This is a genomic window from Pseudomonas sp. BNK-44-b (assembly GCF_047456245.1).
GTDB lineage: Bacteria > Pseudomonadota > Gammaproteobacteria > Pseudomonadales > Pseudomonadaceae > Aquipseudomonas > Aquipseudomonas machongensis.
In genome coordinates this window covers 1,252,190-1,309,860 of sequence record NZ_CP179908.1, presented here as the reverse complement: position 1 = coordinate 1,309,860, position 57,671 = coordinate 1,252,190, and the positions used below count along the sequence as shown (strand labels likewise).

Below are 57,671 nucleotides of genomic sequence, written 5' to 3'. Positions count from 1 at the left end.
ACAAGACCAGCAGCCACCTGGAAATCGGCGCCGCCACCCCGCTCACCGACTGCTATGGCGCGCTGAACGAGGAATACCCCGACTTCGGCGCCCTGCTGCACCGCTTCGCTTCGCTGCAGATCCGCAACCAGGGCACCTTGGGCGGCAACATCGGCAACGCCTCGCCGATCGGCGACTCGCCACCCCTGCTGATCGCCCTCAACGCACACATCGTCCTGCGCCAGGGCGATCGCCAGCGCACGATGGCGCTGGAAGACTATTTCATCGACTACCGCATCACGGCCCGCCAGGACAGCGAGTTCATCGAGAAGATCCTGGTGCCACGCGCCAGCAACGACTGGACGTTCCGCGCCTACAAGGTGTCCAAGCGACTGGACGATGACATTTCTGCGGTATGCGCAGCGTTCAACCTGAACATCGAGAACGGCGTGGTCGCCGGCGTGCGCATCGCCTTCGGTGGCATGGCAGCGATTCCCAAGCGTGCCCGTGCCTGCGAGGCGGCACTGCTTGGCAAGCCCTGGAACCAGGCGAGCATCGAGCGCGCCTGCCAGGCACTGGCCGAAGACTTCAGCCCGCTGACGGATTTTCGCGCCAGCAAGGAATACCGCCTGCTGACCGCGCAGAACCTGCTGCGCAAATACTTCATCGAACAGCAATCGCCGTACATCGAGACCCGGGTGACCGCTTATGTCTAACCATCACGCCGTCAAGAGCCAGGCCGAGATGGCCGAACTGTTCAGCCAGGACCTGACCAGCGGGGTCGGTCGCAGCGTCAAGCACGACAGCGCCGACAAGCACGTGTCAGGTGAAGCGGTGTACATCGACGACCGCCTGGAATTCCCCAACCAGTTGCACGTCTATGCGCGCACCGCCGACCGTGCTCACGCGCGCATCCTGCGCATCGACACGACCCCCTGCTATCAGTTCGAAGGCGTGCGCATCGCCATCACTCACGAGGACATCCCTGGGCTCAAGGATATCGGCCCGGTCGTCGCAGGCGATCCGCTGCTGGCCATCGACAAGGTCGAGTTCTTCGGCCAGCCGGTGCTCGCCGTCGCCGCCCGCGACCTGGACACCGCTCGCCGCGCCGCCTTGGCGGCCATCGTCGAGTACGAGGACCTGGAACCGGTGCTCGATGTGGTCGAGGCCTTGCGCAAGAAACATTTCGTGCTCGACAGCCACACCCACCAGCGCGGCGACTCGGCCAAGGCCCTGGCCAGTGCCCCGCATCGCCTGCAAGGCACCCTGCACATCGGCGGCCAGGAGCACTTCTACCTCGAAACCCAGATTTCTTCGGTAATGCCTACCGAAGACGGTGGCATGATCGTCTACTGCTCGACGCAGAACCCCACCGAGGTGCAGAAGCTGGTCGCCGAAGTGCTCGACGTGCCGATGAACAAGGTGGTGCTGGACATGCGCCGCATGGGCGGCGGTTTTGGTGGCAAGGAAACCCAGGCCGCCAGCCCCGCTTGCCTGTGCGCGGTGATCGCGCGCCTCACCGGGCAGCCGACCAAGATGCGTCTGCCGCGGGTCGAGGACATGACCATGACCGGCAAGCGTCACCCGTTCTACGTCGAATATGACGTCGGCTTCGATGATGAAGGCCGCCTGCACGGCATCGAATTCGACCTGGCCGGCAACTGCGGTTATTCGCCGGACCTGTCCGGCTCGATCGTCGACCGCGCCATGTTCCACTCCGACAACGCCTACTACCTGGGCGATGCTACGGTGAACGGCCACCGCTGCAAGACCAACACCGCGTCGAACACCGCCTACCGCGGCTTCGGCGGCCCGCAGGGGATGGTCGCCATCGAGCAGGTGATGGACCACATCGCCCGCCACCTGGCGCTCGACCCACTGGCGGTGCGCAAGGCCAACTACTACGGCAAGACCGAACGCAACGTCACCCACTACTACCAGACCGTCGAGCACAACCTGCTCGAAGAAATGACCGCCGACCTGGAAGCCAGCAGCGACTATGCCGAGCGGCGCAAGTCGATCCGCCAGTTCAACGAACACAGCCCGGTGCTGAAGAAGGGCCTGGCTCTGACCCCGGTGAAGTTCGGTATCTCGTTCACGGCCACCTTCCTCAACCAGGCGGGCGCCTTGATCCACATCTATACCGACGGCAGCATCCACCTCAACCACGGCGGCACCGAGATGGGCCAGGGCTTGAATACCAAGGTCGCCCAGGTGGTGGCGCAGGTGTTCCAGGTCGATTTCAACCGCATCCAGATCACTGCCACCAACACCGACAAGGTGCCCAACACCTCGCCAACGGCGGCGTCCAGCGGCGCCGACCTGAACGGCAAGGCGGCGCAGAACGCGGCCGAGATCCTCAAGAAACGTCTGACCGAGTTCGCCGCACGGCACTACCAGGTCACCGAGGAAGATGTCGAGTTCCGCAACGGCCATGTACGCGTGCGCGACCAGTTGCTGAGCTTCGAGCAACTGGTGCAACAGGCCTACTTCGCGCAGGTGTCGCTGTCGAGCACGGGCTTCTACCGCACGCCGAAGATCTTCTACGACCGCAGCCAGGCGCGCGGCCGGCCGTTCTACTACTTCGCCTTTGGCGCCGCCTGCGTCGAAGTGATCGTCGACACCCTGACCGGCGAGTACAAGATGCTGCGCGCCGACATCCTGCACGACGTCGGCGACTCGCTGAACCCGGCGATCGACATCGGTCAGGTCGAGGGTGGCTTCATCCAGGGCATGGGCTGGCTGACCACAGAGGAGCTGGTGTGGAATGCCAAGGGCAAGCTGATGACCAACGGCCCGGCGAGCTACAAGATCCCGGCGGTGGCCGACATGCCCCTGGACCTGCGCGTGAAGCTGGTGGAAAACCGCAAGAACCCCGAGGACACGGTGTTCCATTCCAAGGCCGTGGGCGAGCCGCCGTTCATGCTCGGTATCGCGGCCTGGTGCGCGATCAAGGATGCGGTGGCGAGCCTCGCCGACTATCGCGTGCAGCCGCACATCGACGCCCCGGCGACACCCGAGCGGGTGCTGTGGGGGTGCGAGCAGATGCGCAAGGCGGTGGCGCAACAGCAGCCGACCGAACAAGAACTGGAAACCGTCACCCACTGACAGCGAGGGATTCCCTGGGAGCGGGCTTGCCCGCGAATGTGAAGATGGCCTTACCGTCCTCTTCGCGGGCAAGCCCGCTCCTACAGGGCCCTCAGCATGGTTTAGAGAGGCTACATCATGCACCAATGGATCAATGCCCTCGCCGACCACCAGTCCCGCGGCGAACCCTGCATCCTGGTGACCATCATCGAGGAGCGCGGCTCGACGCCACGCAACGCTGGCTCGAAGATGGTGGTCAGTGCCAGCAACCTGTTCGACACCATCGGTGGCGGGCACCTGGAGTTCAAGGCCCTGCACATCGCCCGGCAGATGCTTGCCGAGCAGCGCAGCACACCGCATCTGGAGCGCTTCAGCCTGGGCGCGAGCCTGGGCCAGTGCTGTGGCGGCGTCACGGTGCTGTTGTTCGAACCCATGGCGCCGGTGCAGGCGCAGATCGCGGTGTTCGGCGCGGGCCATGTCGGCCGGGCTCTGGTACCCTTGCTCGCCGCATTGCCCTGCCGGGTGCGCTGGATTGATTCGCGCGAGCAGGAGTTCCCGGCGCTTATCCCCCACGGGGTGACCAAGGTGGTCAGCGAGGAGCCGGTCGACGAAGTGGCCGAACTGCCGCCGGGCAGCTACTGCATCGTCATGACCCACAATCACCAGCTCGACCTGGAACTGACCGCCGCCATCCTCAAGCGCAACGACTTCACCTGGTTCGGCCTGATCGGCTCGAAGACCAAACGGGTCAAGTTCGAACACCGCCTGCGCGAGCGCGGCTACGACGATGCCGTGCTGGCACGCATGCGCTGCCCCATGGGCCTGCCGGAGGTCAAGGGCAAGCTGCCCATCGAGATCGCGGTGTCCATCGCCGGCGAAATCATCGCCACCTACAACGCCTGCTTCGGCCAGCATGACGCTGGCGCCAATGCAGGCCCCATTGCCCAGTTGCTGCCGCCCTCCCGGCGCAGCCAAGCCATTTGACGAGCGCTTTATGACTGCAACCCGCAAAGCCTACCGAGCCGCCATCCTGCACAGCATCGCCGACCCTGCCGAGGTCGGCCTGGAGGCCTCCCACGAATACTACGAAGACGGCCTGCTGGTGGTCGACGAAGGCCGCATCAGCGCCCTGGGGCACGCCACCGACCTGCTGCCGACCCTCGACGCCGATATCGAAGTGGTGCACTACCAGGACGCCCTGATCACCCCGGGCTTCATCGACACCCATATCCATTTCCCGCAGACCGGCATGATCGGCTCCTACGGCGAGCAACTGCTGGACTGGCTGAACACCTACACCTTCCCTTGCGAAAAGCAGTTCGCCGACAAGGCCCATGCCGACAAGGTGGCGAAAATCTTCCTGCAGGAACTGCTGCGCAACGGCACCACCACCGCGCTGGTGTTCGGCAGCGTGCACCCGGAGTCGGTCAACGCCCTGTTCGAGGAGGCCGAGCGCCTGGACCTGCGCCTGATCGCCGGCAAGGTGATGATGGACCGCAATGCCCCCGACTACCTGACCGACACCGCCGAGTCGAGCTACAGCGAGAGCAAGGCGCTGATCCAGCGCTGGCATGGCAAGGCTCGCCTGCACTATGCGGTGACGCCGCGCTTCGCACCCACCAGCACGCCTGAACAACTGGCCATGGCCGGGCAACTGCTCAAGGAGCATCCGGGCGTGTACCTGCACACCCACCTGTCGGAGAACCTCAAGGAGATCGACTGGGTCAAGGAACTGTTCCCCGAGCGCAAGGGCTACCTGGACGTCTACGACCACTTCGAACTGCTGGGCGAGCGCTCGGTGTTCGCCCACGGCGTGCACCTGTGCGACGAGGAATGCCAGCGCCTGGCCGAGACCGGCTCGGCCGTGGCCTTCTGTCCGACGTCCAACCTGTTCCTGGGCAGTGGCCTGTTCAACCTGCCCCAGGCCGAGCGTTTCAAGGTCAATGTCGGGCTGGGCACCGATGTGGGCGCTGGAACCAGCTTCTCGCTGCTCAACACGCTGAACGAGGCGTACAAGGTGATGCAACTGCAGGGTGCGCGCCTGCACCCTTACAAGTCGCTGTACCTGGCGACCCTCGGCGGCGCCCGGGCCCTGCGTCTGGACGACCGCATCGGCAGCCTGCGCGCCGGCAACGATGCCGATTTCGTGGTTCTCGACTACAAGGCCACGCCGCTGCTGGACTACCGCATCCAGCAATCCAACAGCATCGAGGAGACCTTGTTCGTGCTGACCACCCTGGGCGATGACCGTACCGTGCGCGAGACCTTCGCCGCGGGGCGCTCGGTACATCGGCGCTGATGCACAAAGGGCCGCTGCGCGGCCCATCGCGGGACGAGCCCGCTCCTACAGAGAAAGCACCGGGCCCGAGGGGTGTGCTGTACCTGAACTGCCGCAAAGGTTGGATTCATGTCCAACTTGGCAGCAGTCCAACCTGTGGGAGCGGGCTGGTCCTGCGATGGGCTGCACAGCAGCCCTCGGTCATTCATTCAGGCAAACGATCAACCCTTGGCGGCAGCCTTGGGTTTTTTCAGCAGGTGCGAGAACACCGCATGCAGGTCGTCGGACGCGCTGTCTTCGTCAAGGTTGAGCTTGCTGTCGATATGATCCATGTGATGCATCATCAGGCTCACCGCCTGCTCGGCATCGCGCGCCTCGATGGCATCGATCAGCTGCATGTGTTCATCGTACGAGCAATGCGAGCGGTTGCCGCTTTCGTACTGGGCGATGATCAACGACGTTTGCGACACCAGGCTGCGCTGGAAGCTGACCAGCGGTGCATTGCCGGCCGCCTCGGCCAGCTTGAGGTGGAACTCGCCGGAAAGACGGATGCCGGCGCCACGATCGCCACGCGAGAAGCTGTCGCGCTCATCGCGGACCATCTGGCGCAGTTCGTTGAGTTGCTCGCCGGAGGCGTGCTGCACCGCAAGCTCGGTGATGGCGCGCTCGACCATGCGCCGGGAGAAGAACACCTGGCGCGCCTCCTCCACCGTGGGGCTGGCCACGACCGCACCACGGTTGGGTCGCAACAACACCACGCTTTCATGGGCCAGACGCGACAAGGCGCGGCGAATGATGGTGCGGCTGACGCCGAAGATTTCGCCCAGCGCTTCCTCGCTCAACTTGGTGCCCGGCGCCAGGCGCTGTTCGAGAATGGCCTCGAAAATGTGCGCATAGACGATGTCGTCCTGGGTACCGCTGCGGCCGGCCTTGGCTGTGCGCGCAGGTTTCTTCAGAGGTTGCAGCTGTTCGTTCATGGGCACTCGAGCACAAGGGATCGGCCAGTGGAACCTCGACTGTAATACCTGTCAGAGGGTGGCTGGCAAGTCCTGGGGTGAAAAAAGGGATCAAGGTATCTGCGCATTGTACACAGGCTGAGCCGTTTCTGCAGGTGGCCAATACCCATATAGCTGCGTGAGCACAGATTGTGCGAACAAAAGATAAAACATTATTTGCATTCTTTGTACACAAAAGCATAATCCACCGAGCAACTTCCTGACCCAAAAGTCAACAAAGCCGTCAGGCGTCTGCCACCCCCTCGCGGAGCCGCCAAGTGCATGCGCAGGACCAAGGCTCCAGAACAACAAGAAAGACTTGAGGAGTACTCGCTGTGGAAAGCCGCAAATCCGAAGCCCCAACGCTGGATCTCGCTGCGTCGCCCCGACCGGGATGGCTGGAGCGGATCTTCAAACTCCGGCACCACGGCACGACCGTCAGGACCGAAATGATCGCCGGGATGACCACTTTCATCACCATGGCCTACATCATCTTCGTCAACCCCAACATCATGGCCGACGCCGGTATCGATCACGGTGCCGCCTTCGTCGCCACCTGCATCGCCGCCGCCCTGGGCTGCCTGCTGATGGGCCTGTACGCCAACTGGCCGGTGGGCCTGGCACCGGGCATGGGGCTCAACGCCTTCTTCACCTACACCGTGGTCGGCACCATGGGCTACACCTGGGAGGCCGCGCTGGGCGCCGTGTTCGTCTCGGGCGTGCTGTTCATGCTGCTGACCCTGTCGCGGGTGCGCGAGTGGCTGCTCAACAGCATTCCGGTGAGCCTGCGCCATGCCATGGGTGCCGGGGTCGGGCTGTTCCTCGGGCTGATCGGCCTGAAGACCGCCGGCATCATCGTCGACAGCCCGGCGACGCTGATCAAGCTCGGTTCGCTGCATGAGCCCGGACCGCTGCTGGCGGCCGTGTGTTTCCTGATGATCGCGGTGCTGAGCTACCACCGGGTGTTCGGCGCCATTCTCATCAGCATCATCGCCGTGACCCTGGCCGGCTGGGGCCTGGGCCTGGTGCAGTATGGCGGGGTGTTCTCGCTGCCACCGAGCCTGGCACCGACCTGGATGGCCATGGACGTGGCCGGGGTATTCAACGTCAGCATGATCAGCGTGGTGCTGGCCTTCCTGTTCGTGCACATGTTCGACACCGCCGGCACCTTGATGGGCGTGGCGCAGCGGGCGAACCTGGTGGCCCCGGACGGTCGGATCGAGAACCTGTCGCGTGCCCTTAAAGCCGACAGTGCCTCCAGCGTGTTCGGCGCCGCAGTAGGTGTACCGCCGGTGACCAGCTACGTGGAAAGTGCCGCCGGGGTCGCCGCGGGCGGGCGCACCGGCCTGACGGCGGTGGTGGTCGGCCTGCTGTTCGTTGCGGCGATGTTCTTCGCCCCGCTGGCCGGGATGATCCCCGCCTATGCCACGGCCGGCGCGCTGATTTACGTGGCGATGCTGATGATGGGCAGCATGGCGCACATCAACTGGGACGAGGCGACCGACAGCATCCCGGCGATCGTCACCGCGATCATGATGCCGTTGACCTTTTCGGTGGCCGACGGCATCGCCCTGGGCTTCATCAGCTACGTCGTGCTCAAGGCCGGGACCGGCAAGTACAAGGAAATTTCCGCAAGCCTGTGGGTGCTGTGCGTGATCTTCATCGCCAAGTTCGTGTTCCTCTGAAACGTCGCCGGGCCCGCAACGGGCCCGGCCCACCCCAGCCGTCAGGAATTTTTCGGAAACCCAATTGGTCGCCGCACCCCTGGATGGATTAAAGTATCACCCCCTGCCCGGCAACCGCCCTCCCCCAAGCGCCCGGCCCATTTCCAGGAACCGCCGACGATGGAACACCGTGAAGCGCTGATCGCGCTGCGCACCTTTCTCTCCTCCCAGATCCTTGGCCAGGAGAAGCTGGTCGAGCGCCTGCTGATCGTCCTGCTCGCCGACGGGCACATGCTGGTCGAGGGTGCACCGGGCCTGGCCAAGACCAAGGCCATCAAGGAGTTGGCCGAGGGTATCGAGGCGCAGTTCCACCGTATCCAGTTCACCCCCGACCTGCTGCCAGCCGATATCACCGGCACCGAGATCTATCGCCCGGAAACCGGCAGCTTCGTGTTCCAGCAAGGGCCGATCTTCCACAACCTGGTCCTGGCAGACGAGATCAACCGCGCCCCGGCCAAGGTGCAATCGGCACTGCTCGAGGCCATGGCCGAGCGCCAGGTCAGCGTGGGCCGCAGCACCTACGAGCTGTCGCCGCTGTTCCTGGTCATGGCCACGCAGAACCCGATCGAGCAGGAAGGCACCTACCCGCTGCCCGAAGCGCAACTCGACCGTTTCCTCATGCACGTGAAAATCGGCTTCCCCGACGCGGCCGTCGAACGTCGTATCCTCCAGCAGGCCCGTGGCGAGGCGCTGGGCGGCGAGGTCAAGCCGGAGCGCCAGGTCAGCCAGCAGGCGATCTTCGCCGCACGCAAGGAAATCCTCGGCCTGTACATGGCCGATGCCGTTGAGGAATACCTGGTGCAACTGGTCATGGCCACGCGCACCCCGGCCAAGTTCGACAGCGAGCTTGCCGACTGGATCGCCTACGGCGCCAGCCCCCGTGGCTCGATCGCCCTGGACCGCTGCGCACGTGCCCATGCCTGGCTGGCCGGGCGCGACTTCGTCAGCCCGGAAGACATCCAGGCCGTGCTGTTCGACGTGCTGCGCCACCGCGTCATCCTGTCGTTCGAAGCCGAAGCTGCGGGCATCGACCAGGACCGTGTGGTACAGCGTATCCTCGACGTCGTCGCCGTCGCCTGACCCCATGCCCGCCACGCACCTCGCCGAACCCGGCATCCGCATCGGCCTGGCCGAGCTGATCGACATGCGCCACCGCGTGCGCGAGATCCAGCTGTTCTCACGGCCCGGCCAGCGCAGCCCGCTGGTGGGCCTGCACCATTCCAAGCTGCGCGGACGCGGGGTCGACTTCGACCAGGTGCGCGTGTACCAGGCCGGCGACGACGTGCGCAACATCGACTGGCGTGTCACCGCTCGCACGCAGGAACCCCACACCAAGCTGTTCCATGAAGAGCGTGAGCGGCCGATCTTCATCATGGTCGAGCAGAGCCAGCGCCTGTTCTTCGGCTCGGGCCTGATGTTCAAGTCGGTGCTCGCGGCCCAGGCGGCGGCGTTGTTCGGTTGGGCCGCGCTGGGCCATAACGACCGCATCGGCGGCCTGGTGTTCGGCGACAACGAACACCACGAGATCAAGCCCCGGCGCAGCAAGCAGAGCCTGCTGCAACTGCTCAACCGCCTGGCCAAGGTCAACCAGTCGCTGCACACCGAAGCGCTGTCCCAATCCGACAGCCTGGGCCTGGCCTTGCGCCGCGCGCGCGAAGTGCTGCGCCCCGGCAGCCTGGCTATCGTCATCTGCGACGAACGCGCACTCACCCCAGCCGTCGAACAGCACCTGGCAATGCTCTCACGCCACTGCGACGTGCTGCTGATGCCGGTCTCCGACCCTCTCGACCACGCCCTGCCCGCCGCTGGCCTGCTACGCTTCGCTCAACGCGGCGCGCACCTGGAGCTCGACACCCTGGACGCCAACCTGCGCCAGCTCTATCGCCACCAGGCCGAAGCACGTATCGAACGCTGGGAACTGCTGGCGCAGAAAATGCGCGTGGTGCTGATGCCGTTGAGCACCCAGAGCGAAATGATCGAGCAGTTGCGCGAGTACCTCAACCAGCGTCCGGGAAGCGGCCAATGAACCCGCTCGACCAGCTGCAACCCCTGATCGCCCCGCCGGCCATCGGCCTGTGGCCACCGGCGCCGGGCTGGTGGCTGTTGCTGGCCCTGCTGCCGCTGCTCGGCTGGGGGCTATGGCGCCTGCGCCGCTGGCGGCCAGGCCGACGCCAGGCGCCGCCCGCCGAACAGCCGCTGGACCCGATCCGCGTCGAAGCCCTGGCCGAACTCGCCCGCTTGCCGCGCCCCTACGACGGTGCACCGGCGGGTGCCTGGCTGCAGCAGATCAATGCCCTGCTCAAACGCCTGTGCCGCAATCACTACCCTGGCGCCAACAGCCACACGCTCAACGGTCGCCAGTGGCTGGCGTTTCTCGACAACCGCTGTCCAGCCGCGGGCCTGACCCGCTGGATGGTGCTGGTCGAAGGCGCCTACAAGCCCGAGTGCAAGCTCGACGACAAGGCCATCGCCGGGCTCGCCCAGGCGGTCGAGACCTGGATTCGCAAACATGTTTGACCTGGCCTGGCCGTGGATCTTCGCCCTGCTGCCGCTGCCCTGGCTGATGCGCCTGCTGCTGCCTGCCGCCGACAGCGGCGAGCCGGTGCTCAAGGTGGGCTTTCTCGATGAACTTGAAGGCCTTGCCGGGCGCCGCGCCCGCCTCAACCTGCCAACCTGGCGCCAGCAGGCGCCGTTCGTGGTGATCTGGCTGCTTCTGCTGCTGGCGGCCGCCCGGCCACAGTGGCTGGGCGACCCGGTACCGATCGCGGCCAGCGGCCGCGACCTGCTGGTAGCGGTGGACGTGTCGGGCTCGATGGACTTCCCCGACATGCAATGGAAAGGCGACGAAATCAGTCGCCTCGACCTGGTCAAGGCGCTGCTCGGTGACTTTCTCCAGGACCGTGAAGGCGACCGGGTCGGGCTGATCCTGTTCGGCAGCGAGGCCTACCTGCAAGCCCCGCTGACCTTCGACCGACGCACCGTGCGTACCTTCCTCGACGAAGCGCAGATCGGCATCGCCGGCAAGAACACCGCCATCGGTGATGCCATCGGCCTTGCGGTCAAGCGCCTGCGTCAGCGCCCGGCACAGAGCCGGGTGCTGGTGCTGGTGACCGATGGCGCCAACAACGGCGGGCTGATACATCCCCTGACGGCCGCGCGCCTGGCGGCCCAGGAAGGCGTACGCATCTACACCATCGGCATCGGCGCCAACCCCGACGCCAGTGGTACTCCAGGCCTGCTCGGCCTGAATCCGAGCCTGGACCTGGACGAAGCTTCGCTCAAGGAAATCGCCGAGCTCACCCATGGCGCCTATTTCCGCGCCCATGACGGCGCCGAGCTGAACAGCATCGGTGACACCCTCGATCAGCTCGAACCAGTGGCCCAGCAACCCACCCAGGCGCGCACCGCCAGGGAGCTGTATGCCTGGCCGCTGGCCCTGGCGCTGCTGCTCAGCGTCCTGTTGGTGATCGCCGTGCAGTGGCCTGACAATCTGCTGCAACGCGCGCTGCGTCGACCACGCTTTCTGCAGCCCCACCCCGAATGGCGCCAGCGCCTCAAGCGCCTGCGCCTGAGGAGGCGGCGATGATCGAACTCTGGCCACAATGGCTGCGCCCACTCTGGCTGCTGGTGGTGCCCCTGCTCGGCTGGCTGCTGTTCAAGCTCTGGCATCGGCGCAAACGTGCCGGACGCTGGCAGATGATCCTGCCGCAGCAGTTCCATGCAGTGTTGCTCGGGGGCGGCAATGGCAGCACCAGCAAGCTGCCGTGGATCGCCCTGGGCCTGGCCTGGCTGCTGGTGCTCCTGGCCCTGCTCGGGCCCAGCTGGCAGCGCCTGGAAGAAACCCGCCAACGCCCTGCCGACCCGCTGGTGATCCTGCTCGAACTGACCCCGCAGATGCTCGCCGAAGACAGCCCGCCCAACCGTCTGGAACAGGCCCGACGCAAGGTGCTCGACCTGCTCGAACACCGTCGCGACAGCCAGACCGCGTTGATCGTCTATGCCGGCAGCGCACACACCCTGGTGCCACTGTCGGATGACCTGGGCACCACACGCAACCTGCTCGAGGCCGTCGACCCCTCGATCATGCCGCAGCCCGGCCACCGCGCCGACCTGGCAGTGCAAAAGGGCCTGGCATTGCTCGCTCAGAGCGGCCTGGGGCAAGGCCGCGTGCTGCTGATCGGGAGCTCGCTCAGCCAGCAGGAGCGCCAGGGTATCGTCCAGGCCCTGGGTCGCCAGGGCCCCTCTTTGTTGATGCTCGGCGTCGGCACCGCCGAGGGCGCGCCCGTGCGCCAGGCCAGTGGCGAGTACCTCAAGGATGACCAGGGCGCCATCCTCGTCCCACGCCTGGACAGCGCCGAGCTCAAGCGCTTCATCGTCGGCACGGGCGGACGCTACCGGCATGCCCGTATCGACGATCTCGACCTGCGCGGTCTGGGCCTGTTCGACTCCCCCCGCGCCCTGCGCAACGACGGCCAGACCCTGCAACTGGACAGCTGGGCCGACCAGGGCTACTGGCTATTGCTGCCCCTGTTGCTGCTGGCCGCCTGCGCCGGTCGTCGCGGCTGGCTGTTCTGCCTGCCACTGCTGCTGGCCCTGCCCCAACCGAGCCAGGCGTTCGAATTCCAGGACCTCTGGCGTCGCCCCGACCAACAGGGCCAGCACCTGCTGCAACACCAGCGCCCCGCCGAAGCCGCCCAGCGCTTCGAGGATCCGCAGTGGCGCGGCATGGCGCTGTACCAGGCGGGCGACTACACTGGCGCCGCCCAGGCCTTCGCCCAGGGCAACAGCGCCGCGGCCCACTACAATCGAGGCAACGCTCTGGCCCGCGCCGGCGAACTGGATGCCGCTCTGGATGCCTACGAACAGGCACTGGAGCGCCAGCCCGACCTGCAACCGGCGCTGGACAACCAGGCACTGGTGCAACAACTGCTGCAACAACGCGAGGGCCGCGCCGAGCAAAAACCGGACACCAGCGACGCACAACCGACGCCGAGCCGCGACACCGACGGCAACAGCAGCTCGGCGTCCAGCAGTGCCCAGGGCACGCCCGGCAACGACGAACAGAGCCCCGCGCAGGACGGCGGCGACAGCACCAGCAACAGCAACAACCAGGCGTCGTCCGGCAACCAGGGCGGCGATGATGACAGCCTCACCCAGCCGCCGCAGCGGCCCACCTCTACCAGCCTCGACGCCGAACAGCGCCAGGCCCTGGAGCAGTGGTTGCGGGAAATCCCCGACAACCCGGCGCAGCTGCTGCGACGCAAATTCTGGTACGAACAGCAATTGCATCAGGAACCCCAACGATGAGTCGCCTCGGCGTCTTCTTGCTCAGCCTGCTCTGGCTCACCCTGGCTCAGGCCCAACCGGCGCTGCAGGCGAGTGTCGATCGCACCCGCGTGGAAGCCGGCGAAACCCTGGAGCTCACGCTGGAAAGCCAGGATGTCACCCAGTTCGGCAAACCTGACCTGCGCGCCCTGGAGGGCGACTTCGAAGTGCGCGGCACCCGCCAGCTCAACAGCCTGCACACCCTCGATGGCGAAACCCGTGCCAGCACCCGCTGGATCGTCACCCTGCTGCCACGGCGCAGCGGCAGCCTGCAGATCCCGGAGCTGCAACTGGGGCAGTCGCGCAGCCAGGCCATCGAACTGCAAGTGGTACAACCCGACTCCAATCGCCCGGACAGCGCCTCGCAGGTGTTCATCGAGGCGACCCTCGACAGCTCCGAGGTCTACGTCCAGGCCCAGGCGGTACTGACCCTGCGCATCTACCATTCGGTGTCGCTGTACGACGACAGCAACCTCAGCCCGCTGCGTCTTGAGAACGCCAAGGTCGAGCCGCTGGGCGAGTCGCGCACCTACGAAAAAGAAATCAACGGCGTGCGCCATGGCGTGATCGAAACCCGCTACGCGCTTTATCCGCAACAGAGCGGCGCACTGCAAGTGCCTCCCCTGACCTTCACCGCCACCGCTGCCGACAGCGCTGAACCGCCTGCTGGCGGGGCACGCAGCGGGCGCCAGGTGCAGGTCAGCTCGCTGCCGCTTGACCTGCAGGTCAAGGCCATCCCTGCGACCTGGCCTGCCGGTGTAACCTGGCTCCCGGCCCGCAGCCTCAGCCTGGAAGAACGTTGGAACCCCGACCCGAACCAGCAGCCGACGCAGATTGGTGATTCCCTGACGCGCAGCATCACCCTGCGCGCCGAGGGGCTGTCCAGCACGCAGTTGCCACCGCTGCCGGCTACCGAGGTCACTGGCCTGCGCCGTTACCCGGACCAACCCCTGCTGCGCAACGAGATCAATGAACGCGGCATGACCGCCAATCGTGAGGAGCGCGAAGCGCTGGTGCCGATCCACAGTGGCAACCTGATGCTGCCTGCGCTGGAGGTCACCTGGTGGAACACCCTCGAAGACCATCTGGAGCACAGCAGCCTGCCGGCGCGAAGCATCAAGGTCGACGATAACCCGGCGTTGAGCGCCGACACGCCGGTGGGGGATGTCAGCAGCGGATCTGCGCTGCTCTGGCCGTGGCAACTGGCAACGATGATATTGGCGCTGACCACGCTGCTGGGCTTTGCCCTCTGGTGGCGGGCGCGTTCGCAACCGGCGGTATTGCGCGCATCGCAGAGTGGGCCGAGCCCGCGTACGCTGCTCGACGATCTCAAGCGCGCGACCCTCGCCAACGATCCGCAGGCGACGCGCCAGGCGCTGGACGCCTGGGCGCGGCAGCAACCCGAGACCCTGGCGGAGATGGCGGCGCGCTTCGTGCCCTTGTCCAATGCCCTGGATGGGCTCAATGGCGCGCTCTACAGCGAGGCGGGGCAGCATTGGCAGGGGGATGAGTTGTGGCGGGCGATCGGAGATATTCCTTCGGCTCAGCAGGGGTTGCCTGTGGGTGGGGATGGTGGGGGTTTGCCGCCGCTTTATCCCAAGTGATTTTTCACAGTGTTCGCATGTGATTGCGTGAGGGCTGACAGGTGCTCGCCGATAGATTTTTAGCGCCTGTGAGATCGAGCGCCGCCCGCGCGGCGCTCAATCTCATGGGCACTAAAAATCTATCGGCGAACACCTATCAGCCTCAATGCAACCACTTCACCTAACGACCTCGCAGCCACAGCAAAAGCGAACCTGCGCAGCCACTTGGGTTACCATACCCACCCTCCGAGACCCCATCCCAAGCGCAGCCCCGGCCGCTCGCTTGATTCGACACCAACAGGTCCTCCATGCGTCTGTTTCACACCTCCGACTGGCACCTGGGCCAGAGCCTCCACGGCCAGGAACGCGACTTCGAACACGCCTGCTTCCTCGACTGGCTGCTCGGCCAGCTGCGCCTGCGCCAACCCGACGCGCTGTTGATCGCCGGGGATATCTTCGACACGGTCAACCCACCGGTCAAAGCCCAGGAGCGCCTCTACGACTTCATCGTCCAGGCCCACGAACAGCAGCCCAAGCTGGACATCGTGATGATCGCCGGCAATCACGACTCCGGCTCGCGCATCGAATTGCCCGCCGCCCTGATGCGCCGCCTGCGCACTCACGCCCTGGGCCGAGTGCACTGGCTCGACGAAGGCCAGCTCGACGCCGAACGCCTGCTGATCCCGCTGACCAACGCCCGCGGCAAGGTCTGTGCCTGGTGCCTGGCCCTGCCCTTCCTGCGCCCGGCAGAAGTCACCGGCCCGCAACTGGGCGATGACTACCTGCAAGGCATCACCCAGGTGCATCAGCAACTGATCGCCGCCGCCCTTGGCAAGCGCAAGAAGGACCAGGCGCTGATCGCCATCAGCCACGCCCACATGGCCGGCGGCTCGATTTCCGAAGACTCCGAGCGCAGCCTGATCATCGGCAACGCCGAAGCCCTGCCGGCGCGGTTGTTCGACAAGGCCATCAGTTATGTCGCCCTGGGCCACCTGCACAAGCCACAGAAGGTCAACCGGGAGAACCGCATCCGCTACAGCGGCGCGCCTATCCCGCTGTCGTTCGCCGAGATCAACTACCCGCACCAGGTACTGGAGATCGAGCTGGACGGCACCGAGCTGCTCAGCGTCGAACCGCGCCTGGTACCGCGGGCCGTGGCCTTGCAGCGCATGGGCCCGGCACCGCTCGGTGAACTGCTCGAGCAGCTTGCCGAGCTGCCGGTGATCGACCTCCTCGAAGACCCCAACCGCCAGCCGTGGCTGGAAGTGCGGGTACGCCTGGACGAGCCGCAGCCCGACCTGCGCCAACAGATCGAAAGCGCACTGCAGGGCAAGGCAGTGCGCCTGGTGCGCATCAGCGCCGAATATGCTGGGCGCAACGCTCTGGACGAGGACGCACAGGCCTTCGTCGAGCTGTCGCAGATGACCCCGCAGGACCTGTTCGGCCGCGCCTGGGAGCAGGCCTACGGCAGCCCCGTCGATGAACAGACCCTGAGCGACTTCGCCCTGCTGCTGCAGGACGTGCAACTGGAGGAGCAGCCATGAAGATCCTGGCCATCCGCCTGAAGAACCTTGCCTCCCTGGCCGGCCCCATCGACATCGACTTCACTGCCGAGCCCTTGGCCAGCGCCGGGTTGTTCGCCATCACCGGCCCGACCGGCGCAGGCAAGAGCACCCTGCTGGACGCCCTGTGCCTGGCGCTGTTCGGTACGGTGCCACGTCTGAACGAGATCGGCCGCGAAGCCAAGGTGCCGGACGCCGACGGCGAAATCCCTACCTCCGATCCGCGCAACCTGTTGCGCCGCGGCACCGGCAGCGGCTTTGCCGAGGTCGATTTCGTCGGCATCGATGGCAAGCGCTACCGCGCCCGCTGGGAAGCCAACCGAGCGCGTGACAAGGCCAACGGCAAATTGCAGCACAGCCGCCAGAGCTTCTACGACCTGGACGGCGAACAACTGCTGGCCAGCGGCAAGAACGAATACAAGCAACTGGCCGAAGCACGCCTGGGGTTGAATTTCGAGCAGTTCACCCGTGCGGTGATGCTGGCCCAGAGTGAGTTCGGTGCCTTCCTCAAGGCCGACGATCGCGAACGTAGCGAACTGCTGGAAAAGCTCACCAACACGGCCATCTATACCCGCCTGGGGCAGCGCGCCTTCACCCGCTCGCGCGAGGCCTTTGACGCGCTCAAGGCTCTTGAGGAGCGCGCCAGCCACCTGCTGCCGCTGGCTGCCGAGGCCCGTGCCGAACTTGACCTGCGCCTGGAGCAGGCGCAACAGCACTTCAAGGGCGAACAGGCGCGCGAGCGGCAGCTTGAACAACAGTGCGCCTGGCTCAGCGAACAACAGCGCCTGCTGGCCCAACACGCCGAAGCCAGTGAAGCGCTCAAGGCCGCCGAGCACGCCAGCGCACAGCTCAGCGAGCAGCGCATCGACCTGCAACGCCTGGAGCGGCTGGCCCCGCAGCGCCATCAGTTCCACCGTCAACTGGCCCTGGCCGCCCAGCTCACGCCGCTGGCCGCCGAAATCGCCGAGCAGGTACGCCAGCAGACCGAACTGCACACCCGTACTGGCGAACTGGAGCAGGCGCAGCTCGCGGCACGCGACGCGCTCACGCAATGCCAGGCGCAGCACAGTGAGAACGCTCCCCGCCTGCGCCAGGCCTTTGCCGCCCAGGACGGCCTCACCCGCCTCGACCAGGACCTGGCAAAACAGCACTCGGCCTGCCAGCAGGCTGAGCAGGACCTTGCCGAAAGCCAGCAGCACCTGCAGCAGTTGGAACAGAACCAGCAGCGCAGCCTGGAACAACTGGCTCTGATCGACACCGCGCTGGCCGACAGCCAACACCTGGCGGGCCTGGCCAATGCCTGGCAGGCCTACCTGCCGCAGCTCAAGCAGGTGATGCTGATCGGCGGCCGTCTGGCCAAGGGTCGCGAAGAACTGCCAGGCTTGCAGGCGCAGGCCAGCCAGGCCAATACCCAGCTGCAAACCCAGCGCGACAGTTTCGAACTGCTGTTCCGCGAAGCCAAGGCCGAACCCCAGGCCCTGGCCGAACAGATCGACTTGCTCGGCGGCATGCTGCAGGACAACCGCAAGCAGCAGCGTGCTGTCGAGGAACTGTCGCGCCTGCACGGTCGCGAGATGGAACTGCGCCAGCAGCTCGACGCCCTGCGTGAGCGGCAGCAACAGGCCATGCAGCAGCGCCAGCAACTGATCAGCGACGGCACATCGGCCAAGGCCCGACTGGAAACGGCAGAACAGGCGCTCGCCCTCACTCGCCAGTTGCTCGATCGCCAACGCCTGGCGCGCAACACCAGCGTCGAAGAATTGCGCGGCCAACTGCGCGACGGCGAACCCTGCCCGGTTTGCGGCAGCGCCGAGCATCCGTTCCACCAGCCCGAAGCGCTGTTGCAGAGCCTCGGCCGCCATGACCAGGCCGAAGAAGAGGCCGCGCAGCAACAGGTCGAGGCCCTCAACGGTCAGCTGGTGGAGCTGCGCACCCAGTTGGGCGTGGTCAACGCCCAGCTCAAGGATTTCCAACAGCAGCAACAGCAACTCGGCGAACAGCTGCAGCCCTTGGTCGCACAGGTGCAGGCCCACAGTCTGTGGCCAGCCCTGGCACCGCAGGACGACAAGGCTCGCAGCGCCTGGCTCGACAGCCAACTGCGGCGCCTGGACGAGGAAATCGGCAAGGACGAGAAGCGCCAGAGCGCCCTGCTCGCCCTGCAAAAGGACGCCGCCCGCCTCACCCAGCAGTTGCAGGCGGCGCAGGAGGCCCAGCAACAGGCCCAGCGCCATCTGGAGCAACAGCACCAGGCCTTGGCCAACGACGAGCAACAACTGGAACAAGGGCTGAAGGACCTCGCCAGCGTACTGCCGGACGACGTGCTCAAGGCCCTGAGCGACGACCCGACCCACGCTTTCGTCGCCCTCGACCAGCAGATCACCCAGCGCCTGCAGCAGCTCGAACAGCGCAAGGACGAACAGGAAGAACAGCAGGCGCGCCAACTCCAGTTGGACAAGCTGCGCGATCAGCATCAAGCACGGCTGGACACCCAGGAACAACTGCGCCAGCAACTCGCCGCCCTCGAGGCCCAGCGACAGCAGGCCCAGGCCGCGCTGGCCGAGTTGCTCGGCGAACAGCCCAGCGCCGAAGCCTGGCAACAGCATATGGACGCGCAACTGGAGCAGGCACGAGCGCTCGACGCCGATACCGCACAACACCTGCAGACGCTGCGCACCCAAGGCGTGCAGTTGGCCAGTGAGCTCAAGGCCAACGGCAATCGCCAGCAGGCACTGGAACAGGAGCACCAGCAACTGCACGGCGACATCGCCCAATGGCGCGCCGAACACCCTGAGTTGGACGACGTCGGTCTGGAGCGCCTGCTGGCCATCGACGACGCCGCCGTCAGCGCGCTGCGCCAGCACCTGCAGGACGTCGACAAGGCCGTCGAGCAGGCGCGGGTGCTGCTGCACGAGCGCGAACAGCGCCTGCAACAGCACAGCGCCGATTCGACCGTCCAGGCGTCGGCCGAAGACCTGCAGCAGAGCCTTGGCGAACTGCGCGAGCAATTGGCCATCCACGAACAGCACTGCGCCGAACTGCGCGCCCAACAGGCCGACGACCAGCGTCGCCAGCAGGCGCACCAGGCACTCGCCGACGACATCGACAAGGCCCGTGGCGAGCGCCAGCGCTGGGGCCGGCTCAATGACCTGATCGGCTCGGCCTCAGGCGATGTGTTCCGCAAGATCGCCCAGGGCTACAACCTCGACCTGCTGCTGCACCACGCCAACAATCAGTTGCGCCAGTTGGCCCGGCGCTATCGTCTCAAGCGCGGTGGCAGCGCCCTCGGCCTGTTGGTGCTGGACACCGAGATGGGCGACGAACTGCGCTCGGTGCACTCGCTGTCGGGCGGTGAGACCTTCCTGGTCTCGCTGGCACTGGCACTGGGGTTGGCGTCGATGGCCTCGAGCACCCTGCGCATCGAGTCGCTGTTCATCGACGAAGGCTTCGGCAGCCTGGACCCCGAGTCCTTGCAGCTGGCCATGGATGCGCTCGACGGCCTGCAGGCCCAGGGGCGCAAGGTCGCGGTGATTTCCCACGTGCAGGAGATGCATGAGCGCATTCCGGTACAGATCCAGGTACGCCGCCAGGGCAATGGCCTGAGCGATGTCGAGGTCTGCGGGTGATCCTCTATTCATTCCGCCGTTGCCCCTGGGCCATGCGTGCGCGCCTGGCCCTGCGTTATGCAGGCTGTGACGTGGAAGTTCGCGAGGTGGCGCTCAAGGACAAGCCGGCCGAACTGCTGGCCCTGTCGCCCAAGGGCACGGTGCCGGTGCTCGATACCGGGGAACGGGTGCTGGAGGAGAGTCTGGACATCATGCGCTGGGCGCTGGCGCATGACGACCCGCAAGACTGGCGGCTGCTGGCCGATCCACTGGCGGCTGAACGGGGGGAAGCGCTGATCGCGCGCAATGACCGGGATTTCAAGGCGCAGGTCAACCTGTACAAATACGCCGAGCGCTACCCGAAGCATTCACGCGAGCATTACCGCCAGCAGGCCGAAGCCTGGCTGGCGGAGCTCGAAGGCCTGCTCGAGAGCAGGCCTTTCCTGCTGGCGGACCACCCAAGCCTGACTGATGCCGCGTTGCTGCCATTGCTGCGCCAGTTCGCCGGGGTCGAACCTCAGTGGTTCGCCGAGGCGGCTTATCCGCGGGTGCGGAGCTGGTTGCAGGGATGGCTGGCATCGGACCTGTTCAAGGCAATCATGGCCCGCTGAAAAACCCATTGACCAGGTTTCTGTGGGAGTAGGCTTGCTCGCAAACACCGGCGGAGTCGGTGCCATGGCACCGTGGTGACTGCTTCGCAAGCAAGCCCGCTCCCACAAAAACCTGTCAGGGGTCGATCAGCTGCTGTGCTTGGCACTCAGGGCTGCGTGGAAATGGGCACTCTGGCGCAGGTACTGCTCGGTGTAGCTGTGGGTTTCGACAGTTTTGCCGCGGCTTTCCGACTGGGCATGGACCGGCAGTACGACGGAAGCGGAAATGGCAGAAGCGGCAATGACCGGGAAGAGATTGAAGTTCATCGGTGTGTCCTCGTCTTCGCTGTTTGACAGTGGCCCTCTTGGGCCTTGGGTCAAACTTACGCCGACGAGGCGCTTGGCTGAAATTCATTGCAGCAGTAGCGATTATCAAGCCGATTGATAGTCAATCGAGAAACTTCAGGTCCGAAGGCGCGTCCTGGGGCAGTGTCTGCACCGTTTCGCCAAGCTTGCCGCTGCGCGGATCACGGCGCATGACCACGATCTGGTTGCTCTTCTGGTTGGCCACCAGCAGGAAGTTGCCGCTTGGATCCAAGCTGAATTCCCGGGGGTGATCGCCTTCCACCGAGCGACGCTGCAGCAAGGTCAACTGGCCGTCGTCCTTACCCACGGCGTAGACCACGATCTGGTTGGCGCTGCCGCGGTTGCTGACGTACAGGAAACGTCCATCGGCGGACAAGTGCAGGCCGCCAGCCGCCTTGGCGGCAGGTTCGGTGCTGTCGGTCAACGGCAGGCGCTGACGCTCGAGCAACGCACCGTCCAGAACCTCGAAGGCCACCACCTCGGCACTCATTTCCAGCGTGAGGTAGGCATGCCGTCCCTTGGCATCGAACAGCAGATGCCGTGGCCCGCTGCCTGGCGGCAAGGTGACGAACGCGGGTATCGCCGGGCTCAGCGGCCGGTCGGCACTGGCGCCGTCGTAGCGGTAGATGAACACCTTGTCGGCGCCCAGGTCACTGGCATACAGGTGGCGGCTATCGGGCGACTGGACCACCGAGTGCACATGGGCACCGGCCTGGCGCTCGGGATTGACCTTGCTCGGGGCATGGCGCAGCTGCTGTAGCACCGCCTTGAGCTTGCCGTCGCGCGCCACCGGGATCACCACCAGGCTACCGCCAGGATCGGGCGCCACGGCGTAGTTGGCGACGAACAGGTAGCGCTGGTCGTGACTGAGGCTGGCGTGGGTCGGTTCATCGCCCAGGCTGGCGACCTGGTTCAGCGGCGTTATCTCGCCTTTGCCACTCACGCCAAAGCTGCTGATGTGGCCCGCGGGCGTCTCGTTCACTGCGAACAGTTGACGCTGGTCGGCAGACAGCACCAGCCAGGACGGGCTGACAGCCTTGACCACTTGCTGGGCTGGCGTGGCGATCTGGCCGCTGCGCGGGTCGAATTGATAACGGTAGATGCCTTGGCTGGCACCTTCGGTGTAACTGCCGACCAGCAAGGTGGCAGCCTGGGTGTGGATCGACAGGCTCATCAGACTAGCGGTCAGCAGGCTCTTGGAGGTCAGCTTCATCTTCGTCATCTTCCGGGGCGCGAAACGCACTCATCAAGACTAGACGGTGTTCTGCTTGGGCATCGTCGAGCAGCCAATCGTTCCCCTCTGCCCGCGCAGCGGCGATCTGTTCGGGGGTGAAGCTCCAGCGGCGCAACTGGCGCCCGTCCATGCATTCGATGGTGAGGCCAGAGCTGTCGCAGGTGAATTCGAAGGCGTGCAGGCCGTCGATCAGGAGCATGTCGCAGGTTTGCAGGGCGGTGGCGAGAGGGGGCATGGGTGCACCTTGGGGTAGGAAGGTGGCCATTATATCTTCGGATCACTGCAAGAGGCCTTGAAACTGTGCAGGAGCGGCCTTGCGCCGCTCCTGCACGAAAAGCGTCAGTTTCCTCAATGGGCGAAGATCGAGCCCCCCTCCTTGCCCACCATCTTCTCGGGCTTGATCAGGAACCGTGCCAGCGCCGGCAGCAGCCACAACGCGCCGAACATGTTCCACAGCAGCATGAAGGTCAGCATCAGGCCCATGTCGGCCTGGAACTTGATCGCCGAGAAGATCCAGGTGCACACGCCGATCGCCAGGCACAAGCCGGTGAACAGCACCGCCTTGCCGGTGGAGCGCAGGGTCTCGTAATAGGCTTCCTGCAGCGGCAGGCCCGCGCGCAGGAAGCTTTCCAGACGGCTGTAGATGTAGATGCCGTAGTCCACACCGATGCCCACGCCGAGGGCGACGACTGGTAGCGTCGCGACCTTCACGCCAATGCCCATGAACGCCATCAGCGCGTTGCCCAGTACCGAGGTCAGGACCAGCGGCAGAACGATGCACAGGGTGGCGGCGAAGGAGCGGAAGGTGATCATGCACATCACCGCCACGCAGATGTACACCAGGATCAGGATGGTCAGCTCGGCCGACTTGATCACCTCGTTGGTGGCCGCCTCGATGCCGGCGTTACCGGCCGCCATGAGGAACTGCAGGCCTTCCTTGTTGTGCGCATCGGCAAAGGCCTTGGCCGCCGTGGTGACGCGCTCGAGGGTCTCGGCCTTGTGGTCGTTGAGGAACACCAGCACCGGTGCCAACGAGCAGTCGGCGTTGTACAGGCCGTCTGCGCGGGCGATGGAGTTGTTGAGGATGTCCGGGTTGCGCGAGAGGGTCTCCCACTTCAGGCTGCCCTCGTTCATGCCCTTGATGACCTGCTTGGACACGGTCACCAGGGAGATGGTCGACTGCACGCCCGGCGTGTTGTCCATGGTCCACATCAGCTCGTCGATCGGCGCCATGGTCGAGTGGATCGAGCAGCTCTCTGCCGGGGTCTTGACCATGATCACCAGCACATCCGAACTGGTCGAGTAGTTGTTGATGATGAAGCTGTTGTCCTGGTTGTAGCGCGAATCCGGACGCAGCTCCGGCGCGCCCTGGTCGAGGTCGCCGATCTTCAGGTTCTGGCTGTACCAGAGACCGCCGGCAAAGGCGACCAGCGCGAGCGCGATCGACACCGGTGCCACCTTGGGGCTGGCGAAGTTCGACAGCAGGCGCCAGAACGGGTGCTCGCAGACCGCGTCCTTCTTGCTGCGGGCGATGGCCTTCTGGCTGATGCCGACGTAGCTGATCGCGACCGGCAGCAGGATCAGGTTGGTGAAGACGATGACCGCCACACCGATCGAGGCCCCGATGGCCAGTTCGCGGATCACGCCAATGTCGATGATCAGCAAGGTGATGAAGCCCACGGCGTCGGCAAGGATGGCGATCATCCCCGGCAGGAACAACTGGCGGAAGGTCCGCCGCGCTGCGGTCAGGGCGTTGTCGGCATCGCTGGACTGCAAGGCGATGCCGTTGATCTTCTGCACCCCGTGCGAGATGCCGATGGCGAAGATCAGGAACGGCACCAGCATCGAGTAAGGATCGAGGCCGAAGCCGACCGCATGCATCAGCCCTAGCTGCCATACCACCGCCACCAGCGTGGTGATGAGCACGGCGATGGTGCTGCGAATGCACCAGGTGAACCAGTACAGCAACGCCCAGGTGATGACCAGCGCAACCCCGAAGAACATCGCCACCATCACCAGGCCGTCGATCAGGTCACCGACCTTCTTGGCGAAGCCGACGATGTGGATCTTCACGTTCGGGTTCTGCGCCTGGAACTTGTCGCGGATCTTCTCTTCCAGTTGGTGGGAGAATTTCTGGTAGTCCAGCTTGGTCAGCTTGCCCGGGTCTTGTGGGTCGGGGAAGTTTTCCAGCAGCGGGATGTCGACGATGCTCGACTTGAAGTTGTTGGCCACCAGGCGCCCGACCTGGCCAGACTTGAGCACGTTGTCACGCAAGGTGTCGAGGCTGTCCTGCGAGCCGTTGTAGGTGTTGGGGATCACCTCGCCGCCGGAGAAACCTTCCTCGGTCACCTCGCTCCAGCGCACGCTCGGGCTCCACAACGACTTCAGCCCGGCACGGTCGACGCCGGGGATGTAGAACACCTCGTCGTGGATCTGGCGCAGGGTCTCCATGTAGTCCTTGTCGAAGATGTCGCCGTTGACCGCCTCGACCGAAATGCGCACGGTGTTGCCGAGGTTGGCCAGGTCATTGCGGTGCTCCATCATCTGTTCGATGAACGGGTGCTGCAGCGGGATCATCTTCTCGAAGCTGGTGGAGGGGCGAATCTGCGTGGCCTGCCAGAACAGGAAGATGCTCACCAGCACGCACAGGGCGATGACCACGGGGCGGTTGTTGAAGATCAGCCGCTCGAGCAGGGTGGCCTTGTCCTTGTGGTGGGGCATGTTGAAATTCTCCGGACGGGTCATGGCCGAGCCTCCTCGGCGCCTTCGGCGGTGGCCAGGTGTACGCCACCCTGCCCCACCAGCAGCAGGCCGCCATCGGCCAGACCGCTGACACCGGACAGCGCGATGCGATCGGCGCGGTTGTAGACCGTGAACGTCTGTCCGTCGTCGCGGCTGCGCAGCACGCTGCCACCGTTACCGACCACGACGAGGCTGCCATCATCGAGAAGCGTAGCGTTTGCCAGGCCGAATTCGAGCGCCCCCCGTCCCGCCTCCAGCGGGATGGCTTGCCAGGTGTCGCCAAAGTCGGTGGAGCGGAACAGGTTGCCGCGCAGTCCGTAAGCCAGCAGCGTGTGCGCCTGCCCAGTGCCGGTCACGCCGAACAGCGAGCCCTCGTAGGGGCTTTCGACGTGCGACCAGGTCTGGCCGTCGTCGCTGGAGCGGAACATGCTGCCCTGCTCGCCCACGATGAACAGGCCGGCATTCTTCACCTGGGTGATGCCATTGAGGTGCAACTGGTCGGGGTTGTCGAGACGCTCGGCGACGTCCTGCCAGTTCTGCCCACCGTCGGTGGTTTCCAGCAGCGCACCATAGGCGCCGACGGCGAAGCCGTGCTGGGCATCGACGAAACGCACGTCGAGCAGCGGGGCTTCACGGGAGAGGTCTTCGAACTGCTTGCTCCAGGTTGCCCCGCCGTCGTTGCTGGCGAGAATCTGCGCGTCATGGCCGACTGCCCAACCACGCTTGTCGTCGAGGAAGAACACGGCGGTGAGCAGTTGACGGGTTGGCACCCGAGCCTGAGTCCAGGTCTTGCCCTGGTCGTCGGAGAACAGGATATGGCCGCGATCGCCGACCACCACTAGGCGCTTGCCGGCGTGCACGGCGTCGATCAGCAGGCTCTGGCTGGCCTTGGCCGATTCCACCGAATATTCGGCCACGGCCGCGGCCTGTGCGGTACCTGCCCATGTGCCCAGCGCCAGTAACGCGCTGGCCGTCAACGCCAAGGCTCCGCGCCTGGCATCCGCCTTCAGCCATTCCCTCATGACCGCCCCCTGTTGTGTTCTTGTAGTGGGTCAATGCCTTGCAGGTACTGCGAAAACCCTTGATCCAGAGCCCTGCAATAGCTTTGGGCCATCCTATCGGGGAAAATCGCGCGAACACAACGGGCGGGACGTTATGTTTTGTTAACCGCCAAAAAAGCATCGCGGGCAAGCCCGCTCCCTGATCCTTGTGGGAGCGGGCTTGCCCGCGAATAGGCCAGCCCGGTTTAAAAGTGAATCAAGCCAGGCTCTTGCTCACCACCTCATACACATCACTGGACAATGCCCCGGAAGCGAGAATCCGCTCCAGCTCGCCCTTCATCAGCGCCTGACGCGCGGCATCGTACTTGCGCCAGCGGGTCAGCGGCGCCAGTTGGCGCGAGGCGATCTGCGGATTGAGCGCGTTGAGTTCGATCACCAGGTCCGCCAGGAAGCGATAACCCGAACCGTCGCCGGCGTGGAAGTTGACCAGGTTCTGCCCGGCAAAGGCGCCAACCAGCGCGCGCACCTTGTTCGGGTTCTTCAGGGTGAAGGCCGGGTGCTGCATCAACGCCTTGACCCGCGCCAGCCCGCCCGGAAGGCTGCTTGCCGCCTGCACGCTGAACCACTGGTCCATGACCAGGGGGTTGTCCTTGAAGTGCTCGGCGAAGGCCTCGAGCGCCTTGGCGCGCTCGGCTTCGAACGGCGAGTTGACCAGCACTGCCAGCGCGGTCAGGCGCTCGGTCATGTTGTCGGCGTGCTCGAACTGCTCGAGGGTCGCTTCCAGCACCTGCGACTTGCCGGTGAGCATCAGGTACGACAGCGCGATGTTCTGCAGGCTGCGGCGGGCGAAGTGCTCGGCTGCGGCTACATAAGCAGTGCTGCGCGACACCTGGCGGTTGGCCTGGTAGCGCGCCCACAGCGCATCGAACAACTGCTCGGCGATCTGCTTGCGGGCGAACTCGCGGGCCGCATGAATCGCGTCGACGTCAGCCACCTGGCTGATTTCGGTGAGGTAGGCCTCGCCGGGCAGCGATAGCATCTCGGCGACCATGGCCGGGTCCAGCGACTCGTTGCCCAGCACCGTACCCAAGGCGGTGATCAGCCGTGGGTCGAGTTTCAGCGCTTCGCCGCGCTGATGCTGGCCGATCAGCTCCTGCAGCACCTGCACGGCCAGCTGCTGGCCCGCTTCCCAGCGGTTGAAGCCGTCGCTGTCGTGCTGCATGAGGAACATCAACTGGTCGCGGTCGTAGGGGAAGCTCAGCTTGACCGGCGCACTGAAGCCACGCAGCAACGACGGAAGCGGCTTGGCGACGATGCCCTGGAAGGTGAAGGTCTGCTCGGCCTCGGTCACCGACAGCACGCGCTGGGTAACGACGTCAGCAGCTGTTTCACCGGCCAATTGCAGCGGCAGGTCATTGCCCTGGGCATCGAGCAACCCCAACGCCACCGGGATCACGAATGGCAGCTTGTCGAGCTTGTCCGGCGTCTGCGGGCAGCTCTGGCGGAAGGTCAGGCTGTAGGTCTGTGCCGCGGCATCGTAGGTTTCGCTGACCTCAAGACGCGGCGTGCCAGCTTGGCTGTACCAGCGCTTGAACTGGGTCAGGTCGACGCCGTTGGCGTCTTCCATGGCCTTGATGAAGTCGTCGGTGGTCACCGCCTGGCCATCATGACGTTCGAAGTACAGGTCGCTGCCCTTGCGGAAGCCCTCGGCGCCCAGCAGGGTACGGACCATGCCTACCACTTCGGCGCCCTTCTCGTACACGGTCAGGGTGTAGAAGTTGGAAATCTCGATGAAGCTGTCGGGGCGCACCGGATGGGCCATGGGGCCGGCATCTTCGGCGAACTGGTGGGTGCGCAGGTAGGCGACGTCCTCGATGCGCTTGACCGTGCGCGAGTTCATGTCGGCGCTGAACTCGGCATCGCGGAACACCGTGAAGCCTTCCTTGAGCGACAGTTGGAACCAGTCGCGGCAGGTCACGCGGTTGCCCGACCAGTTGTGGAAATACTCGTGGGCGACCACCCCTTCGACGCGCTGGTGGGCGGCATCGGTGGCGGTTTCGGCGCGGGCCAGCACGCAACTGGAGTTGAAGATGTTCAGGCCCTTGTTTTCCATGGCGCCCATGTTGAAGTCGTTGACCGCGACGATCATGAAGATGTCCAGGTCGTATTCACGGCCGTAGACTTCTTCGTCCCAGCGCATGGACTTCTTCAGGCTGACCATCGCGTGGTCGCACTTGTCGATGTTCTCGGGTTCGACGTAGATGCGCAGGGTCACGTCGCGACCCGACTGGCGGGTGAAGCTGTCCTCGACGCACCACAGATCGCCCGCCACCAGCGCGAACAGATAGGCCGGCTTCTTGAATGGGTCTTCCCAGGTTGCCCAGTGGCGACCGTCTTCTGCCGGACCGCTGCCGACCGGGTTGCCGTTGGACAGCAACACCGGGTAGCGGTGCTGTTCAGCGATCACCGTGGTGGTGAAGGTGCTCATCACGTCCGGGCGGTCGAGGTAGTAGGTGATCTTGCGGAAACCTTCGGCTTCGCACTGGGTGCAGAACATCTTGCCGGACTTGTACAGGCCTTCCAGCGCGGTGTTGCTTTCCGGATGGATCTTCACGCTGGTGTCGAGGGTGAAGCGCTCAGATTTGGGGTGGAGGGTCAGGCTACTGTCATCGAGCTGGTAGTCACCGGCCTGCAGCTCCTGGTCATCCAGCGCGGCGCGCTGCAGCTCCAGCTGCTGGCCATCGAGCACCAGCGGCGGCAGGCCGGCGCCGCGCTCGGGGTTGCGGCGCATGACCAGTTGCGCATGGACCAGCGTGTGGTCCTCGAACAGCTCGAAGGTCAGGTGCGTCTCGTCGATCAGGTACTCGGGCGCCTGATAGTCCTTGAGGTAGATCACTTGCGGTTGTTCGGTACGCATGGTGACGATCCTTTTACTGGAGCACGGCCAGCTGGTAGGCCGTGTACTTGCGAATATTGATCACGCCGGTGTCGAAGATCAGGTACTGGCCCTTGATGCCCAGCAGCGTGCCTTCCACCACCGGGTCCTTGTCCAGGTTGAAGCTGACGATCTTCTTCGGGTAGGCCTGGACCGGGTAGCGCATCTCGACCACTTCGGCGTCGGGCAACGGTTGGATCGCCTGCAGGCCGAAGCGGCCTTGCAGCTCGCGCAGGCCTTCGGCGCAGGCATCGAAGATCTGTTCGCGCACCGCGACCAGGTCCAGTACCTCGGCATCGCCTTTGAGCAGGGTGCGCCAGTTGGTGCGGTCCGGTACCTGGCTGCGCAGCAGGTCTTCGACCAGGCCCGACTGCTGGCGAGTGGCCACGCGCATGATCGGCAGTGCCTGGCTGGCGCCCTGGTCGAGCCAGCGGGTGGGCAGTTGCGTGGCACGGGTGATGCCCACCTTGATGCCCGACGAGTTGGCCAGGTACACCACATGGTCCGTCATGCAGAACTGCTCGCCCCACGACGGCTCGCGGCAGGTGCCGGCGTCGTAGTGGCAGCGTTCAGGGGCCATGATGCACACATCGCACTGGGCCAGCTTGGTCATGCAGGGGTAGCAGTAGCCCTGGCTGAAACTGGTCTTGGTGCGCTTGCCGCAATGGGTGCAGTGGATCGCACCGAGGTATTCCAGACGCAGCGACTGGCCGATCAACGGGTTGACCGGCACCTGCTCCTCACCGAGGCGAAAGCTGTACTGCACGACCGGTGCTTCGAGACGCACCGCCATCTTGCTCAAGGAGCCACGAGCGAGTTCGATCAATGTACCGAGTCCGACTTGAACAGGATGTTGGGGATCGGCGCGGACTTGGAGGCGCATTCCTGCGGCCCCATGTAGCCGGTGCGCTCTTCCTCGGGCAGGTTCTGGATTTCCCAGGCAATCACCGCTTGCAGCGACAGCTCCTTCTGCTCGGCGGTGAGCTTGCGGCCATCGGACCATTTGCCGATTTCCACCGCCGTCTTCAGGCTCTGGTAGATCTCGGGGGTGATGTTTTCAATCATTTGCGCGAAAGTGGACATGAGCGTCTCCTAAATCAAGCCGACAGTTTACGCCGGGCCAGCAGTCCACCCAAGAGGCCTGTCAGGCATCCGATGAGCAACCCGCCGACATGGGCGGCATTGGCGATCTGGCCGAAGCCGAGCTGGCCGACCACGCCACTGAGGCAGATCACCAGCCAGATGAGCATCATCACCAGCACGCCGCGGGGCAGGCTGAACAATGGGGTGGGCGCCAGCCACTGGTAGAGCCAGAGGTAACCGAGCAAGCCATAGAGCACTCCGGACAAGCCACCGAACAGGTTCGGGCCGCCGATGAAATGCTGGGCCAGGTTCGACACCAGGCTGAACACCAGGGTCAGCGCCAGCAACGCCCAGGGCCCCTGGCGCAATTCGATGCGCCGCCCCAGCTCCCAGTACCACAGCCCGTTCATGGCCAGGTGCAGAACGCCGAAGTGCAGCAGCATGGGCGACACCAGGCGCCACCACTGGCCCTCGCCCAGGCTCTGGGCCAGCGGCACGAAATAGAGGTAGTCGCCCTGTACCTGGTAGTCCTGGAAGGTGAACCAGCTCAGGGTCGAGAGGTTTTCGCCCAGGCCGGTCAAGCCAACGACGGCCATGCACAGCAGCAGCATCCCCGCGGTAACCTTGCAGGCGCGCAACTGTTCCTTCAGCGGGGGCCGGGCCGGCTCGCTCGCCGGCAAGCCTGCGTCCATGACCTGCTCCACGTCGGCATTGCCGTCAGGGTAGCGCCGGTAGAGCTCGAGCACCTGCGCGGCCATGGCGGGCGGTACCCAGAGCACCTGCTCACTGCCCTCCTCGACCACCCGGTGCGGCACCTCGAGGCGCCGCAACAGGGCAACGAAACCACTGAGGTCGACACCCAGCGGCAGACGCATCACTTCGATCACGTTCATTGGCTGGCCTGCGGTCGGTCGACATCGACCCAGACGAACTTGTGCGGGTCGATGCGGGTTTCGTCGTCCAGCCGGTAGGCGGCCAGCTTGCCGTAGAGCACCGCGCTGTAGTCCAGGCAGGCCAGGTTGGCGCGAATCGGCGCGGGGTGGCCGCTGCGCCAGTAATGGCCGACGAACAGCAGTGGCTCATCCTCCGAATAACGCAGCAGCGCGTTCTTCTGGCTGTGGCTGAGTGGCGCGCGGGCCACTTCCTCCGGCAGCGCATCAGGTTGGAACACGATGTCGCCATAGGTTTGTGGGTCTTCTTCCCAGAACTTGGTGCGGAAGAAGGCGCGGGTCAGACCGTCGCCGCCGGTCAGCGTGAGACCGTCCGGCAGGCGCATGTCGGTGCCGCGCAGCAGGCGGTTGCACACGGTCGAGGCGAAGCTTCCCGACACCGCCGACGCCTGCACGAAGTGTTCGTCGATACGGCCGTCCGGGTACTGGGCGCGCAACTGTGCGATCAGTTGATGATCCCAGCAGGCATGCACCAGACGGAAACGCCCGGCGTCGACGAACAGCGGCAGGGTGTAGAACCACTGGATGAAATCGTGCCAGTCGCCGGGATGCTGGGCGAACTGGGTGAGGGTCTCGTCGATCAGGCGGGCATGACGCGGCGTGTGCTCACGCACGAAGGCCTTGCCGCTGCCGGGGAGTGCCGGCGTGACCCAGCCCAGGGCGTTGTACTCGTGATTGCCCATGATGCAGTGGGCCTGGCCGGCTTCGACCATGTCGTGGACGATATGCAGCGCCTCGCGGATGCGCGGGCCACGGTCGACAATGTCGCCGAGGAACAGCGCCTGGCGCCGCGGATGGCGCCAGACACCGCCCGTGCGCGTGTAGCCAAGGGTGTCGAGCAGGCGTTCGAGGGTCAACGCACAACCGTGAACGTCGCCGATGATGTCGAAACTGCGTGCCGGATCGAGCATCAGTCGTCCCTGCCCCCCAGGCGACTGCCCCAGCCAAGCTTGGTGCGGCAGACTTCGTAGTAGTTATGATCCAGCGGATGGATCAGGCGCAGCTTCTGCGGCTTCTTGCTCACCGTGATGGTGTCGCCTGGAGCGCAGGTGAAGTGGTTCTGCCCGTCACAGGAGACCTGCGGGTAGATCTGCAGGTCCTTGGCGACCACGATCTTCAGCTCGCTGTTACCATCGACCACGATCGGCCGGCCAGACAGGGTGTGCGGGTACATCGGCACGATGACGATGGCATCGAGCTTGGGGTGCATGATCGGGCCGCCGGCAGACAGCGCGTAGGCGGTGGAGCCCGTGGGCGTGGCGACGATCAGGCCGTCGGCCTTCTGGCTGCAGACGAACTGGCCGTCGATGTAGATCTCGAACTCGATCATCCGCGTCGACTTGCCCGGGTGCAGCACCACATCGTTGAGCGCGTCGCCCTGGCCAATGGCCTCGTTGTGGCGGCGAACCTCGGCCTGCAGCAGGAAGCGGTTCTCGACCAGGTAGTGGCCGTCGAGCACCTCGGCGACCTTGGTTTCCAGCTCGTCGGGGCGAATGTCGGTGAGAAAGCCGAGGTTGCCGCGGTTGATGCCCAGCACCGGGATGTTATGCCGGGCCAGCGCTCGGGCGGCGCCCAACAAACTGCCGTCGCCACCGACGACGATGACCAGGTCACAGACCTCGCCCAGCAGCTTGCGCGTGGAGGTCTGCAGGCCGTGGCCTGGCAGCACTTCGGCGATAGTGTCCTCGAGGATCACGTGCAGGTGGCGCTCGAGCAGGAACTTCTTCAGTCGGCGAATGGTGTCGAGCACCTGCGAGCTGCCGAGGCGTCCGATGATACCGATATTGCGAAATTGCTCCATGGGGCTCCTGCAAGGCTCTGCGGCGGGTGACAATGCCTGGATTATGGGCGAAACGACCGGCCAGCGGCAAACCGGCTATGCTCGCAGGATGACACCCTTCACCGACCTCCATGCCCTGCCCCGCCAGCTCCGCCACCCTGCCGTGCGTGATCTGGCGTGGACGCTGCTGTCGCCGCCGCTGCTGAGCGAACCGCCCTGCCCGCAACGCCATCCGCTGGCGGCCAGCGGCTGGGCGGACGATCCGGGGCGGTTACGCGCCTGGCTGCTGGCTCTCGATCATGATGCGCAGCCCTTGCAGACGTGGCTGGCGCGCCTCACCAGCCGGCGGTTGGGGCTGTACTACGAAAGCCTCTGGCAGTTCGCCCTGCAACAGGCACCCGGTGTCGAGCTGCTGGCCGCCAACCTGGCGATCCGCCAAGGCGGGCAAACCTTGGGTGAGCTGGATGTCCTGCTGCGCGATCGCACGGGTGACCACCACCTGGAACTGGCGATCAAGCTTTACCTCGGGCCGGATCAGGCTGATGCCCACGACCCGGCGCAGTGGCTGGGGCCAGGCTGTCACGACCGCCTGGGCAGCAAGCTGGCGCACCTGGTCGCACATCAGTTGCCGATCTCGGCTCGGGCCGAAAGCCGGGAAGTCCTGAATCAACTGCAGGTGGGCGATGTGCAGTCGCACCTGTGGCTGGGTGGCTATCTTTTCCATCCATGGCCAGGGCAACTCACGGCCCCCTTCGGGGCCAACCCTGCGCACCTGCGCGGGCGATGGCTGCATCGACGCGAGTGGGCGCAATATGCCAGCGCTCACCCAACGGCACTCTGGCAACCGCTGCAACGCCATGCCTGGCTGGCACCTGCACGGGTCGAGGCTGGGGATCGCTGGGGTGCGGCGGGTTTTGCAGCCTGGCTGTGGCGCCTGGAGGAAGGAGCCGCGGCACAATTGCTGGTGAGGCTGGAGGAGGATGGCGAAGGCGGCTGGCAAGAGGCGGAGCGAGTGTTTCTGGTGAGTGACAGCTGGCCACACTTACCGGGATGACCCGGGACCCGTGCTCGAGAAAATGCCGTTCCGAGCCCAAAAATCATCGAAACAACCGACCTGAAACAACGAAAAATTACCAATCGACGCGCTAAAGTCCACATCAGGCGCCAGCAAGAGCGCCCACCCAACCTGATGACGAGGACCGACCATGGTTTCATCCACTCCCGCGCCCCACTACGCGCGCCTGTCGATCACCTTGCACTGGCTGATGCTGGTGCTGCTCGCCGCCGTCTATGCCTGCATCGAGCTGCGCGGCCTGTTCCCCAAGGACAGCGCCGAGCGCGACCTGATGAAGAGCCTGCACTTCATGCTCGGGCTCACCGTGTTCGTGCTGGTATGGCTGCGCCTGGCCATGCGCCTGGCACGCCCGACACCGCCTATCGTGCCCAAGCCACCCGCCTGGCAGACCGGCCTCTCCCATCTGGTCCACGTGCTGTTGTACCTGCTGATGATCGGCATGCCACTGGCCGGCTGGCTGATCCTCAGCGCTGCGGGCAAGCCGATACCATTCTTTGGGCTGGAGCTGCCTGCACTGATCGGCCAGGATCCGGACCAGGCAAAGTTCATCAAGGGCTGGCATGAACGCATCGGCACCTGGGGCTACTGGCTGATCGGGCTGCATGCCGTTGCCGGGCTGTACCACCACTACGTACGCCGGGACAACACACTGCTGCGCATGCTGCCTTACAAGTAGCCGCGCCGCCCCTGCAGGCCACCGGTATGAACGAAGATCAGGCGGGTGCCGGGTGAAAATCGCCCGGCCTCGACCTGCTCACGCAGGGCCAACAGTGCCTTCCCTGTGTAGAGCGCTTCGAGTGGCAGACCACTGCACCCCTCGCTGTCCGCGATGAATGCCAGCAACGCGTCATCGCGCCGGGCGAATCCGCCGCGGCAGGCGTCGTGCAGGCAATAGCCCGCCGTACCCGCCAGTTGCGCAATGCCCTGCTCCACACCATGATCGCGCGGCACCGCCAAGGCGCCATGCACCGGATGCGCGCCCTGCTCGGCCAGTACCAGGCCTGCCAGCGTGGTGCCGGTGCCCACCGCCAGCCACCAGGCGTGATAATCATCCCAACCGATCGACGCCAATTGCGCTTGTGCCTGCTCGACGATCTGCCCACATCCCAAGGCACCTTCCACACCGCCCCCACCTTCGGGGATGCAATGCCAGCCGGGATAGCGCGCCTGCCAGGGTTGCCAGAAGCCTGGCGCATGGCGCGCCCGATAACCACCGTAGCCTAACCAGTGCAAGGTCATGCCCAGCGCTTCCAGATCACGGACGGTCGGGGTGTCTTGCCGCTGGCCTCGCAACAACCCGGCGGTGGCGAAGCCGAAGCGCCTGCCCGCAGCGGCCAAGGCGTGCAAATGATTGGAATGGTTGCCGCCCAGACTGATCAGGCCAGGTGCGTTGGCCTTCCGGGCAGCATGCAGGTGGTGCTGCAGCTTGAACCACTTGTTGCCACTGACCAGTGGGTCGATCAGGTCCAGACGCAACACCGCGCACGCCACACCGGCGTGCGCCAACCAGGGCAGGTGCAGACTTTGCAGGGGCGCGGCGGTGGAGCCGGAAAGTCCATCGAACATCTATAGCCCCCCGAAAAGCCCGCACGTTAGCAGGTCAACGGCGCCCCGTCTTCCAGCTGTGGGCATTGCCGACATTGATATAGTCTTCCAGTGGCGTCAGCAGCGCGGAAACGCGCTTCACCCATTCAAATACCGCGCGCTCGGGACGTACGCCGTTGTCCTGCGAGTGGAAGATATACAGCTTCGCCTCGGTCAAGGCCTTCTCGATCGCGCTGGCGCTGTGCCGCATCGTATTGAGCAGACCAGGGCCAGTCACCTGGGATACCTCACGCATGTACTCGGTGAAACCAGGATCGGAAAACTTCGGACGATGCCCAAGCTTGCGACTAGCGCTGAAACGCTGGGACATTTCCCGCAACACCGCATCGAGCAATGGATTGCCCTTGAGCGAGGCGAAATGACTGTTGTTGGGGCCGTTGAGCATCAGGGTCGCGTTGCTCACCACCCCGCCCACCGCCAGTTGCCCAGGGCGCAATGTCAACTGAGGCAGCGGGCGGAGCAGCACATCGTCCATGTCCATGTACACCCCGCCCAACTCATCTATCAACTTGTAGCGCAAGGCGTCGCAGGCCGCCGCATAGTTGCGGGTTTCCGGCCGCAGGAAGAACTTGAACACCTCACCCTGCGGACCCTCCTCGAAATCCTTGAAGAACGCGTCTCCCTTCAAGGACGTGCAGGTTGCTCCTGGGTAGCGCGAGCGTAGCTTGCGCAACTGCAACGCATTGTTCACCCCCCATCCACTGCGGCCTAGAAAATGCAGATGCAACTGATAACCGCCGGCCCGTGCCATCTCGATGTTGCCCTTGAGCGTGGAGTCGTGAGACGCAATCAGATTGTCTGCGCTGCCGATCCAGATCTGGTGGATAACCTTCGGGAGCAGCTCCAGCCCACTGCTCGGCGGCAGCTCTGGTAACACCGGCCGCTGGAGACACTCCAGTTCCAGGCGCGCTTGCTGGCGCTCCAATCGAGAAGCCGCAGGGCCAGGGTCGACGGCGCCCAGATAGGTATTCGTCTGCTCATCCCGCCGGTAATAACGACCTTTGGAAGATGAGTACCAGCAGCAATAATCCAGATCGAACATCACCTCCACCTCCTGGGTGCCGTCCATGATCCGGAAAGTCCTGCCACTGCTATTGGCGCTTTCTCGGACCCCGCGCATCACCTTCATCGGCATTGGCCGGACCGGCAGCGGTTGATCCATTCCGCCCAGCAGCCCCGGGCGGCGCACGATCAGCCAGTCGCCTGTACGTGGATCACGTTCGATTCTTGGATCGGGATTGGAAAACAACGAGCGGCTTTGAACCCCGTCGCCTGATCCGATATAAAAAATCGACGTGCGTTGCAGCGGGTCACGCACTTCGTAGACGGGGTAGTAGCGGCCCTGCAAAGACACGTTCAACCGGCCATCGAAGACCAGTAACCCCTTGCGCAGGCCGTGAGAAATGACAAAGGGCGCGCCCTGAGGCTTGGGCACTTCGTCGATCGCGACGACCGACCGTACACCGCTGCCGCTCACCAGTCGCAGCGGCACTCCCGAAGCAGCGGGAGCCCTGAACCGGTAGAACTTTGCGTTAGCCAGGCCGCTCAGGCTGGTCAAGGCCTCGAGGGCATAGGTTCCGGCCTGCTCGCGCTGCCCGCTGGCCAGCGCCGCATAGCTGTTGAACATGTAGTAGCCAAGCTCTGCCAGGTCGAGCACGGTCATGACCCGCGCAGGAATCAGCGCGCTCAGCACGCGGAACACAGTGACGGCGATATCCAGGCCTCGCTCCAGCCGCAACTCGGCATCGGAAACCGCCAGGCTGTTACCTTCGGCCAGCAGATAAGCGATGCGATAATTGAAAATTGCCTTGCCTATCGGTTGGTTGAGGGTTTGCGTCGCCAGCTCTGCACCGGCCTTGCCATCAGCGATGCGGAGCAACAGAGGCAAGGCGGTCCCGAGCTGATGACGGCCGAACCGCGACACCCAGTACTCAGTGCTTGCAGGCCACGGCGACGTCCGTTGCAGACCCTCGAGCTCTTGGGCCAGCACGCTGCGCAGAGCCCTGCGAGAGCTGTGGCGCCTGAACGGCTTGCCAGATGGATGGCCGGGTGTATAGCAGATCAGTGACGACTCACCGACTTCATGGAAGATCAGCACGTCACGCAGGGAGTTGCCACCCAGCGTGAGCAGCTGCAACTCGGCACGCTGCCCTTCGCGTATTGGCCGCTGGTCCGGCGATGGATGATCCAGAATGTCCTGGACAGCCTGATACCCGGAATCGTCAAGGTCACCGGTAGCATGCGCCAGGAACGCATCGAGCCGCAGACGTTTCTCGAACAGGCTTGTCGCAGCATCGTGGCGCCGCTGGTGCAGGCCCTTGGTTTCGCCATCGGAAGGTGTCTTCAACGCGTCGCTGATTGCTTGTAGATAGTGCGCCTGCAGGTCCAGCCGCTGGATCAGGCTGCCCAGCCGAGTACTGGAAAGATAGCGTGACTGAGCCTGAGTAACGCCACTGAATTCGACCGTCCAACTGGCGTCGGCCCTGGCATCCATGCGCATGGCGATGTATTCGAGCAACGAGCACTCGCTCTGCAGGCTTTGCGCCTGTCCAGGATCAGGAGTGACGCCCGGCGCAAGTTCCGACTCTGGCAATTCGGGGCTGTATTCGACGACGTCGATCTCGACGGTGACAGCACGGGGGTCCAAATCCTGCCCGTCCTTGCGCAATTCGATGCGAATCCGATCACGGGCGAAATCCTCGAAAGCGGGTAACTGCTGCCAATAGTCCTCGGCGAGGCTCTGCTGCTGGGCAATGTCCAGCAACAGGCCATCCAGTATGTCTTGCTGCGCTTGGCCAAGGTTGCGCAGACCATCCGGTAGTTGCGCCCGCAACGACTGGCGTTCGGCCTCGAACGCCAACAGCACCTGCGTGGAACGTGCACGCGATACATCCAGGCCGATACGATCATCCCATACACCGCGCTGCTCGCAGGTCGCGCTCGCGCGCCAGGCCTCACACTGCTGTCTGGCCAGGTGCTCGAACGGATTGCCCTCGATCACCCCGGCTCGCACTTCGAAGCTTGCGTCTTCGCGCTCCCATTCTTCCAGCAACGCCTGCTGCGCCTCCGGTGCCAGGCGCATCAACAAGGCCAAGCCCCAGGCGCGATCCTCCAACAATGCCTTGCGCACCCCATCCAGGGTGGCCTGGAGGTTGTCGTGACGACGGATGAAACCGAAGTATCCACTGCAATACAGCACAGCTTCGCCGGTCAGAGCCTGCCGCTCGGTAACGTAGGACAGTGCCGGGTCGTAGCCGGCCGGGATTTCGCTGAGGACCAGCATGCCTGGCAAAGAGAAGGACTTCGAGCTTCCACCGGTGCGCACCGTCAGGTCATAGACACCTCTTGGCACGCTGCGGTCGGAGAAACGGGGGTGGTCGACGATGTCTTCGATCAGCACCCTGGCTTGGACAGTGAGCGTTCCAACGCTCTCCAGCAGTTGCACATCATCCGCCAGGCTCGCGCGCACCTGCTGCTCCATGGCCAGTTGCCGAGGGGCCAACGACAGCTGCGCGGGAACCTCCCAGTAGGTTTGCGCATCGACCTCGAAGCGGCTGAGCACCGTCTTGGCGTCTATAAGCTTCAAGGCGTCGTGCACCTGATCCAGGGTCACGTCCGCAATCAGGTCGGCTTCGGCCAGCGAACTGGCGCTCGACGACAGCACCGCCTGTGCCGGGTCGAAGAGATCAGCCGTGGTCTGCCCCAGGCGTGCGGACTCGACCAGGCTCTTCAGGGTGTGGCCATGGGTGACCGTACGCTCCTCGGAGCCCTCGTCGTCGATGAATTGCAACAGGTAGGGGGCACGCGCCAGCAGGCCTGGCAACTGTGCCTCGAACAGCGCAAGGGCCGACGCGCCGAGCGTGGGCAGGGCATCGGTTTGCGGGAATTGATCCGGCAGTTCGGCGGCAAGCGGCTGGGGTTGCGGGGGATGGGTCATGGCGGCAATCTCTTTTGAAAATCGAGAGGTTGCCGCCACCAGACGGACAGTCGGTGCTAAGTATGTCTTCCTGGAGCTCGGTCTTCCTAGAGCTCCGCTGCCAGGCGCGATCCCTGGTTGATCGCGCGCTTGGCATCGAGCTCGGCAGCGACATCCGCACCACCGATCAGGTGCACCGATTGCCCCTTGGCCAGCAGCCCTTCATACAGCTCGCGCTGCGGCTCCTGCCCGGCGCAGATCACCACGTTGTCCACCGCCAGCACCTGCGGTTCGCCCTCGCCAATGCGCACATGCAGGCCCGCATCATCGATCTTCAGGTAATCGACGCTGTTGAGCATCTGTACCTGTTTGTTCTTGAGACCCGTACGGTGAATCCAGCCAGTGGTCTTGCCCAGGCCGTCGCCGACCTTGGTCTTCTTGCGCTGCAACAGATAGACCTGGCGTGCCGGGGCATGGGGTTCAGGCTTGACCCCCGCGATACCGCCGCGGGCCTCAAGGCTGGCATCGATACCCCACTCCTTCCAGAACGCAGCGCGATCCTGGCTGGTGGCGATGCCCTTGTGCACCAGGTACTCGCTGACGTCAAACCCGATACCACCGGCGCCGATCACGGCAACCCGCTCACCTACTGGCTTGCGCTCGAGCAGCACATCAAGGTAGCTCAGAACCTTGGCATGCTCGACCCCGGGGATGGTTGGCGTACGTGGGGTGATCCCGGTAGCCAGGATAATCTCGTCGAAGCCGCCCGCCGCCAGTTCGTCGACACCGACACGGGTGTTCAGGCGCAGCGTCACGCCGCTGTTCTTCACTTTGTTGGCGAAGTAGCGCAGGGTCTCGAAGAACTCTTCCTTGCCCGGCACACGCTTGGCGACATTGAACTGCCCACCCATCTCGGCGCTGGCATCGAACAGGGTCACCTCGTGCCCACGCTCGGCGGCGACCGTCGCCGCAGCGAGGCCAGCAGGCCCTGCGCCGACCACGGCGATGCGTTTCACCGCACGTACGGGCAGGTAGTTGAGCTCGGTCTCGTGGCAGGCACGCGGGTTCACCAGGCAACTGGTCAGCTTGCCGCCGAAGGTGTGGTCCAGACAGGCCTGGTTGCAGCCGATGCAGGTGTTGATCTCGTCCGCGCGGCCCTCGGCCGCCTTGTTGACGAAGTCAGGGTCGGCGAGGAAGGGCCGGGCCATCGATACCATGTCGGCATCGCCTTCGGCCAACACGGCTTCGGCCACTTCCGGCGTGTTGATGCGGTTGGTGGTGATCAGCGGAATCTGCACTGCGCCGCGCAGCTTGGCGGTTACCTTGCTGAACGCTGCGCGCGGCACCTTGGTCGCGATGGTCGGGATGCGCGCTTCGTGCCAGCCGATGCCAGTGTTGATCAAGGTGGCGCCCGCCTGCTCGATGGCCTTGGCCAACTGCTCGATCTCGTCCCAGTTGCTGCCACCCTCGACCAGATCGAGCATCGACAGGCGGAAGATGATGATGAACTCACGGCCCACCGCTTCACGTACGCGTCCGACGATCTCTACCGCAAGACGCATGCGGTTCTCGTAGCTGCCACCCCAGCGGTCAGTGCGGTGGTTGGTGTGCGCGGCGAGGAACTGGTTGATGAAGTAGCCTTCCGAACCCATGATCTCGACGCCGTCGTAGCCGGCACGCTGGGCCAGTACCGAACAGTTCACAAAGTCATCGATCTGCTTCTGGATGCCCGCCTCATCCAGTTCCTTGGGCTTGAACGGGTTGATCGGTGCCTGGATAGCACTGGGCGCCACTTGCCGCGGGCTGTGGGCGTAGCGTCCGGCATGCAGGATCTGCAGACAGACCTTGCCCCCTGCCGCGTGCACCGCCTCGGTGACGATCCGATGCTTATCGGCTTCTTCGTCGGTGCTGAGCTTGGCCGCACCGGAGTACACGCCACCCTCGTCGTTCGGCGCAATACCGCCGGTCACCATCAGGCCCACCCCGCCACGGGCACGTTCGGCAAAGTAGGCGGCCATCCGCTCGAAGCCACCCGGGCGCTCTTCGAGACCGGTGTGCATGGAGCCCATCAGGGTGCGGTTACGCAGGGTGGTGAAGCCCAGATCGAGCGGGGCCAACAGGTGTGGGTAACGTTCGGCAGCCATGGAGGGACTCCTGATGAGGCGTGATCACGGAATGCGGGTGCCTCACACGGGCCCCGTCGTTTGTCTGCCGTCGACATTAAACAGGCGTTTGAACCGGCTCAATGATCGAAACTGACAACTTATTGATCCTGCTGCACAGCGGGACTACCCTAGAGCACCCTTGGCCTCAAGATGCCGTACCGCTTCATGCGCAAACTCCTGGCAAGCGCCCTGGCGCTGGTGATGATCGCCGCCCTGTTCAGCTATGGCTTCTGGACCCAACAGCGCCCGGAAGGTCATTACCTGTCCGATTTGCGCATCGAACTGGCGCTCAACCAGGGGGTACCCGGCGAGCACGGCAACCTGCTGGGCATCGAGCCGCTGCTCTACCCCAGCGACTACCAGAACCTCGGGCGCCTGCACCGCAAGCTCTCGGCCTATCTGGAACAGGCCCGTGCCCAAGGCTTGGTCAACCCGCGAACGGTGGTGGTGCTACCCGAGCACATCGGCACCTGGCTCTGGGCCCGCGGCGAGAAAAAGGAGCTGTACCAGGTCACCCAGTTCCGCGAGGCCTGGCAGTGGCTGGAGCTGAGCAACCCCGTGCGCTACGGCCTGGCCATGCTGGCGGCCACTGGTGATGATCGCCGCTCCGACGCGCACCTGCGCATGAAGGCGCGGCAGATGGCCGCTGACTACCAGCAACTGTTTGGCGGCCTGGCCCGCGAGTTCGGCGTCACCCTGGTGGCCGGCTCCATCGTGCTCCCGTCGCCTTATGTCGAGGAGGGCCAGTTGCATGTCGGCAAAGGCCCCCTGTTCAACAGCAGCCTGGTGTTCGCCAGCGATGGCACACCGCTTGGCCAGCCGCAGTTGCAGCAATACGCCGATAGCGAGGTCCGTCGTTTCATTCAAGATGGCCAGGCCCAGCCACTGCAGGTCGTGCAGACCCCGGCGGGGCGCCTGGGTGTACTGGTGGGCAGCGACAGCTGGTATCCGCGCAACCATGAACTGTTGGCTCACCAGTCGGTGCAACTGATCGCCAATCCGGTGTTTCTCAGTGGCAAGGGAAGTTGGCAGGAACCCTGGCGCGGCAACCGCCACCAACAGGCTGCCAACCAGTTGCCGCTGAGCAAAGGCGAAGTCAGTGAAGAGGCGGCTTGGCGTCAACTGATCCTGGCCGCCAACCCCAAGCTGCCAAGCATCAGTGTCTTCCTGCGCGGCCAGTTCTGGGAGCTGGGCAGCGACGGCCAGGGCTTTGCCAACCAGGCGGGCGCGCAACTGGCTGGCAATCCCAGCCAGGGGGCCCGCCTGCTGAACCTGTGGCTGTAAGGGCATGCGCCAGCCACGCGTGCGCCTGGGTGACCTCTCGGTAGGTTTCGTCCAGCCCCTGACTGAAGCCCTGCAGGAGCTCGGATATGACCCGGCACCGCTGCTGCAACGTTATGGGCTGGATGCCATGCGCATGAACGAAGCCGGTGCCCGCCTGTCGATTCCCCGCTACATGCACCTGGGGCATGCAGCCATCGAGCTCAGTGCCGAGCCCGCTCTGGGGCTGCGTATGGGACGCCTGAGCCGCCTGGCCCAGGCCGGCCTGGCAGGCGTGACGGCAGCGCAAGCCCCGAACGTGCGCGAGGCCGCACGTACCCTGCTGCGCTATGAGCCGCTGTACGCTGCCAACTATCGTGGCAGCTCGGCCTTCATCGAAGACGCCCAAGGGGCCTGGCTGCGCTTTTATTCGATCAGCCCGTACAACACCTACAACCGCTTCGTGGTCGATTCGTTGCTGGCCGGCTGGCTGGCACAGCTGTCAGGGCTGGCTGGCACGCCGCTGCTGGCCGAACGCATGGAAATCGAGTTCGAGGCGCCCGCCTACAGTACCCTGTACCAACCATTGTGCAGCACGCCCGTGCAGTTCGATGCCGCCAGCAACCAGCTGCGCCTCGGCCAGGCCGCCCTCGCGCTGGGCAACCCACACCACTGCCCCAGTACCTGGCAGCACCTGCTGCAACTGTGCGAGACGGAGCTGACTCAGCGCACGCGTGTGCGCAGCCTGGGCGAGCGCATCACACATCTGCTCGGCCCATTGCTCAACGGCGGACGGGAGCCTGACCTGGAGGAAGTGTCACGCCACCTGCAATTGCCCACCTGGACCTTGCGTCGCAAGCTGGCCGAGGAAGGCTCGAGCTTTCGCGGCCTGCTCAACGACACCCGACGCGACCTCGCCGAAACCTATATCCGCGACACTGAGCTGGCCTTCGGTGAAATCGCCTATCTGCTGGGATTTGCATCGGCCGAAGCCTTCCAGCGCGCATTCAAGCGCTGGACGAGGCTGACACCGGGGGAGTTTCGCCGCCATCAGCGGCAAGTAGGCTAGAGCTCGGTGGCGTCTTCCGCCGCCTCCGGGGTATCCAGTTCATATGCCTGGAATTCGAGAAGTTCTTCCTGATAGTCGTCCATTGGCCTGCGTCCTCTTGCATTCATTTTTTCATGGGTCTGGCCATCAAGCTAAGCGGGCCGGATGAAGGAATCATGACATCCCCATGAGGAATAAACGTAGCAGGCGTTCAGGTCGTTAACCGCAGTACGTGTGTAACAGCAGATGAAGCATTTCCCTAGAGTGACGAAGGTACCGGCTCGCCGGTGGGTGCCGCTTGCTGCACCTGGATCGGCGCAGCTTCGACCGGCGGCGCAATAGGCTGGGAGCCCTGGCTATCGTCGACCACTGGCGCCGCGGGCGCCTCGCTGGCGGCCGGTGCTGCAGCGGTCGGCGATGGCGCGTGCTCCGAAGGAGTCACCGGCGCTGCCGGCTCGACCTGCGGCGCGCTGCCAGACACCGGCACCGCCGCTGGCTGTGCGGCCGGGGCCAATGCCGCAGGCTCGGGCAAGCCCAACTCCTGCGCCGGTTTTTCAGGCTTGGGCGCCTCCACCTGAGGGGCGGCCTTTTTCTGCTTCTTCGGTTTTGGCAGGTAGCTTTCGACCAGCGCGAAATAACGCTCGTAGAACTGCGGCGAAGTCACGGTTTCGCTGGCCACCTTGACCATAGAGTCGTCGGTGGAGCCGATCGGCATCGACACCGAGCCGAGGATGCCGACACCGAGGCTGGCCGAGGTGTTGGATTTTTTCAGGGTGTAGCGATCCTGCAGGGCGTTGGCAAAGATCGTCGAACGCTGATCGTCGCTGCTGTCGGGGGCGCAGGTGATGTTGAAGCTGATCTGCAGGTGGTTCTCGGCGTTCTGCTGGAAGCTTTTGTTGCCCGCCACCTGGCTCGCGTCACTGCTGGTGATGATATAGCCCTGGCTCAGCAATGCCCGACGCGCGGCTTCGCACGACCCGGCATCGCTGACCTGGAAGCTGCGCGAGAACGTCCCCGAGTCGTCGAAGTTCTCGTGTTCGTAGATCGCTGCCTTTTTTGAGGAACAGCCGGAAACACCCGCCAGCACCAGGGCCAGCCCGAGCGCTACAGAGACGGTAGATCTGGACATTGTCAATTCCGGGAAGAACGAATGGTGCCTATTGTGCAACACATCGCTGGGTCGCTGAAACCGCTGGTCGGTGAAGAGTCTGTCAGCATCGGGTAAATGTTCGGAGTGACCCCGTCAGCTTCACGCCGATGTCTAACAGCACTGGCGATTGATACCAAGGCCGGCACTAGCCATTCACCAGGCCACAGAAACAAAAAAAGCGACCCTAAGGTCGCTTTCTTTGTGCTTCGAGGGGTTCAGTGACCTCGAAGCGAATATGGCGCAGCGGACGGGACTCGAACCCGCGACCCCCGGCGTGACAGGCCGGTATTCTAACCGACTGAACTACCGCTGCGTATCGCACAGGCCGAAGCCTGCTTGAAACTGGGATCTGCGTGCCAGCGCATGACGCTGGTGTTGCAGGCACAAAAAAGGCGATTGGGTTATCGCCTTCAATGTCGCTTGGAGGAGTTCTAGGGCCTCGAAGCAGAAGATGGCGCAGCGGACGGGACTCGAACCCGCGACCCCCGGCGTGACAGGCCGGTATTCTAACCGACTGAACTACCGCTGCGTATCTCGCAGGCCGTAACCTGCTTGAAACTGGGATCTGGCAGAAAGGTCTTGCCTTCATGCCACAGACCGGTGAAGCTCACCCATCTGTTGAAGTAAGTGGCGCAGCGGACGGGACTCGAACCCGCGACCCCCGGCGTGACAGGCCGGTATTCTAACCGACTGAACTACCGCTGCGCATATGGACTTGCGTCCTGTTCCTCTCTGGTAGGAAGCTTCTTTCGAAGCGCCCTGGGCCAGGAACAATCTCAGGAAGTGGTGGGTGATGACGGGATCGAACCGCCGACCCTCTGCTTGTAAGGCAGATGCTCTCCCGGCTGAGCTAATCACCCTCGCGATGTTGCTTGTTGCGTTTGCTTCGCTGAGGCCGCGAAATTTACGCAGGTACCGATGCTAAGTCAATAGCCCCGTTGAATTTTTTTTCAAAAACCTGAAAAAGCGTCAGAACGAAAAAGGAGCCTTGTCGGCTCCTTTTGCTTTGCACAGCGGCAAGTGGCGCGTCAGCTGTAGATCATCTTGCGGCTCATGCCGCCATCGACCACAAATTCCTGGCCGGTGACGAATCCGGCCTGACGCGACAACAGCCAGGCCACCAGTGCCGCAACATCCTCCACCGTCCCTACCCTGCCCGTTGGATGCTGGGCATGGTCGGCTTCGGTGAGGGGTTCGGCGCGGCGCTGGGACGGATCGCGGGCGTCGATCCAACCAGGGCTGACGGCGTTGACCCGGATCTCCGGCCCCAGGCTCATGGCCAGGGCGTGGGTCAGTGCCAGCAGCCCGCCCTTGCTTGCGGCATAGGCTTCGGTGTCCGGCTCCGACTGACGTGCACGTGTGGAGGCCAGGTTGACGATCGCCCCGCCATGCGCGCGCAGGTAAGGCGCACAGTGCTTGGCCAACAGCATCGGGCCACTGAGGTTGACCGCCAATACACGATTCCATTGCGCAAGGCTCAAGCTCTCGAGCGTATGGTTGTGCGGGTTGGCGATGGCCGCGTTGCACACCAGCGCATCCAGACGCCCGAATTGGCCCAGCACCTGCGCCACACCAGCGCTGACCTGGGCCTCGTCGGAGACGTCCATGGCGATGAACCAGGCGTTGCTGCCCAGGGTCTTGGCAACCTTGGCACCGCGCTGGCGGTCCAGGTCACTCAACACCACCTGCCAACCTTCGCAGATCAGCCAGGCGGCGATGCCCAGGCCGATGCCGCGGGCGGCACCGGTTACCAAGGCCACCCGACCGTTATGGTCTGGCTCGCCACCTGTCCAGTCGATCACAGCGCTGCCAACCCACGCGCCAGGTCGGCCTGCAGATCGACGACGTCCTCAAGCCCTACCGCAACACGAATCAGGCTGTCACGGATGCCGGCCGCCTCGCGCTCCTGCGGGCTCAGACGACCGTGGGAGGTGGTCGCCGGATGGGCGATGGTGGTCTTGCTGTCACCCAGGTTCGTGGTGATCGAAATCACCCGAGTGGCGTCGATAAAGCGCCAGGCGCCCTCTTTGCCGCCCTTGACCTCAAAGCTGACCACCGCGCCGAAGCCACTCATCTGGCGCTTGGCCAGTTCGTGCTGTGGGTGGCTTGGCAAGCCGGCGTAATGCACCTTTTCCACACCCTCCTGCTGTTCCAGCCATTCAGCCAAGGCCTGCGCGCTCTCGCAGTGCGCACGCATGCGCAGCTTAAGGGTCTCCAGGCCCTTGGTGAAAATCCAGGCGTTGAACGGGCTGAGGGTCGGCCCCGCGGTACGCAAGAAGCCCACCACTTCCTTCATCTGCTCGGCACGACCGGCAACCACGCCGCCCATGCTGCGGCCCTGGCCGTCGATGAACTTGGTCGCGGAGTGGAAGACGATATCGGCCCCCTGCTTGAGCGGTTGCTGCAGCGCCGGCGTGCTGAAGCAGTTGTCCACTACCAGCATCGCGCCACCGGCGTGGGCGATTTCGGCCAGTGCGCCGATATCCACCAACTCCGCCAGCGGGTTGGACGGCGACTCGACGATCAGCAGCTTGGTATTGGCCTTGATGGCGTTCTTCCAACCACCAAGATCGACCAGCGGCACATAGTCCACCTGCACACCGAAGCGCTTGAAATACTTCTCGAACAGGCTGATGGTCGAGCCGAACACGCTCTGCGACACCAGCACGTGGTCGCCAGCGCTGCACAGCGACATGACCACGGCGAGAATCGCCGCCATGCCGGTGGACGTCGCCACGGCCTGCTCTGCACCTTCCATGGCCGCCAGGCGCTCCTCGAAGGCACGCACGGTCGGGTTGGTGTAGCGTGAGTAAACGTTGCCCGGCGTTTCACCGGCAAAACGCGCAGCCGCATCGGCGGCCGTGCGGAAGACATAGCTGGAGGTCAGGAACAGCGCTTCGCTGTGCTCGCCCTCGGGCGTACGGTGCTGACCGGCACGCACTGCCAGGGTGTCGAAACCGACACCCTCCAGGTCGCTGTCCAGCCGTCCGGCATCCCATTGATCCGTCATGCCGTTACTCCTAAAAAGCCCAAAGTCAGTTGTTGTACAGGTCGATGATCGCGCTGACAGCCTGGGTCTTGACCTTGGCCGCATCGTTGCGAGCCTGTTCGATACGGTCCAGGTAGGCATCGTCGATGTCGCCGGTAACGTATTCACCGTTGAACACCGCGCAATCGAAGTGCTCGATCTTGATCTTGCCGCCACCGACCGAGTCGATCAGGTCCGGCAGGTCCTGATAGATCAGCCAGTCGGCGCCGATCAACTCGGCCACCTGTTCAGTGGTACGGTTGTGGGCGATCAGTTCGTGAGCGCTCGGCATGTCGATGCCGTAGACGTTGGGGTAACGCACAGCCGGCGCCGCGGAGCAGAAGTAGACGTTCTTCGCGCCTGCCTCACGGGCCATCTGGATGATCTGCTTGCAGGTGGTGCCGCGTACGATCGAGTCATCCACCAGCATCACGTTCTTGCCGCGGAATTCCAGCTCGATGGCATTGAGCTTCTGGCGTACCGATTTCTTGCGCGCGGCCTGGCCGGGCATGATGAAGGTACGGCCGATGTAGCGGTTCTTGACGAAGCCTTCGCGGAACTTCACACCCAGGTGGTTGGCCAGCTCCAGGGCCGCGGTGCGGCTGGTGTCCGGGATCGGGATGACCACGTCGATGTCGTGCTCCGGGCGCTCGCGGCGAATCTTCTCGGCCAGCTTCTCGCCCATGCGCAGACGCGCCTTATACACCGAGACACCGTCCATGATCGAGTCAGGACGAGCCAGGTAGACATGCTCGAAGATGCAGGGCTGCAGTTTCGGGTTGTTGGCACACTGCTTGGTGTACATCTGCCCTTCTTCGGTGATGTACACGGCCTCGCCTGGCGCCAGGTCACGGATCAGGGTGAAGCCGAGGACGTCCAGGGCAACGCTTTCGGAGGCGATCATGTACTCGACGCCTTCGTCGGTGTGGCGCTGGCCGAACACCACCGGACGAATGCCGTTGGGGTCACGGAAGCCGACGATGCCGTAGCCGGTGATCATCGCCACCACCGCATAGCCACCGACACAGCGGCTGTGCACATGGGAGACCGCCGCGAACACGTCCTCCTCGGTCGGCTGCAGCTTGCCGCGTACGGCCAGTTCATGGGCGAACACGTTGAGCAGCACTTCCGAGTCGGAATTGGTGTTGACGTGACGCAGGTCGGACTCGTAGATCTCCTTGGCCAACTGTTCGACGTTGGTCAGGTTGCCGTTGTGCGCCAGGGTGATGCCATACGGCGAGTTGACGTAGAACGGCTGAGCCTCGGCCGAGGTGGAGCTGCCCGCGGTCGGGTAGCGCACGTGGCCGATGCCCATGTGGCCGACCAGGCGCTGCATGTGGCGCTGCTGGAAGACGTCGCGCACCAGGCCATTATCCTTGCGCAGGAACAACCGGCCGTCATGGCTGGTCACGATACCGGCAGCGTCCTGGCCGCGGTGCTGGAGGACCGTTAGCGCGTCATACAGCGCCTGATTGACGTTCGACTTACCGACGATACCGACGATGCCACACATGCGACGCAACCCCTACTTTGACGAAACTTGAGTGAAAAGCGCTCAGGGCCGGGATGGACCGAGCAGCTGTTCCTTGAACGGAAGATCAACTGGAGAGCTGATCCCACTGGACATCCACTGACCGGCGAAACCGAGAATCAGGTTCTTCGACCAGTCAGCGACCAATAGAAATTGTGGTATCAGGCGTGATTCCTGCCACCACGGATCCTGTTGCACCGGGCCCAGGCTGAGCAAGCCGACGGCCACCACCACCAGCAAGGCCCCGCGCGCGGCGCCGAACACCATGCCGAGGAAACGATCGGTGCCGGACAGCCCGGTCACGCGGATCAGCTCGCCGACGAGGAAGTTGATCATCGCCCCCACCAGCAGGGTGGCGACGAAAAGAATGGTACACCCGGCGATGATCCGTGCCGAGGGTGTCTGGATATAGCTCTCCAGGTACTGCGACAGCGACCCGCCGAACATCCAGGCGACCGCGCCGGCAATGATCCAGATGAGCAAGGACAAGGCTTCCTTGACGAAGCCGCGCTTGAGACTGATCAGTGAGGAAACGGCGACGACCGCAATGATCGCCCAATCAACCCAGGTAAATGCCACGGTGCTGCCTGCAGACGTTTGAGGCGGCGTATTTTAACAGAGCGGAGGGCTTGGGGTAAGCGGAATGTCAGGTCGTTGAAGGCCTGCAGCTTGACTTCCAGGACAACTTTGTAGCTCTTGCGAGGGGTGGAATCCGAATGAAAAACGGCCCCGCCCGACCGGCGTCAATACGCTGATCTGGCAGGGCCGCCAGGAATTAGCCTCGTTCCGGCTGGAAACGAACCACGATACCCTTGAGATTCTGCTGGCGGTTGATCACATCACGCAGGCGCTCGGCTTCGGCACGCTCGATCAGTGGGCCGACGAATACCCGGTTCATGCCGTCAGCCGACCGGATGTAGGCGTTGTAGCCCTGGCTGCGCAGCGTCTTCTGCAGGTTATCGGCCCCAGCGCGATTGGACAGGCTGGCCAGCTGGATCGACCAGCTCACCGGCAGGCCGTTGGCGTCGATCTTCGACGCTGTCGCCGGCTTGCTTGCACTGGCAGTGGCAGCAGGTGCGGGAGTGGCAGGCGGCACCGGGCGCGCTTCAGCTTTAGCGGCAGGTGCTGGGGCTGGCGACTTGGCCACCGGCACCTGGGCGACCTGCGCAGGTGACGGCGTGATCGGCTGGGTTGGCGCGCTGACCGGTGCAGTGGACTCGTCGACCACCACTGGCGGTTGCTCCGAGGGATCAGGCAGCGCCTGAGGCTCCGGCACCTGCACAGGCTCCACCTTGACGTCGGGAAGGCTTGGCATGGCCGGCGCCTGGGGCGCCTCGACGCGCACCTGGCGCATCTCGTCCTCGCGGGTGAACAGCATCGGCAGGAAGATCACCGCCAGCGCCACCAGCACCAGCGCACCGACCATGCGCTGCTTCATCCCTTTATCCAGCACTGCCATCTACTCCATCCTCCGGGACCTGCCGCTCGAGCCATTCCAGGGCTTGGCCGACGCAGAAAAACGAACCGAACAGCAAGATCTGGTCATCCGCCGTTGCCTGTGCACACTGCCCTTCTAGGGCAGCGGCGACACTGGCATAAGACTTCACCGTAGCACCTTGGTTCGTCAAGGCAGTGGCCAGTTCGGCAGCCGCACGACTGCGCGGGGTATCCAGGGGGGCTACCGCCCAGTCGTCGACCAGGCCCTGCAGTGGCGCGATCACGCCCTCCAGGTCCTTGTCGGCGAGCAGGCCGAACACCGCCAACCGACGCCCCTTCAACGGACGCGCGGCCAGGCGGCGAGCCAGGTACTCGGCGGCATGCGGGTTGTGCCCGACATCCAGCAGCAGCTCCACCGTCTTGCCCTGCCAGGTCAACTGGCGACGGTCCAGGCGACCGGTAATGCGGGTATCGAGCAACGCCCGGCGAACCTGCTCGGCCTGCCACGGCAAGCCCATCAGCAGGTAGGCCTGCAGTGCCAGGGCAGCGTTTTCCATGGGCAGGTCGAGCAGCGGCAGGTCATGCAGCGCCACCGGCTGACCATCGGTCGAGGTGCCACGCCAGCTCCAGCGGCCTTCGGCGCTGTCCAGGTCGAACTCACGGCCACGCAGGAAAAGCGGCGCAGCCAGTTCGGCGGCCTTGTCCAGCAGTGGCTGCGGTGGGTCCAGGTCGCCACATAGCGCCGGCTTGCCCGCACGGAAGATGCCAGCCTTCTCGAAGGCCACCCGTTCACGGGTATCACCCAGGTAATCGACATGGTCGACACCGATGCTGGTCACCAGCGCCATGTCGGCGTCTACCACGTTCACGGTGTCCAGACGGCCACCCAGGCCCACTTCGAGCACCACGGCATCGAGCTGCGACTGTTGGAACAGCCAGAAGGCCGCCAATGTACCCATCTCGAAGTATGTGAGGGAAATCTCGCCCCGCGCCGCCTCGACGGCGGCGAAGGCTTCGCACAGACGCTCATCGCTGGCTTCGACGCCATCGATCAGCACCCGCTCGTTATAACGCAACAGGTGCGGCGAGCTGTACACGCCGACCTTCAAGCCCTGGGCACGCAGCAACGAGGCGATGAACGCACAGGTCGAACCCTTGCCGTTGGTGCCGGTGACCGTCACCACCCTCGGCGCCAGCCGACCGAGCGCGAGGCGCGCCAGCACCTGCTGTGAACGCTCCAGGCCCATGTCGATGGCCGAAGGGTGCAACTGCTCGAGGTATGCGAGCCACTCGCCCAGGGTACGCTGGCTCATCACGCGACGACGGCCGCTTCTTTTGCCTGCTCGGGAGTCGGTTGGCCGGTCATCTGTGCCAGCAGGCGGGCCAGGCGTGGACGCAGCTCATGACGGGAGATGATCAGGTCGATGGCACCATGCTCCAGCAGGAACTCGCTGCGCTGGAAGCCTTCCGGCAGTTTTTCGCGCACGGTCTGCTCGATCACACGCGGGCCGGCGAAGCCGATCAGCGCCTTCGGTTCACCGACGATGACATCACCCAGCATCGCAAGACTGGCGGACACACCACCATAGACCGGGTCGGTCAGTACCGAGATGAACGGGATGCCTTCTTCACGCAGGCGCGCCAGCACCGCCGAGGTCTTGGCCATCTGCATCAGCGAGATCAACGCTTCCTGCATGCGCGCACCGCCGGAGGCGGAGAAACAGATCATCGGGCAACGGTTTTCCAGGGCGTAGTTGGCTGCGCGCACGAAGCGCTCGCCGACGATGGCACCCATCGAACCACCCATGAAGGAGAACTCGAAGGCGCTGACCACGATCGGCATGCCCATAAGTGTGCCGCTGACCGAGACCAGCGCGTCCTTCTCGCCGGTCTGCTTCTGCGCGGCGGTCAGGCGATCCTTGTACTTCTTGCCATCACGGAACTTCAGGCGATCGACCGGTTCCAGGTCAGCGCCCAGCTCGGCGCGGCCTTCGACATCGAGGAAGATGTCGATACGCTCACGGGCGCCGATACGCATGTGATGGTTGCACTTGGGGCAGACGTCGAGTGTTTTTTCCAGCTCCGGACGATACAGCACGGCTTCGCACGCCGGGCACTTGTGCCACAGGCCTTCCGGCACCGAGCTCTTCTTCACCTCGGAACGCATGATCGAAGGGATCAGTTTGTCTACCAACCAGTTGCTCATGCTCTATTCTCCCGTTTTGGCCGGTGGCGGGCTTGCTGTCGCCTGCCCTGCCCCGACCCTTGAGCTCAAATTCGTGTTCTAAACGACGATGGACCGGTCACAGGGACCACCCGCGCACCACTCCACCTTCAACCTGTACGCCGACGCCCTGGCGTCGCGTGTTCTGATGACCAGCCCCACGGGGCCAGCCGGGCAGCACCGGGCTGCGATAGCTATGGACGATGGCACGCCGCCAACCGTCACATCCGCCGTCACGCCGCGCGGACCGCGCGCATGAAGGCTTCGATCTTGCTGGCATCCTTGATGCCCTTGGCCTGCTCGACGCCGCCACTGACGTCCACCGCATAGGGGTTGACCTGGGCGATGGCCTGACCGACGTTGTCCGCCGACAACCCACCCGCGAGGATGATCGGCTTGCTCAAGCGCGCCGGCACCAGCGACCAATCGAAGGCTTCGCCAGTCCCCCCCGGCACACCAGCCACGTAGGTATCCAGGAGAATGCCACGGGCGCCGGAGTACTGCTGGCAGGCAGCCTCGAGATCATCCCCGGGGCGCACTCGCAGGGCCTTGATCCATGGGCGGTGATAGCCTTCGCAATCGGCGGGGGTTTCGTCGCCGTGGAACTGTAGCAGGTCCAGTGGAACCACCTCGAGGATCTCGTTCAGCTCACAGCGTGACGCGTTGACGAACAGCCCCACCGTGGTCACGAAGGGCGGCAACTGCTCGATGATCGCCCGCGCCTGGCGCACATCCACCGCGCGCGGGCTCTTGGCATAGAAGACGAAGCCAATCGCATCGGCACCGGCCTCGACGGCGGCCAGCGCGTCTTCGATGCGGGTAATCCCGCAGATCTTGGTGCGGACGTTGCTCATGGACGACGAACCTTGAGTGATCGGTGAAAGGCCGGATGTTAGCAAATGACGTTTCGCCCGTCAGTCTGCCAACGCCTCGTAGCCGGTAAGAAAGTGTGGGCCGATGTAACGCTGCGGCAGGGCGAACTCTTCCGGGTACTCCACCTGCACCAGGTACAGGCCATAAGGATGCGCCGTCACGCCCCCCTCCCGACGGTTGCGCCCCTCCAGCACCTCGCGGGCCCATTGCACAGGGCGCTCGCCGGCACCGATGGTCATCAGCACACCGGCGATATTGCGCACCATATGATGCAGGAAAGCCGTGGCGCGCACGTCGAGGACGATCATCCGACCATGGCGGGTAACGCGCAGGTGGTGGATATGCTTGATCGGCGACTTGGCCTGGCATTGGCTGGCCCGGAATGCGCTGAAGTCGTGGGTGCCGAGCAGGTATTCGGCGGCCTCGGCCATCGCCGCGACATCCAGCGGGCGGTGATTCCAGGTTACCTCTTCGGCCAGGTGCGCCGGACGGATCGGATCGTTGTAGATGACGTAGCGGTAACGCCGGGCAGTGGCCTTGAACCGCGCATGGAAGTGCGCCGGCATCGTCCGTGCCCAGGCCACGCTGATGTCATGGGGCAGGTTGAAGTTGGTGCCCAGGGTCCAGGCACGTTCGTCACGCACGGCGCGGGTATCGAAGTGCACCACCTGGCCGCAGCCGTGAACGCCAGCGTCGGTGCGCCCGGCGCACATCACACTGATCGGCGAGTCGGCGACCTTCGACAATGCCTGCTCCAGCGCCTGCTGGACACTGGGCACACCGCTGGCCTGGCGTTGCCAGCCGCGGTAGCGCGAACCTTTGTATTCCACGCCCAGGGCGATGCGCGAGTACCCTTCGGCCGCCGATTCGGCCGCGTCGATGTCGTTGATGTCCAAGAAAGCCAAACCTGTGGATGAAACGAAAAGGCGGCCATTATAACGACAACGGCAGCCCTCAGGGCTGCCGTTGTCCTATCCAGGCCAGCTACGCGTCAGACCAGACGCGACAGCATGTCCTGCGCCTCCTGGCGCTGGCCGTCGTCGCCATCCTTGACCACCTCGTCGAGGATATCGCGAGCGCCCTGGTGATCGCCCATGTCGATGTAGGCCCGAGCCAGGTCGAGTTTGGTCGCCACTTCGTCGGTGCCGGAGAAGAAGTCGAAATCCAGGTCATCCAGGGCTCCGGGCTCGAGCGCCGCATCCTCGGCGGTGAAGTGTGGCTCCAACGACGGCGATGCCAGGCTCTGCGACAACTTGTCGAGCTCGGCGTTGACGTCACTGAGTTCCGAGGCGAAGTGCTTGTCGGCTGGCGATTCGTCGTCCAGCGACAACGACAGGTCGAAGTCGTCCGGCAGCTCGAGTTCGGAAATCGGGTCGAATTCCGGAATCTCGTCGAATGCAGCCAGCTCGGCGGCGACATCCACGGGCGCCTCCGGCTCGGCAGCAGGCGGCGCGGCTACGGCCGGCTCACCGACATCCAGATCGAAGTCCGCCAGATCATCCAGGCTTTGTGGCTCGGATTGCGCCTGAGCCTGGGCCAGCAATGCCTCGAAATCGTCGTCGGCATCGCTCTCGACCACCGGCTCGGCCTGCACCGGCGGCTCAACCAAGACCTCGGGCGCTTGCGTCGCATCAGGTGCATCCAGCACCGGGGCATCGAGCGAGTCGTCAAGCGCGAGGTCATCGTCCAGACTCAGGTCGAACGCACTGTCCAGATCGTCCGTGGCGGTGACGGGCACCTCATCGAGATCTGGCACGCTGTCCAGCACAGGCTCTGGCTGGGGCGCCGCCGCCACCGCTTCGTCGACAACCGGCTCAGGCTCTGCGACAGGCGCCGCCTCGTGTTCCTGGAGCAGCTCCTGCACATACTGCTCGTCCATCTCCGCAGCCAGCGCAGCCGCGCCGAGCCCTGCCGCCGCAACCCCGAGCATGGCCGGATAACGTTGCTTGAGCCCCTCGACTTCGCCTTGGTTCTCAGGTGTACCAGGCAACTGGCGCTCCTGGCCGACGAACGCGTCCTGATCGCCTTGGCGAGCGTAGACTTCCATCAATTTCAGGCGCAGGTCGCTGCGCTGCGGCTCGGCAGCCACCACCGGTTCCAGCAGAGTAGCTGCGTGATTCAAGCGCCCCTTGGCGACGCTCTCGTCGACCTCGGCCAATAGCGCCGCGTGCGGATCGGCATCAGCCGGCGCACTGGCAACGACTGGCTTTTCCGCCGCCGCCGCGGCTGCAGCGGAGGCCGCCACCACGGCAGGCGACAAGGTCACGCTCGGCGCCGAGATGTCCAATCCATCGAAGCTGCTGGGCGGCAGGTCCAGATCCGGACCGCGCTCACCTTCCTCGGCCAAGGCTCGAGCCATGCGCAGGTGCTTCTCAGCCTCCTGCTGGGCCTTGCGCTTGCGCGCCAGAAGCAGCAACAGCAGCAGCAACACGAGGAAGGCCGAGCCCGCCAACAGCGCCAGCAACAGCGGATTGCCCAGCAGTTCGTCGAGTGCACTCGGCTGCTCCGGCGCTGCCGCTGCTTGCGGCGCAGTATCCGCTGCGGCTGGCGGCGGCGTAACCGCAGGTTCGGCAGGGGCCAACTGGGCGTTGACCACCGGCTCGACCGGCGGCGTCGCGGCTACAGGTGCTGCAGGCTCGGCGGCCCCTTGCGCCTCGAGACGCGCCAACTGGTCGTTCTTCAATTCGATCAGACGCTGCAGCTTGTCCAGCTGGCTCTGCAGGTCGGTCATCCGGCTCTTGAGTTCTTCGTTGTCGCGGCGGCTGGTATCCAGGCTTTCCTGGGCCACGGCCAGCTTGTCGTTCAGCGCCTTGGCGCTGTCGGCCCCCGTCTGCGTGCCGGGCGCAACCAGCCGCAGGTTATCGCCCTGGGCGATACGTGCAGGCGCGGCTTCGGCAGCACCCCGACGGGTGGCGTCCAACTGTCGCGCACGCGGCCCCAGACGCCGACCTTCGCGCCAGGCGGCGTACTGCTCGGAAACCTCGCGGATCGCCTCCCCCTGGGCAATGCTGCGGATCTGCTGCTCGTCTGGAAGGCGCAGGACCTGACCGGTCTTGAGCTGGTTGATGTTATTGCCGATGAAGGCATCGGGGTTCAGGGCCTGGATCGCCAGCATGGTCTGCTGGATCGAACCGCCGTGGGTGTTGCGTGCAGCGATCTGCCAGAGCGTGTCGCGCTGGCGCGTCGTGTAGCTGGCGGCGCTCACTGCCGGGCTGATGGCGCCCTGGGCAGGCTTGGCGCTGGCCTGCTGCGGCTGGTCGAGCGCCACGTTGTAGTCACGCAACAGCCGCCCTTGGGGCCACATCACCTGAACCAGGAACTTGACCACCGGCTCCGGCAGCGGCTTGCTGGATGTCACGCGCAACACGCTGCGACCGTTGGGGTTGATCACCGGCGTGAACGTCAGGTCTTCCAGATAAGCAGGCAGCGTCACCCCTGCCTTGGCGAACTCCTCAGGAGCGGCCAGGCTTGGCGCCACTTCAGCGGCGGTGAGGTCGCGCACATCGAGCAACTCGATCTCGGCATCCAGCGGCTGGTTCTGCG

At 64.5% G+C, this 57,671-nt stretch carries 44 protein-coding genes and 4 tRNA genes (2 of these 48 running past the window's edge); 18 read left to right on the top strand and 30 right to left on the bottom strand.

What is annotated here, in order from left to right:
* From xdhA to guaD, 4 genes are all read left to right on the top strand, one after another.
* Positions 1 to 695: the 3' portion of a xanthine dehydrogenase small subunit gene (gene xdhA / locus ACMGGG_RS06260; protein ID WP_063543929.1), read on the top strand. The gene continues 760 nt to the left of window position 1, outside the view; only the last 695 of its 1,455 coding nucleotides appear in the window; its start codon lies off the left edge, out of view; its stop codon occupies positions 693 to 695.
* Positions 688 to 3,087: a xanthine dehydrogenase molybdopterin binding subunit gene (xdhB, locus tag ACMGGG_RS06255; protein WP_063543927.1), complete on the top strand. Its 2,400-nt coding sequence runs from the start codon at positions 688 to 690 to the stop codon at positions 3,085 to 3,087. The genes xdhA and xdhB overlap by 8 nt, the downstream gene beginning before the upstream one ends.
* A gap of 117 nt (positions 3,088 to 3,204) precedes the next feature.
* Positions 3,205 to 4,050, top strand: coding sequence for a xanthine dehydrogenase accessory protein XdhC (gene xdhC, locus ACMGGG_RS06250; protein ID WP_063543925.1), 846 nt, complete (start codon positions 3,205 to 3,207; stop codon positions 4,048 to 4,050).
* Between the two features lie 10 nt (positions 4,051 to 4,060).
* Positions 4,061 to 5,365, top strand: coding sequence for a guanine deaminase (guaD, locus tag ACMGGG_RS06245; RefSeq protein ID WP_054893626.1), 1,305 nt, complete (start codon positions 4,061 to 4,063; stop codon positions 5,363 to 5,365).
* A 200-nt stretch (positions 5,366 to 5,565) separates the two neighbouring features.
* On the opposite strand, the gene ACMGGG_RS06240 is transcribed toward guaD, so the two are convergent.
* A complete protein-coding gene (locus ACMGGG_RS06240; RefSeq protein WP_063543921.1) occupies positions 5,566 to 6,321 on the bottom strand; it encodes a GntR family transcriptional regulator in 756 nt (251 codons plus the stop codon).
* A 467-nt stretch (positions 6,322 to 6,788) separates the two neighbouring features.
* Between ACMGGG_RS06240 and ACMGGG_RS06235 the strand changes: the two genes are divergently transcribed.
* The 10 genes from ACMGGG_RS06235 to ACMGGG_RS06190 all read left to right on the top strand — a co-directional run bounded on the left by ACMGGG_RS06235 (position 6,789) and on the right by ACMGGG_RS06190 (position 20,746).
* Positions 6,789 to 8,024 (top strand): NCS2 family permease, encoded by a 1,236-nt coding sequence (locus ACMGGG_RS06235; RefSeq protein ID WP_371105597.1) that lies wholly within the window; start codon positions 6,789 to 6,791, stop codon positions 8,022 to 8,024.
* Positions 8,025 to 8,183: 159 nt separating this feature from the next.
* The gene (locus ACMGGG_RS06230; protein WP_054893623.1) at positions 8,184 to 9,143 is read left to right on the top strand and encodes an AAA family ATPase; all 960 of its coding nucleotides are present in this window, start codon (positions 8,184 to 8,186) and stop codon (positions 9,141 to 9,143) included.
* Positions 9,144 to 9,147: 4 nt separating this feature from the next.
* A complete protein-coding gene (locus ACMGGG_RS06225; protein WP_063543919.1) occupies positions 9,148 to 10,089 on the top strand; it encodes a DUF58 domain-containing protein in 942 nt (313 codons plus the stop codon).
* Complete coding sequence (locus ACMGGG_RS06220; RefSeq protein WP_063543917.1) at positions 10,086 to 10,580, top strand: DUF4381 domain-containing protein; 495 nt, start codon at positions 10,086 to 10,088, stop codon at positions 10,578 to 10,580. Before ACMGGG_RS06225 ends, ACMGGG_RS06220 begins: the two co-directional genes overlap by 4 nt.
* Complete coding sequence (locus tag ACMGGG_RS06215) at positions 10,573 to 11,649, top strand: vWA domain-containing protein (RefSeq protein WP_054893620.1); 1,077 nt, start codon at positions 10,573 to 10,575, stop codon at positions 11,647 to 11,649. Before ACMGGG_RS06220 ends, ACMGGG_RS06215 begins: the two co-directional genes overlap by 8 nt.
* Positions 11,646 to 13,370, top strand: a complete 1,725-nt coding sequence (locus tag ACMGGG_RS06210) for a tetratricopeptide repeat protein (RefSeq protein WP_414155060.1) — start codon at positions 11,646 to 11,648, stop codon at positions 13,368 to 13,370. The genes ACMGGG_RS06215 and ACMGGG_RS06210 overlap by 4 nt, the downstream gene beginning before the upstream one ends.
* Positions 13,367 to 14,992 carry a BatD family protein gene (locus ACMGGG_RS06205; protein ID WP_063543915.1) on the top strand — a complete coding sequence of 542 codons (1,626 nt, stop codon included), beginning with the start codon at positions 13,367 to 13,369 and terminating at the stop codon, positions 14,990 to 14,992. Before ACMGGG_RS06210 ends, ACMGGG_RS06205 begins: the two co-directional genes overlap by 4 nt.
* A gap of 287 nt (positions 14,993 to 15,279) precedes the next feature.
* Positions 15,280 to 16,515 carry an exonuclease SbcCD subunit D C-terminal domain-containing protein gene (locus ACMGGG_RS06200; RefSeq protein ID WP_414155059.1) on the top strand — a complete coding sequence of 412 codons (1,236 nt, stop codon included), beginning with the start codon at positions 15,280 to 15,282 and terminating at the stop codon, positions 16,513 to 16,515.
* Positions 16,512 to 20,156, top strand: a complete 3,645-nt coding sequence (locus tag ACMGGG_RS06195; RefSeq protein WP_414155058.1) for an AAA family ATPase — start codon at positions 16,512 to 16,514, stop codon at positions 20,154 to 20,156. Before ACMGGG_RS06200 ends, ACMGGG_RS06195 begins: the two co-directional genes overlap by 4 nt.
* On the top strand, positions 20,153 to 20,746 hold the full coding sequence (locus ACMGGG_RS06190; RefSeq protein WP_414155057.1) for a glutathione S-transferase: 594 nt from the start codon (positions 20,153 to 20,155) through the stop codon (positions 20,744 to 20,746). The genes ACMGGG_RS06195 and ACMGGG_RS06190 overlap by 4 nt, the downstream gene beginning before the upstream one ends.
* A 126-nt stretch (positions 20,747 to 20,872) precedes the next feature.
* Here the strand turns inward: ACMGGG_RS06190 and ACMGGG_RS06185 are convergent, their stop codons facing one another.
* The 11 genes from ACMGGG_RS06185 to ACMGGG_RS06135 form a co-directional block, all read right to left on the bottom strand.
* Entirely contained in the window at positions 20,873 to 21,052 is a 180-nt protein-coding gene (locus ACMGGG_RS06185; RefSeq protein WP_063543907.1) for a hypothetical protein, read from the bottom strand.
* A 121-nt stretch (positions 21,053 to 21,173) separates the two neighbouring features.
* Complete coding sequence (locus ACMGGG_RS06180) at positions 21,174 to 22,304, bottom strand: lactonase family protein (RefSeq protein WP_414155056.1); 1,131 nt, start codon at positions 22,302 to 22,304, stop codon at positions 21,174 to 21,176.
* The gene (locus ACMGGG_RS06175; RefSeq protein WP_153773411.1) at positions 22,270 to 22,560 is read right to left on the bottom strand and encodes a DUF5629 family protein; all 291 of its coding nucleotides are present in this window, start codon (positions 22,558 to 22,560) and stop codon (positions 22,270 to 22,272) included. The genes ACMGGG_RS06180 and ACMGGG_RS06175 overlap by 35 nt, the downstream gene beginning before the upstream one ends.
* Positions 22,561 to 22,673: 113 nt before the next feature.
* Positions 22,674 to 25,046 (bottom strand): efflux RND transporter permease subunit, encoded by a 2,373-nt coding sequence (locus ACMGGG_RS06170; protein ID WP_370671066.1) that lies wholly within the window; start codon positions 25,044 to 25,046, stop codon positions 22,674 to 22,676.
* 20 nt (positions 25,047 to 25,066) lie between these two features.
* On the bottom strand, positions 25,067 to 26,089 hold the full coding sequence (locus tag ACMGGG_RS06165) for a YCF48-related protein (RefSeq protein ID WP_414155055.1): 1,023 nt from the start codon (positions 26,087 to 26,089) through the stop codon (positions 25,067 to 25,069).
* A 235-nt stretch (positions 26,090 to 26,324) separates the two neighbouring features.
* A complete protein-coding gene (gene pepN / locus ACMGGG_RS06160) occupies positions 26,325 to 28,985 on the bottom strand; it encodes an aminopeptidase N (protein WP_414155054.1) in 2,661 nt (886 codons plus the stop codon).
* A 13-nt stretch (positions 28,986 to 28,998) separates the two neighbouring features.
* Positions 28,999 to 29,829, bottom strand: a complete 831-nt coding sequence (locus ACMGGG_RS06155) for a DUF2797 domain-containing protein (protein WP_063543897.1) — start codon at positions 29,827 to 29,829, stop codon at positions 28,999 to 29,001.
* Complete coding sequence (locus tag ACMGGG_RS06150) at positions 29,826 to 30,086, bottom strand: YeaC family protein (protein ID WP_054893122.1); 261 nt, start codon at positions 30,084 to 30,086, stop codon at positions 29,826 to 29,828. The genes ACMGGG_RS06155 and ACMGGG_RS06150 overlap by 4 nt, the downstream gene beginning before the upstream one ends.
* A 14-nt stretch (positions 30,087 to 30,100) precedes the next feature.
* Positions 30,101 to 30,979 carry a rhomboid family intramembrane serine protease gene (locus tag ACMGGG_RS06145; RefSeq protein WP_414155053.1) on the bottom strand — a complete coding sequence of 293 codons (879 nt, stop codon included), beginning with the start codon at positions 30,977 to 30,979 and terminating at the stop codon, positions 30,101 to 30,103.
* The gene (locus tag ACMGGG_RS06140) at positions 30,976 to 31,950 is read right to left on the bottom strand and encodes a metallophosphoesterase (RefSeq protein ID WP_178117541.1); all 975 of its coding nucleotides are present in this window, start codon (positions 31,948 to 31,950) and stop codon (positions 30,976 to 30,978) included. The genes ACMGGG_RS06145 and ACMGGG_RS06140 overlap by 4 nt, the downstream gene beginning before the upstream one ends.
* On the bottom strand, positions 31,947 to 32,837 hold the full coding sequence (locus tag ACMGGG_RS06135; protein WP_054893119.1) for an NAD(+) kinase: 891 nt from the start codon (positions 32,835 to 32,837) through the stop codon (positions 31,947 to 31,949). The genes ACMGGG_RS06140 and ACMGGG_RS06135 overlap by 4 nt, the downstream gene beginning before the upstream one ends.
* Between ACMGGG_RS06135 and ACMGGG_RS06130 the strand changes: the two genes are divergently transcribed.
* A complete protein-coding gene (locus tag ACMGGG_RS06130) occupies positions 32,836 to 33,870 on the top strand; it encodes a DUF1853 family protein (RefSeq protein WP_414155052.1) in 1,035 nt (344 codons plus the stop codon). The genes ACMGGG_RS06135 and ACMGGG_RS06130 overlap by 2 nt on opposite strands.
* A 151-nt stretch (positions 33,871 to 34,021) precedes the next feature.
* Positions 34,022 to 34,567, top strand: coding sequence for a cytochrome b (locus ACMGGG_RS06125; protein WP_054893117.1), 546 nt, complete (start codon positions 34,022 to 34,024; stop codon positions 34,565 to 34,567).
* Here ACMGGG_RS06125 and ACMGGG_RS06120 read toward each other — a convergent pair.
* The 3 genes from ACMGGG_RS06120 to ACMGGG_RS06110 form a co-directional block, all read right to left on the bottom strand.
* A complete protein-coding gene (locus ACMGGG_RS06120) occupies positions 34,558 to 35,457 on the bottom strand; it encodes a 1-aminocyclopropane-1-carboxylate deaminase/D-cysteine desulfhydrase (protein ID WP_414155051.1) in 900 nt (299 codons plus the stop codon). The genes ACMGGG_RS06125 and ACMGGG_RS06120 overlap by 10 nt on opposite strands.
* A 34-nt stretch (positions 35,458 to 35,491) precedes the next feature.
* Complete coding sequence (locus ACMGGG_RS06115; RefSeq protein ID WP_414155050.1) at positions 35,492 to 39,433, bottom strand: dermonecrotic toxin domain-containing protein; 3,942 nt, start codon at positions 39,431 to 39,433, stop codon at positions 35,492 to 35,494.
* 86 nt (positions 39,434 to 39,519) lie between these two features.
* On the bottom strand, positions 39,520 to 41,556 hold the full coding sequence (locus tag ACMGGG_RS06110; RefSeq protein WP_414155049.1) for an FAD-dependent oxidoreductase: 2,037 nt from the start codon (positions 41,554 to 41,556) through the stop codon (positions 39,520 to 39,522).
* Between the two features lie 186 nt (positions 41,557 to 41,742).
* Between ACMGGG_RS06110 and ACMGGG_RS06105 the strand changes: the two genes are divergently transcribed.
* Together ACMGGG_RS06105 and ACMGGG_RS06100 are read left to right on the top strand one after the other, a co-directional pair.
* A complete protein-coding gene (locus ACMGGG_RS06105; protein WP_063546687.1) occupies positions 41,743 to 42,861 on the top strand; it encodes a nitrilase-related carbon-nitrogen hydrolase in 1,119 nt (372 codons plus the stop codon).
* Between the two features lie 4 nt (positions 42,862 to 42,865).
* A complete protein-coding gene (locus ACMGGG_RS06100) occupies positions 42,866 to 43,906 on the top strand; it encodes an AraC family transcriptional regulator (protein WP_414155048.1) in 1,041 nt (346 codons plus the stop codon).
* A gap of 238 nt (positions 43,907 to 44,144) precedes the next feature.
* On the opposite strand, the gene ACMGGG_RS06095 is transcribed toward ACMGGG_RS06100, so the two are convergent.
* From ACMGGG_RS06095 to ACMGGG_RS06025, 15 genes are all read right to left on the bottom strand, one after another.
* A complete protein-coding gene (locus ACMGGG_RS06095; protein ID WP_112897766.1) occupies positions 44,145 to 45,014 on the bottom strand; it encodes a DUF2242 domain-containing protein in 870 nt (289 codons plus the stop codon).
* 257 nt (positions 45,015 to 45,271) lie between these two features.
* Positions 45,272 to 45,348, bottom strand: a tRNA-Asp gene (locus ACMGGG_RS06090).
* Between the two features lie 139 nt (positions 45,349 to 45,487).
* Positions 45,488 to 45,564 (bottom strand) — tRNA-Asp (locus tag ACMGGG_RS06085).
* A gap of 99 nt (positions 45,565 to 45,663) precedes the next feature.
* Positions 45,664 to 45,740 (bottom strand) — tRNA-Asp (locus ACMGGG_RS06080).
* 79 nt (positions 45,741 to 45,819) lie between these two features.
* Positions 45,820 to 45,895 (bottom strand) — tRNA-Val (locus ACMGGG_RS06075).
* Positions 45,896 to 46,063: 168 nt separating this feature from the next.
* Complete coding sequence (locus ACMGGG_RS06070) at positions 46,064 to 46,837, bottom strand: SDR family oxidoreductase (RefSeq protein WP_063543879.1); 774 nt, start codon at positions 46,835 to 46,837, stop codon at positions 46,064 to 46,066.
* Positions 46,834 to 48,045 (bottom strand): O-succinylhomoserine sulfhydrylase, encoded by a 1,212-nt coding sequence (locus tag ACMGGG_RS06065; RefSeq protein ID WP_063543877.1) that lies wholly within the window; start codon positions 48,043 to 48,045, stop codon positions 46,834 to 46,836. The genes ACMGGG_RS06070 and ACMGGG_RS06065 overlap by 4 nt, the downstream gene beginning before the upstream one ends.
* Before the next feature lie 25 nt (positions 48,046 to 48,070).
* Complete coding sequence (gene purF, locus ACMGGG_RS06060) at positions 48,071 to 49,576, bottom strand: amidophosphoribosyltransferase (protein ID WP_063543875.1); 1,506 nt, start codon at positions 49,574 to 49,576, stop codon at positions 48,071 to 48,073.
* Between the two features lie 42 nt (positions 49,577 to 49,618).
* A complete protein-coding gene (locus ACMGGG_RS06055; protein WP_054893108.1) occupies positions 49,619 to 50,173 on the bottom strand; it encodes a CvpA family protein in 555 nt (184 codons plus the stop codon).
* A 196-nt stretch (positions 50,174 to 50,369) separates the two neighbouring features.
* Positions 50,370 to 51,053 (bottom strand): SPOR domain-containing protein, encoded by a 684-nt coding sequence (locus tag ACMGGG_RS06050; protein WP_063543873.1) that lies wholly within the window; start codon positions 51,051 to 51,053, stop codon positions 50,370 to 50,372.
* On the bottom strand, positions 51,037 to 52,344 hold the full coding sequence (gene folC, locus ACMGGG_RS06045; protein WP_112897763.1) for a bifunctional tetrahydrofolate synthase/dihydrofolate synthase: 1,308 nt from the start codon (positions 52,342 to 52,344) through the stop codon (positions 51,037 to 51,039). The genes ACMGGG_RS06050 and folC overlap by 17 nt, the downstream gene beginning before the upstream one ends.
* The gene (gene accD / locus ACMGGG_RS06040) at positions 52,344 to 53,237 is read right to left on the bottom strand and encodes an acetyl-CoA carboxylase, carboxyltransferase subunit beta (protein WP_054893105.1); all 894 of its coding nucleotides are present in this window, start codon (positions 53,235 to 53,237) and stop codon (positions 52,344 to 52,346) included. Before accD ends, folC begins: the two co-directional genes overlap by 1 nt.
* Positions 53,238 to 53,488: 251 nt before the next feature.
* Positions 53,489 to 54,109: a phosphoribosylanthranilate isomerase gene (locus tag ACMGGG_RS06035; protein WP_063543869.1), complete on the bottom strand. Its 621-nt coding sequence runs from the start codon at positions 54,107 to 54,109 to the stop codon at positions 53,489 to 53,491.
* Between the two features lie 60 nt (positions 54,110 to 54,169).
* Positions 54,170 to 55,024 carry a tRNA pseudouridine(38-40) synthase TruA gene (truA, locus tag ACMGGG_RS06030; RefSeq protein ID WP_054893103.1) on the bottom strand — a complete coding sequence of 285 codons (855 nt, stop codon included), beginning with the start codon at positions 55,022 to 55,024 and terminating at the stop codon, positions 54,170 to 54,172.
* 95 nt (positions 55,025 to 55,119) lie between these two features.
* Positions 55,120 to 57,671 carry the 3' portion of a FimV/HubP family polar landmark protein gene (locus ACMGGG_RS06025; protein ID WP_414155047.1) on the bottom strand. 103 nt of this gene lie beyond the right edge of the window, so only the last 2,552 of its 2,655 coding nucleotides appear in the window; the start codon falls outside the window, past its right edge — the gene reads right to left on this strand; it ends in the stop codon at positions 55,120 to 55,122.

What these genes read in the sequence shown, in the direction of transcription:
- xdhB (WP_063543927.1), top strand. Translation starts at nt 688, where the DNA reads ATGTCTAACCATCACGCCGTCAAGAGCCAGGCCGAGATGGCCGAACTG.
- xdhC (WP_063543925.1), top strand. Translation starts at nt 3,205, where the DNA reads ATGCACCAATGGATCAATGCCCTCGCCGACCACCAGTCCCGCGGCGAA.
- guaD (WP_054893626.1), top strand. Translation starts at nt 4,061, where the DNA reads ATGACTGCAACCCGCAAAGCCTACCGAGCCGCCATCCTGCACAGCATC.
- ACMGGG_RS06240 (WP_063543921.1), bottom strand. Translation starts at nt 6,321, where the DNA reads ATGAACGAACAGCTGCAACCTCTGAAGAAACCTGCGCGCACAGCCAAG.
- ACMGGG_RS06235 (WP_371105597.1), top strand. Translation starts at nt 6,789, where the DNA reads ATGATCGCCGGGATGACCACTTTCATCACCATGGCCTACATCATCTTC.
- ACMGGG_RS06230 (WP_054893623.1), top strand. Translation starts at nt 8,184, where the DNA reads ATGGAACACCGTGAAGCGCTGATCGCGCTGCGCACCTTTCTCTCCTCC.
- ACMGGG_RS06225 (WP_063543919.1), top strand. Translation starts at nt 9,148, where the DNA reads ATGCCCGCCACGCACCTCGCCGAACCCGGCATCCGCATCGGCCTGGCC.
- ACMGGG_RS06220 (WP_063543917.1), top strand. Translation starts at nt 10,086, where the DNA reads ATGAACCCGCTCGACCAGCTGCAACCCCTGATCGCCCCGCCGGCCATC.
- ACMGGG_RS06215 (WP_054893620.1), top strand. Translation starts at nt 10,573, where the DNA reads ATGTTTGACCTGGCCTGGCCGTGGATCTTCGCCCTGCTGCCGCTGCCC.
- ACMGGG_RS06210 (WP_414155060.1), top strand. Translation starts at nt 11,646, where the DNA reads ATGATCGAACTCTGGCCACAATGGCTGCGCCCACTCTGGCTGCTGGTG.
- ACMGGG_RS06205 (WP_063543915.1), top strand. Translation starts at nt 13,367, where the DNA reads ATGAGTCGCCTCGGCGTCTTCTTGCTCAGCCTGCTCTGGCTCACCCTG.
- ACMGGG_RS06200 (WP_414155059.1), top strand. Translation starts at nt 15,280, where the DNA reads ATGCGTCTGTTTCACACCTCCGACTGGCACCTGGGCCAGAGCCTCCAC.
- ACMGGG_RS06195 (WP_414155058.1), top strand. Translation starts at nt 16,512, where the DNA reads ATGAAGATCCTGGCCATCCGCCTGAAGAACCTTGCCTCCCTGGCCGGC.
- ACMGGG_RS06185 (WP_063543907.1), bottom strand. Translation starts at nt 21,052, where the DNA reads ATGAACTTCAATCTCTTCCCGGTCATTGCCGCTTCTGCCATTTCCGCT.
- ACMGGG_RS06180 (WP_414155056.1), bottom strand. Translation starts at nt 22,304, where the DNA reads ATGAAGCTGACCTCCAAGAGCCTGCTGACCGCTAGTCTGATGAGCCTG.
- ACMGGG_RS06175 (WP_153773411.1), bottom strand. Translation starts at nt 22,560, where the DNA reads ATGCCCCCTCTCGCCACCGCCCTGCAAACCTGCGACATGCTCCTGATC.
- ACMGGG_RS06170 (WP_370671066.1), bottom strand. Translation starts at nt 25,046, where the DNA reads ATGCCCCACCACAAGGACAAGGCCACCCTGCTCGAGCGGCTGATCTTC.
- ACMGGG_RS06165 (WP_414155055.1), bottom strand. Translation starts at nt 26,089, where the DNA reads ATGAGGGAATGGCTGAAGGCGGATGCCAGGCGCGGAGCCTTGGCGTTG.
- pepN (WP_414155054.1), bottom strand. Translation starts at nt 28,985, where the DNA reads ATGCGTACCGAACAACCGCAAGTGATCTACCTCAAGGACTATCAGGCG.
- ACMGGG_RS06150 (WP_054893122.1), bottom strand. Translation starts at nt 30,086, where the DNA reads ATGTCCACTTTCGCGCAAATGATTGAAAACATCACCCCCGAGATCTAC.
- ACMGGG_RS06145 (WP_414155053.1), bottom strand. Translation starts at nt 30,979, where the DNA reads ATGAACGTGATCGAAGTGATGCGTCTGCCGCTGGGTGTCGACCTCAGT.
- ACMGGG_RS06130 (WP_414155052.1), top strand. Translation starts at nt 32,836, where the DNA reads ATGGGGCTCCTGCAAGGCTCTGCGGCGGGTGACAATGCCTGGATTATG.
- ACMGGG_RS06135 (WP_054893119.1), bottom strand. Translation starts at nt 32,837, where the DNA reads ATGGAGCAATTTCGCAATATCGGTATCATCGGACGCCTCGGCAGCTCG.
- ACMGGG_RS06125 (WP_054893117.1), top strand. Translation starts at nt 34,022, where the DNA reads ATGGTTTCATCCACTCCCGCGCCCCACTACGCGCGCCTGTCGATCACC.
- ACMGGG_RS06120 (WP_414155051.1), bottom strand. Translation starts at nt 35,457, where the DNA reads ATGTTCGATGGACTTTCCGGCTCCACCGCCGCGCCCCTGCAAAGTCTG.
- ACMGGG_RS06115 (WP_414155050.1), bottom strand. Translation starts at nt 39,433, where the DNA reads ATGACCCATCCCCCGCAACCCCAGCCGCTTGCCGCCGAACTGCCGGAT.
- ACMGGG_RS06110 (WP_414155049.1), bottom strand. Translation starts at nt 41,556, where the DNA reads ATGGCTGCCGAACGTTACCCACACCTGTTGGCCCCGCTCGATCTGGGC.
- ACMGGG_RS06105 (WP_063546687.1), top strand. Translation starts at nt 41,743, where the DNA reads ATGCGCAAACTCCTGGCAAGCGCCCTGGCGCTGGTGATGATCGCCGCC.
- ACMGGG_RS06100 (WP_414155048.1), top strand. Translation starts at nt 42,866, where the DNA reads ATGCGCCAGCCACGCGTGCGCCTGGGTGACCTCTCGGTAGGTTTCGTC.
- ACMGGG_RS06095 (WP_112897766.1), bottom strand. Translation starts at nt 45,014, where the DNA reads ATGTCCAGATCTACCGTCTCTGTAGCGCTCGGGCTGGCCCTGGTGCTG.
- ACMGGG_RS06065 (WP_063543877.1), bottom strand. Translation starts at nt 48,045, where the DNA reads ATGACGGATCAATGGGATGCCGGACGGCTGGACAGCGACCTGGAGGGT.
- purF (WP_063543875.1), bottom strand. Translation starts at nt 49,576, where the DNA reads ATGTGTGGCATCGTCGGTATCGTCGGTAAGTCGAACGTCAATCAGGCG.
- ACMGGG_RS06050 (WP_063543873.1), bottom strand. Translation starts at nt 51,053, where the DNA reads ATGGCAGTGCTGGATAAAGGGATGAAGCAGCGCATGGTCGGTGCGCTG.
- folC (WP_112897763.1), bottom strand. Translation starts at nt 52,344, where the DNA reads ATGAGCCAGCGTACCCTGGGCGAGTGGCTCGCATACCTCGAGCAGTTG.
- accD (WP_054893105.1), bottom strand. Translation starts at nt 53,237, where the DNA reads ATGAGCAACTGGTTGGTAGACAAACTGATCCCTTCGATCATGCGTTCC.
- ACMGGG_RS06035 (WP_063543869.1), bottom strand. Translation starts at nt 54,109, where the DNA reads ATGAGCAACGTCCGCACCAAGATCTGCGGGATTACCCGCATCGAAGAC.